The sequence below is a fragment of the Gemmobacter aquaticus genome (assembly GCF_007859075.1).
Classification (GTDB): Bacteria; Pseudomonadota; Alphaproteobacteria; order Rhodobacterales; family Rhodobacteraceae; genus Gemmobacter; species Gemmobacter aquaticus.
This window is the reverse complement of the sequence record NZ_VOAK01000024.1, coordinates 110,227-166,703: the sequence shown is the minus strand read 5'-3', so window position 1 is coordinate 166,703 and position 56,477 is coordinate 110,227. Positions and strand designations below refer to the sequence as shown.

The window sequence follows — 56,477 nt, the reverse complement described above, 5'->3', positions numbered from 1 at the left end:
GAGACCAACGTCCTGGTTCTGGCCGGACCCGGCTCCGGCAAGACGCGGGTGCTCGTGCATCGTATCGCCTATCTCCTGCGGGTAAGACGTGAGGACCCAAGCGGCATCCTCGTGCTGACCTATAACCGGCATGCCGCAGCCGAGATCCGCGCACGTCTGCGGCATCTGGTCGGCGAGGATGCCGCGCGCGTCACGGTTTCAACCTGCCACGCGCTGGCGATGCGGCTTGTTGGCGCAAGCTTTACGGGCGGCGCAGCCGAAGGGTTCGATTTTGACGGAATTCTGCGTGAGGCCGTCCGTCAAATCAACGGAGAGGGACTGAGCCGCTCCGAAGCCGAGGCGCAGCGCGAGGCGCTCATCCAGGGCTACCGCTGGATCCTTGTTGACGAGTATCAGGACATCGGCCCCGAAGAGTACGCGCTGATTGCTGCTGTAGCCGGGCGCTCGCACGACGATCCCGATCAGCGTCTGAGCCTTTTTGCCGTGGGCGACGACGACCAGAACATCTACGCCTTTACCGGGGCATCGATTTCCTTCATTCGTCGGTTTGAAGAAGATTACCGCGCGAAGCCCAAGTTCCTGACCGAGAACTACCGCTCGACGCGGCACATCGTGGATGCGGCAAACCAGGTCATCGAGCCCGCGCGGGGACGCATGAAGGCCGGACATGCGATCACAGTGGACAAGATGCGCAGCCTCGACCCCGGTGGCGGCGTCATGGCGCGCTATGACCCAGTCGGGCGGGGCCGGGTGCAATTTCTGGACACTGCGGCCGATGATACGGCGCAAGCGGTGGCTGCGGTGGACGAACTGGTTCGGATCTCGCGGCTCGACCCGGATTTCAGCTGGGCACGCTGTGCGATCATCTCTCGGGACTGGCGGCGGCTTGGTGCCGTGCGCGCCTATGCTGAAAAACTTGGGCTGCCAGTCGAAATGGCCAACGAAAAGCTACCGAGTATTTGGCGAACGCGCGAGATGCAGCGCCTTGTGGCGGACTTGCGTAAACGCCCGACCGCTATGCTCACCATCCAGGACATTCTCGGTGTGCTCAACGAGCAGCGCTCCAACCGCTGGGTCGATCTTATCGCCGAGGGCATCGCGGACCTCGCGCGCGAACTGGGTAAGAAGACGATCCCCGTTCCAGACGCGATCGAATGGTTTGCAGAATGGGCGCAGGACATCCGCATTGCACAAAGAGGTCTTTTGCTGCTGACTGCGCATCGCTCGAAGGGGCTTGAGTTCGACCATGTGGTAATTCTGAATGGCGGCTGGAAGGTGCTCTCGCAGGGAGAGGACGGCGAAGCGCCACGTCGGCTGTTCTACGTTGCCATGACCCGCGCTCGCCGCAGCCTCGCTGTGGTCACAAACGGGGCACATGCCTTCGTTCAGGCTGACAGTGATTGCGAGATGCTGCGCAAAGTCGAGATGCCGCACCGGCTCGATCTCCCCGATCCTGATCAATATCAGGTTCCAGATATGGTCGTTGTCGATCTTTCCTTTGCCGGTCGGCTCCCGGAGACGAGCCCTACCCATGTCGCTATCGCCGCGGCGCAAGTCGACGATCCGGTTACGCTCGAACTGCGCCAGGGGAAATGGATGATCCTTGACGCCAGTCGCCGCGTTCTGGCCCGCATGGCTGGCAACTGGGCGCCGCCCGAGGGCACCATTCTGACATCTGGCCGGGTGGGGGCGATAATACGCTGGCGCAAGTCCGACAACGAGGAACTCTACCAAAGCTACATCAAACGCGACGAATGGGAGACAATTCTCCCAGAGCTTGTGTTCCGCAAGGGCCTGCCAAAGTGTACAGGCAACAAACGCTGATGACCTGGCAGGTGTTCACTGCGAGGGTCGATGGGTGAGTTGGTCAAGCAGTAGGCCAGCCCCGTGGTTTCATAGCCAATGGACAGGGCGAACAGTAGGCATCAGCGTCGATGACGTCCCCGTAGGGCGCCGGAGATTTCAGATCAGCCAATAACTCGTGAAACACCGCCAGTTTGAAGTTTGCATCGGACCGAGCGGCATACTGAAGTATCATCGCCGCATCGCAAAAGGAGGAGATTATCCATGACACCGACGGACGTAGAGGCCGCTATCCTTGCAGCCATGACCGGGTCCGTTCCGAAGGCGGAGCGCAAGCTCCGTCAGGCGACCCTGCAGGAGGAAGCGGCGGCGCGGGCACAGATGGCCGAGGCCGAGATCGCAACCCTGATGTCTATGGGAATGTCGAGACATGAGGCCTGGTCGGAGGCCTCCCGCATCTTCCTGAAATCCTGATCGTCGCGAATCTGTGGCGGGTCAGTGGATGCGTTTTGCTTGTGCTGGCACTGTCGTCCAGCGTCTCTTCCTTAATCCGCAGCTTCTCGGCGGCAGTCCAAGGGCACCGACGACGGCCATCGATGGTGACCTCTATCTTAGACATAAGCGCGTGTTCAGGTATTTGCTTTGTTTTGGGGGAAAGCGATTGGACCTATCGTTTTCCGGCCAAGGTGGGAGTGAAGAAACGTCTCGAAAGCCGGCACATGTCAAGAGGCGGTACGCGGGCGCATTGAGAACGTTTTGTCTTGGGCGACGGTCGCAGGGCACCGGACTGGCGACAATCCGGCCCGCTGGGGCGGAAATCTGAAAGAGTTGCTGCCAGCAGCATCAAAAGTTGCCGTGAAGCAAAACCATCCGGCGGTTCAGCTTGGTGACGCGCCGCGCTGGTTTGGTGCGTTGCGCAAGTTGGAGGGCTTTGGCAGCCGTGCCCTCGAGTTTGCGGCCTTGACGGCACTCCGCTCCAAGGAAGTACGCGGCACGCGTTGGGAGGAGATAGACCTGGATTCCGGTATCTGGATCGCTCCTGCGATACGGATGAAAATGAAGCGCGAACATCGTGTGCCGCTCGCCCCGGCAGCCATCGATTTGCTGCGGTCTCTGCCGCGCCTATCCGACAATCCGTTGGTATTTCCCGGGAAAGCTGGCGGCGTACTGTCGGACATGACGCTAAGTGCCACCATGCGGCGGATGCATGAGGCTGACATCGCCAACGGCGGGCCGGGATTTCTGGACCGGGTCAGCAAGCGCCCCGCAGTGCCACACGGTCTTCGCAGCACCTTCAGTGACTGGGTCAGCGAAAGGACACGATACCCGGCCCAGATGGCCGATTTCGCATTGGCGCATAAGATCGCAAACGCCGTTGAGGCGGCGTATCGGCGGGGCGATATGCTGGAAAAACGTCGCCAGTTGATGACGGACTGGGCGAATTTTCTCGAAGGGACAGAGACCTCTGACGCCACAATTATTGAATGGGTGGCGTAATGAAGGGCTGGCAGGAGCGCTACGCGCGCCGCGACTGGATTTGGCTGGATGACTGGTGGCGGCATTTCGACGACCGCGCGAGCGCCAAGGATTTTCTGGAGCGGCTCCGAGCCGACGTTCCCAAGCGGATTCACCAGAATGGCATCGAAAGCCGAGAGGAGTATGTAACGCCTGACGAGGCGCCGGAAGAATGGAAAGGCGCAGCTGAAATCCTCTACTTCGGCGAACTGGCTGCGTGGGTTGAGGGCGAGCTCCAACCTGTAGACGTTGCGTGGGAGCTCGAACGCGTCAGGATCGAGGCGCTCCTTCGCGAGTTTTTGGGTGCAGGAGAGGTTACGGAGGGTGATCATACCCTGTCTCGCAGGGCGCATGCAGCGGAGGCGCTTGAATCGCTTGCAAGTTTAGACTGGTGCACCAGCGCTATGAGCGACGAAATTGACCCCGACCGGAACCTGCCAGACGACCGCGAATGGCTGCTCTCATTTGCCCGGGAGATCGCCTTCTTGGCGTTCAACGCCGGCACGCATGCGCGCGCCGCAATCGGGAAACAAGCCGAGGCTCACGCGGTCAGAGGTGACAAGGTTCTTTCGGCGGCCAAGTCAGGCGGTCGCTCGCGGCGACAGCAAACGAAGTCTGAAACAGAACGAACTCTGCAGAGGATGCGCGAGCTGATCGATCAGGGGCACACACAAAAACGCGCGACCGAACTGGCACACGCTCAAGGATATGGCACGTCAGCAAACGCCAACCGCCAACTTCTGAAGAACTCCAAGAGGAAATAGTTGGTACAGTGCCGGCCACTGTACCACCATCATTGTGCCACGTTGCCTCCATTCGAAACCTTTTCGCTTGGAGCACTCCCCATGGCCGAACTCTACCTGTCAGACGTCCGATTGTCCGAACGGTTTGGCGTCCACCGCACAACGATCTGGCGCTGGACCAGCACCGTTCCCAATTTTCCCAAGCCAGTGAGACTGTCACCGCAGTGTTCGCGCTGGAAGCTTTCCGAGATCGAGGCGTGGGAGAATGCGCGTCAGGGGACTGCCTGAGCGATGCAAAGCCCCTTTCGACTCCCGCAGGCCGGTCGGCACGTTGCCGCACCGGCCGCCGCGCCTGCACGCCAGCCCAAGGCAGTTGAACGCGGTCACGCAATTGCCGAAAACGGCGATTTGCGGAAGCAGCCCATATATAGGGCACCCGCGGATCTATCGGCGTATGAGCAGGCTGGCAAACCCGGCAAGGCAACGACAGCACTTCCGATCGGCACCCAAAGGCGGTTCATTGCCGCCGCCGCCGCCGCGGCCCGTCGCGATCATCCGCTGAACACATTGCTCACCCTGCGCTGGTCGAGCTTGTTCAGTGCAAATGATGTGAACTGGCTGCGCACGCTCCCCGTGCCTGGGCGGATCGACGCCCTTGTGGAGCGCTTCCGCAAATGGCTGGCACATCGCGAATTGCCCTGCCTCTACATCTGGGTGCGCGAGGTCGCTGGTCCCGAGGCCGAACACTGGCACGTGGCTCTTCATCTGCCGACACATTACCGCGCCAGGTTCGCAGCGTATCTGGCAGACATCACCGGCGAACCCAAGGCGCGCGCCGGCCATCATGCGCGGCGCACTGAAGGTGAGTTTGCCCGCGGTGAGCTCGGTTCGTGGCATCTTGCGGCGGACGTACATCCCGATCGCCGAGGCTTCTTCCTTGCCGCCTATCTCGGGAAGGGCGAGCCTTCGCAACGCCTGTTCCGCGGAAAGCTTCGCGGCAATACCTGCAAACCAGTGCGCGGGCAAAGCTTCGGCGGTGATCAGCCCGACGGGAAGTACGATGAGGATCAAGGCAAGATACAGGGCACCCCTTGCCGCGGTGCCCGCTTCTTCGTGTCGAAGACGGTGCAACGCCTCGTTGCCTCGAGGACATGATGGATGGCCGCATTCGTTTTCGTCCATCCCAGGGATGCCTGCAATCTCAACGCTCGCTGCATCAAAAAGTTGATGTTTAGTGGTTCACCCTAATGATTTGTGAAGATCTCAAAGTTCGACTCGACATGCGGCGCCTGTATTTGGCCGGATTTAGGTCGCTGAGGATTGATGGCGTTCGGATCGCGATCGTAACCACCCCGTGCAACTTCGGCGGTGAGCGGCGGTGGTTCCTCTGTCCAAAATGCGGCCGCCGCTGCGCAGTGCTCTATGAGGATTTGCGCTGCCGCATCTGCCTTCGGGCACGGTACCGGCTCGAAGCATATGCCCCAGTCGACCGCATGATCCTCAAGGCCCAAAGGTTGCGCCGCAAGCTTGGGCAACTCAACCCCAGCTCGATCAAGCCATATCCCAAAAAACCGCACCGCATGCGTTGTACGACCTATTCGCGCATCATTCTGGAAATCCGCGCTCTCGAGTTCGAGGCCGCTTGTGTGCTGGATGCAAGGCTGCGCTATGGGCGCGGGTAGCGTCAGTGGAAACGGAAAGTCGTGTTGACAAAAGGGATTCACAGGGGGGGGCTTCGCGACCAAGATCCACCTCTGCGTCAACGGCACCGTTCGCCCCATGAGGTCGGATATCAACCCGGAGCAGACATCGAACTATCTGGGCTTCGACTGGTCAAGGGCGACAACCTGCCGAAACCTTGCGTCCTGCTAGACGATCGCGGCTATGACTCTAGCAAGGTTCGCAAAACCATGGAGGCGCGCAACGTCGTGCCAGTCGTCACAATGCGCAAGTTCCGCAGGCTCCGTGTCGCAGTCGACCGCAAGCTCTACCGGCTGCGAAACCTCGTCGAGCGCTGCTTCAAAAAGCTGAAGAACGCCCGTACCGTCGCAACCTGCTACGACAAGGCTGCCGAGAGCTTCCTGGGCTTCATCGACATAACGTCTTTCCGCCTCTGGATCCGCCATTTGCCAGCATGACCTAGGTTTTCACCGTCGCGGGCTCCGACCAGTCTGTGCACATCCTGCGAACCAGTACGCGGACCCGTTCCGGCTCCAGAGCTTTCGCCGGACAATGTCCTGCAGCATATGCCGATCCAGTTTAGTATCTGTGGCGATCCGCTTCTGCCGCACGTGCTCGTCCTCCCCTACTCAAGGATGAACGCCCCTGCGCATAGCCGAGCTTCGAAGCCTTCGTCGTACTGCAGCTTCTCTGAAGGCAAGAAAATGTTAGCCGAAAACACAAGCTTCAAACGATACAATTCTCAGGGGACAGCGAACGATTGTTCCTGCGGCAAGGCTGCCAGGCGGCACAACCAATCAACCCTTTGCCGTACCATACAAGAAAGTTTCGCTCAGCTCGATTTGTGGTTTCAGCATGGATGAGCCGACCATGGTCGAGCAGCCCGCACGTTTCGCGGCGGCTATGAGCGGCGTGTCTTGTGCGCCGATCACAACATCCGCAACGGTCGCACTTGCGGAGACGCCAGTCAGATCCATCGGCATGTCGCCTCCGCCGCCCATACCAACTGATGTGGCATTCACGATCAGGTCAAAATCCGAGAGATCAGGCAGTGCGCCAGTTCCTGTGGCCATTGCCTTGATGCCAGTGGCCCGCGCAACTTCTGCTGCGAGTGTGTGGGCCTTGGCGGTGTCTCGGTTGGCCAGCAAAAGTCGCGTAACCCCTTCGGCCGCGAGCGAGAATGCGATCGCGCGGCCGACGCCCCCTGCGCCCAGCAGAAGAACCCGCTTTCCAACTGGGTCGAAGCCTGAACCCTTCAGGCCCCGCAGAAAACCTAGACCATCAAGGTTATGGCCCGTCAGTGTTCCATCTGTCTCCCGACGGACAAAATTGACCGATCCCGCCTGAGTGGCTTCCCTTGTGTGCAAGTCAACCATTGATGCGGCGGCGATCTTGTGGGGTGCGGTAATGCATAGACCCCGGATATTCTCGATCCGTCGAACAAGAGAAAGTGCGTCGGCAAGATCGGCTGGTTGCACATTGAGCCCGGTACAGCAAAAGTTGTGCCCGCATGATGCGAAGTAGTCGTTGAACAGAATCGGCGCGCGAAAATGCCGGACAGGTGTGCCAACAATGTAGAACAGATCGGTTTCACCAGTAATTTCCATCGCTTATCCATCCCTGCGCAGAAGGCCAAAGAATTCTGCCACGATTGCCGGTTGCGGTTTCAACATCTCCGCCCCGGCAATGATCGGGCAGCCCCTTGCGGCAGCGTCACTCAAAAGGCGCGTCATTGCTGGCTGGACAACGACCTCTGCAACGGTTGTCCGATCGGTCAGGCTGGCCAGTTCAAGCGGAAGGGGATCGCTGGTTTTCATGCCTAGAGACGTGCCGTTCACAAGCAGGTCCGCGGCTTTCAGGGAAGATGCGTCAGCAAGGTCTACGCGGCAGGATGGAAAGGCCGCCTGAACCTCTGTCGCCAGTGCCTCGGCCTTGCCTCGATCGCGGTTCATCACGTCAAGCCTCGCCAGCCCGGCCTCTGCAAGACCAAAGGCGATCGCCCGTCCGACGCCGCCTGTGCCAACCAACAGGGCGCGTTTGCCCGTGGCGTCAAAGCCGTTGACGCGCAGCCCTTCCATGAAGCCTGCGCCATCGGTATTCGTACCCGTCAAAGTGCCGTCCGCGTTTCTCCGAACAAAGTTTGTCGCGCCCATGCGCCTTGCAACCGGCGTAAGTTCGTCAACGAGCACACATGCCGCGATCTTGTGGGGTATGGTGATGCCAAGGCCTGCGACGTTCTGCATACGACGTGCCGACGCAAGGAAAGTTTCCAGATCTGTCGGCGTGACGTGGATCGGAACAATCACCGCATCCAGACCAAGTGCCGCCAGGGCATCGTTGATCAGGATAGTGCCGCGGATATGCGAAACGGGATCCGCGAGCATCAATAGTATTGATGTCGCACCGGTAATATCTGCCATTGCACTCTTTTCCTTCAGGTTAGGGGCAGGCTGTTCAGAACCGCTTCATTCACTTCAATGCCCAATCGCGGCCGGTCGGATGCGGTAACGCGGCCTGCAAGAGGCCAGACTAGCGCTTCGACCAGCTCTTGCTGGACGACGATGGGAGACGGCTTCAACTCAAAGCGGCGCGTGTCGGGTGAACTTTCCGAAAGATGCTGACTGCGGTCAGGATTGCCGTGCACCATGTGTGGGCGTTCATCACGATCCCGGCCTTTGAGCATAGTGGACCTACCTTGACGCAGCCTGTGACAGCTTGGGTCTTTGCAGGATCGACGCGCAGAATATCGACGGTCCCCCGCCTCAATCATCCGTTGGTAGCCACTGACGGTGTACTCCCATTCGTCGTTTGAGATCGGGACGACTATGGCTACCTTGAGCGCGCGATCATCGTTGATCCGGTTCGGATAGAAGGGTTCCTCGATCCAGCCGATCTGTTCATCGACGGCGATTACCTGTACGTGCAGCGCGCTTTTCTCGCGCCGGTAGTCATTGGCGGCGCTAAAGCGAATTGGATACGTTCGGATGTCGGTGGTGCACATGGATCAATTCTTCCGGGTGACCAGCCTGGTTTCCAGATACGCATCCAGCGCTTCTGCCCCGCCTTCGGTGCCATGCCCGGAATCTTTAGTCCCGCCGAAGGGAACCTCTGGCAAGGCAAGCCCAAGGTGGTTGATCGACAGCATCCCGGCCTCGACTTCGGCTCCGAGTCGCGTCGCGGTGGCCGTGTCACGGGTGAAGGCGAACGCCGCAAGGGCAAAGGGCAGGCGGTTCGCTTCAGCGATTGCGTCGTCCAGATGGGTGAAGCGATTGACGATCGCAACTGGCCCAAAAGGCTCTTCGTTCATAATGCGGGCCGAAACGGGCACGTCGGCCAGAACGGTGGGTTCGAAGAACCAGCCCTCGTTTCCGATGCGACGCCCGCCCGCCAGCAGCCGCGCACCATTGTCCACGGCATCAGCCACCAGCGCCTCAAGCGCCGGTATGCGGCGCGCATTGGCTAGCGGGCCCATCTCTGTATCCGGGTCCATGCCGTTGCCCACCCGAAGATTTAGCGCAGCATCGGCAAAGCGATCCGCGAAGGCGTCGGCAAGTCTGTCCTGCACCAGAAACCGTGTCGGAGAGACGCAGACCTGACCGGCATTGCGGAATTTGTTGGGAATTATGGTTGCGCATGCGAGGTCCAGATCGGCATCGCCTGCGATGATCACCGGCGCATGACCGCCAAGCTCCATCGTCGCGCGCTTCATGTGGAGGCCTGCCAGCGCTGCAAGTTGTTTTCCCACGGGGGTAGAGCCGGTGAAGCTGATCTTGCGGATCACCGGATGCGGTATCAGATACTCGGAAATCTCGGCCGGCACACCGAAGACCAAATTTGCAACACCATTTGGTAGCCCCGCGTCTGCGAACGCACGCAACAGTTCGGCCGGGCTAGCCGGTGTTTCCTCAGGCCCTTTGACGATAATCGAACATCCTGCTGCGAGTGCCGCAGAAAGCTTTCGGACCACCTGATTGATCGGGAAATTCCATGGCGTGAAGGCAGCAACTGGTCCAACTGGCAGCTTCAAGGTCATTTGCAACACATCTGGCGAGCGTGATGGAATCACTTGCCCGTAAGTCCGCTGCGCCTCGCCTGCGAACCAGTCGATGATGTCGGCGCCTGCCAGAGTTTCGAGCCGCGCCTGCGCAAGCGGCTTGCCATTCTCTCGCACCATCAGGGCAGCCACATGTTCGGCCCGGTCGCGCAGGATGTCTGCAGCCTTTCGCATCAGCCTGGATCTGTCAAAGGACGAGGTCTTGCGCCAGACCTCAAAGCCGCGCTCTGCTGCGGCAATCGCCTCGTCAAGGTCGGCGCGCGTGGCATGAGCGACTGTACCGATTTGTCCAGCGGTGGCCGGATCCATGACGGGGATGCTTCGCCCGTCAGATGCAGGTCGCCAGGTACCGTCAATGAAAAGGGAAACGTTGGGATAGTGAATCATGATTTGGCCTTTCTGGCGGTCTGAAACATCGGGCCGCCCTTGGTGCGTGGAAAGCCGTAGCCGTGCACTTGAACCAGATCGATGTCGGAAGAAGATTTTGCGATGCCCTCATCAAGGATTGACTGGCCTTCGGCGGCCATCGCAGCGATCAGATGCGCCGCGATTTCGTCGGCCGGACAAGGCGACGATTGCGCGACCAGCGGGGCGATGATCCGGACAGCCTCGGATGACGGACGTGGCGTACGGTCGCCGGGGAGGTAATCGTACCAGCCGCTGCCGGTCTTGATCCCCTTTCGCCCCGCTCGCACCAGAAGGTCACCCGGAGTTTCCGGGACATCTTCGCCCCGTGCCCTTGCTGCTTCACGGTTCATGAAGCTGATGTCGAGGCCCGCCATATCCTGCATCTCGAACGGGCCCATGGCGAACCCAAAGCGACGCATCGCGGCATCAATCTCGCTATGCGGTACACCGCTACGCAACATATTCTCTGCCTCTGCGCGATACCGCTTGAGAATGCGGTTGCCAATAAAGCCATCGCATATGCCAGATCTTACCGGTACTTTGCCCAGTCGGCGCGCGATGTCGAATGCGGTTGCCAGGACCTCTGGCGCATAGCCAGGTAAGGGGACAATTTCCAGCAGCTTCATCACATGTGCAGGGCTAAAGAAATGCAGTCCGATAAAGCGTTCAGGTGCGGGCAGGCCCTCGGCGATTAGTCTCGGATCTATGTAGGATGTGTTGGTTGCCAGAAGTGCATCAGAACGGCAGATCATCGCCAGTTCGGCGAAAACGGAGCGTTTGACTGACAGATCCTCAAACACCGCCTCAACAACCAGATCGCAAGGTGCAAGGCCCTCAAGCCCCGCGCAACCTGTTACACCTGAAGCTCGATCCGCTGCCTCTTTCTCTGTGATCAGGCCGCGTTGCGCGGCCGCAGTGAAAACGGCATTGATGTTTGCAAGACCCCGTTCCACCAAGGATTCGTCGCGTTCAGACAGGATGACCGCAAAACCTGCATTGCGGAAAGCGGCAGCGATGCCAACCCCCATGGTGCCGCCCCCTACGACGCCCACAGTGCGAACTTCGCGCGGGGCAGTGCCGCGCAGTTCAGCAGGACGCGGAGCCGCTCGCTCTGCAAAGAACAGATGGCGAAGCGCAGCAGATTCCTCTGACGCCCTCAGCCTAAGGAACGTCTCACGTTCATGACGAAGCCCTGCGGCAAAACCGTGCTCAAGACCGAAACGCATTGCCGCCAGCGCGGCAATAGGAGCTGCCTGACCCTTGGACCCCTTTGCTATGCGCGCTGTGGCGACATCCCAGAAATCTGGAGTGGGGGCGGGCAGAGGGCGGGCAGAGGGCAGAGGGGGAAGATGACCGTTCAGGGTTTGCGCAAATTCTATGACTTCATCAAGCAAGTTGGCCTCTACAACCCCTGTGATCAGGCCGAGCTTTGCCGCCTGGATGCCATCCAGAACCAGCCGTTCCGCTACAACGGGAGCTGCCGCTTCTAGGCCGATCAGTCTGGGAAGACGTTGCGTGCCGCCCGCTCCAGGAATGAAGCCTAGTCCGACTTCGGGTAGTCCCATTGTGCAAACTGGGGTAGCGATGCGGTAGTGGCAGCCGAGCGCCAGCTCTAGCCCGCCTCCGAGCGCCGTGCCGTGAATGGCCGCAATCCAGGGCTTCTTGGCACCCTCGATGCGGTTGATCAGCTCGGGCAGGGTCGGAGCTTCGGGCGGACGGTCGAATTCGGTAATGTCGGCGCCGCCCACGAATAGTTTGCCTGCCCCACGCAATACAACGGCGCTGACCCCAGGATCGTTGTCGAGTTGTGCTGCGAGGTCGAAGAGTTGCGCGCGAACTGGGGTCGCAAGTGCGTTCACAGGCGGGTTGTCGATGGTCACAACGGCAATTGTACCGTGCTGGTCCAGAGTGACAGTCATGCGGGACTCCATTGCGGTCAGACCGTTGCGCCCTGAATATTTCGGTCAACTTTGGCCGCGATATCGTGACATCCGATCACACCCTTGGCCAATAGCTCCTCAATCCGCGCTGCATCGAAGGCCAACACATCCCGCAGTATGGAGCGCGTGTCCTCACCCAGCATCGGCGGCGCCTTTGGCTTGTAATCGACCTGAGCAGCAAGCCCCTGAGCTGGCCGGATCAGCGAAACAGTCCCCAGTTCCGGGTGTTCGACCCGCTGAATTACTCCCCGTTCCACGACAGATGGTGCCTGTAGGGCTTCCGACACGGACTTGACTGGACCGGCAGGCACATCAGCGGCCTGGCACGCCTGAATCCAATGAGTCGTCGTTCTTGTTGCAATAATCGTTTGGATTTCTTCCAGCAGGCCGGAGCGATTCAACGCCCGATCGTGTGAGGTCAGGTAGCGTGGATCGCAGGCCAGATCGGGCCGGTCGATCACGAGGTTACAAAAGTCGGCGAACATACGATCATTGCCGACAGCTAGCGCAAAAGGTCCGTCGCTTGCAGTGAAAAGCTGATAGGGAACGACCGTCGGATGGGCATTCCCATAGCGTTTTGCTTCGACACCGGCGTTCAGGTAGGCCGTTCCCACATTGATCAGCAAGTTCAGGGTCGAGTCGAGCAAGGCCACATCAATGTACTGCCCCACGCCGGTATCTCGCCGCTGATAGAGCGCCGCCAAAACCGACTGTGTGGCCACCATCCCTGCCACAACATCCGTAAAGGCCACGCCAAGCCGGTTCGGTGGGCCGTCCGTCTGCCCGGTAATGGACATCAGGCCACTTTCCGCCTGCATGATGAAGTCATAGCCCGGCCGCGTCACCTCGGGGCCCGTCTGGCCATATCCCGAGATCGAGCAATAGACGATGCCGGGGTTTATCGCGCGGATATCGCCATAGCCGATACCAAGACGATCCACCGTTCCGGCACGGAAATTCTCAACCATCACGTCCGCACGGGCGGCAAGCTCCAGCACAATGGCGCGACCCTCAGGCGACTTCAGGTCCAAAGCGATGCTGTGCTTGCCGCGATTGGCGCAGAGGTAGTACGTGCTGACCCCCTTGAAATTTGGCACAGACCAGGCTCGCGTGTCGTCGCCGCCCTTGACGCTCTCGATCTTCCAGACATCGGCCCCCAGATCGGCTAGGCTCATGGTTGTCCAGGGACCGGCCAGAACGCGCGTCAGGTCGAGGACCTTTATGCCTTTCAAAGGCAGCGTCTGCATTGTCTTGGCCATTTCGTCTTCCCGAGTCATGCTGTCACCGCCAGACCCGTGTCTCGGGCCTCAGGGAAGTGGCAGGCAACGGCATGGCCGCTCGATTGCAGGTTAAGTTGCGGCTCCTGCTCTGCACAGATCCGCTGTGCGATGGGACAACGCGTCCGGAAACGGCATCCCGACGGAGGGTTGATCGGGCTGGGGACATCACCCATAAGCAATATGCGCGCGCGGGCGCGTTCGCGCGGAGGGTCGGCCAGCGGCACGGCTGACATCAAGGCCTGAGTGTAGGGATGCAGCGGCGAGGCATAAAGCGTTCTCTTGGGCGCGACCTCGACAATCTTGCCCAGATACATAACGGCAACGCGGTCGGAAATGTGCTGTACCACCGACAGGTCATGAGCAATGAAGACAAAGGCCGTTCCGTACTCTCGCTGGATATCCTTCAGCAGATTCAGGACACCTGCCTGAACCGACACATCCAGAGCCGAGACCGGTTCGTCCAACACCAGCAAATCGGGCTGCAAAGCGAGGGCGCGTGCAATCACAACCCGCTGCCGTTGACCACCCGAAAGCGCGTGAGGATATCGAGTACCATGCTCGGGGTTCAGGCGGACAAGATCCAGCATCTCGGCCACCCTGCGTTTGCGGTCGTTTGGCGACAGGTCGCTGATCCGAAGAGGTTCGGCGATGTTCTCTGCCACCGTCATCCGGGGGTGAAGCGAGGCATAAGGATCCTGAAACACCAGTTGGATCTTGCGGCGCAGCATCCGCATCCCGTGTGGCGGTAGGCTGTTGATATCCTTGCCGCGGAATAGGGTCTGGCCTTCGGTTGGTTCAATCAGCCGCAGGATACAGCGTCCGAGTGTGGATTTGCCGCATCCGGACTCTCCAACCAGCCCCAGGGTCTCGCCGGGGGCGACGTCGAAAGACACGCCAGCCACGGCGTTGACCTGGCCAACATCGCGTTCGAAAAGAATGCCACCCTTTACGGGGAAGCGTTTCACCAGACCGCGCACCGAAAGGATAGGTTCAGCAATGGTCATGCAACGCTCTCCAATCCGGTAAAGGCAAAGTGACAGGAAACGATATGCCCGCTCTCAAGCGACGCTGGTGGTGCTTCGCGCCGGCAGATGTCTTGAGCCATATGACAGCGCGGGTTAAATGCGCACCCCGGAGGCAGCCGACCAAGAGCCGGAGGCGTGCCGTCAATAGAGAACAGCCGCTCGCTTTCACGCGTCATGTCCGGAATCGAAGCGATCAGACCGCGTGTATATGGATGACCGGGCCGGGCGAAGAGGTCGTCCACAACAGCCTGCTCTACCACCTGTCCGGCATAGACAACCGCCACACGATCAGCGTGTCCTGCCAGGACGCCAAGATCATGGGTAATCAGGATCAACCCAAGTTTGAGTCGCGATTGTAAGTCGGCCAGAACATCCATGATCTGGGCCTGCACGGTCACATCCAGCGCAGTGGTCGGCTCATCTGCAATCAGCAGGTCCGGATCGTTGGCGACTGCCATGGCGATCATCACCCGCTGCCGCATTCCCCCGGAAAACTCGTGCGGATACTGTCGCAGACGCCGATCAGGTTGGGGTATGGTGACCAGGGCAAGCAGATCCCTTGCGCGGTCAAGTGCCGCCTTACGTGAGAAGTCAGGGTTGTGCAGGCGCACTGCTTCGGCAATCTGATCGCCCACTGTCATCACCGGGTTCAGTGAGGACAGTGGGTCCTGAAAGATCATAGCAATGCGAGATCCGCGCAGCTCGCGAAGGGATCGCCGTGGAAGGCCTATCAGTTCCTGCCCTTTGAACCGGACTGAGCCGGTGACTTTCGCACCCTCCGGCTGCAGACCGAGAGCTGCGAGCATGCCAACCGATTTTCCCGAACCGGATTCGCCCACGATGCCCAGCACTTCGCCGTGATCGACATGCAGGCTGACGCCGCGCACCGCCTCTGAAAAGACGCCGTTGCGACCAAAGGCGACGCGCAGATCGCGCACCTCGAACAGGGGAGTGTGTGCGTTCATTTCGACCTCGGGTCAAAGTAGTCGTGCAGGCCGTCGCCGATGAAGTTGAAGCCCAGAACGATCGTCAGGATTGCAAGGCCGGGACCTAGGGCCACCCACCACGAATAGAATTGCGATGCCCCGTCCGAGATCATCGAGCCCCATTCGGGCGTTGGTGGCGTGGCACCCAGACCGATGAAGGACAGTGACGCCGCAAGCAGGATGACCTGTCCGAGGTCCATCGTCGCGCTGATAAGCACGGGGGTCCAGCAAAGCGGCAGCACGTGGTGGGTCAAGACCCGGGTTTGCGTGGCACCCGAGGCGACGGCGGCCTCGACATGTTCCCGCTCGCGCACTTCCAGCACCTGCGCGCGCATTAGTCGGGCATAAATCGGCCACCAGACGATGATCATGGCAATCGCCGCATTTTCGAGCCCCGGTCCTAGGGAGGCGGCGACTGCCATAGCGAGCAGCATGGGCGGAAAAGACAGTGTCACATCCACCAACCGCATGATGATTGTATCCACGATGCCGCCGATGAAACCGGCCAGCGCCCCGAGCAGGGCCCCGATCGACACTGCAAAGAAGACCACGGTTACAGCAATCGGTATTGAGTGGCGTGCCCCATGTAAGGTGCGGCTCAGAACGTCACGACCGAGTGCATCCGTGCCGAGCAGGTGGTCCCAACTGGGGGGTTGAAGCCTGCGGCCCACCATGTCCAGCGGGGCATAGCTGGTCATCCATGGGGCGGCCACGGTGGCAAGAAGCCAGAAAAGGATCAGGCCAAAGCCGATCATCAGCGGAAGGGTCAGCCAACGTGGGCGGACGATCCGGGGGGCGAGTTGTGCGGTCATCGTTCAGCCAAGCCTTACACGGGGGTTTGCGACGACATACGCAATGTCAGTCAGAAGATTGGTCAGCAGGAAGACGACTCCGCCAACAATGGTGACGCCGATGATCGCGGGAAAATCGAGTCCACGTGCCGCGTCGACGGCGTAGGATCCCATGCCAGGCCAGGAAAAGATCGTCTCTGTCAGAACAGCGCCGGTCAGCAGATAGGCGAAGGAGTAGCCGATCACGGTCAGCGTCGGCACCATGGTGTTTCGCAAGGCATGGCCGACCACGACACGGAACTCGCCAGCACCCTTGGCGCGGGCGGTAAGGATGAACTCGCGCGACAGGATCTCCAGCATGTTGGCCCTGACAAGACGTGAAATCGTGCCCGCCACTGCCCAACCCAGAACAAAGGCCGGCAGGATCAAGTGCCATACCGCGTCGAGGAACAGGCGAAACTCACCGGCCAGCAGGGTGTCGATTGTCATGAAGCCCGTTACCGTGGGCGGCGCGACGGCACGTGCATCGAGTCTGCCTGGGCCAGGCAGGACACCCCACTGAACCGAGAACACATAAAGCAGCGCGAGCCCAAGCCAGAAGACAGGCACCGAAGATCCGAACAGCGCGAACAGACGCGAAGCATGATCAATAGCCGTGTTGTGAAAATAGGCCGCCAGGACGCCGAGACTTATGCCGATCGTCGCGCCCACGATCATCGCCGCAATGACAAGTTCCATCGTGGCGGGCAAACGGTGAAGCACATCCTGCGCCACTGGGCGGCGCGTGATGAAGGAGGTTCCCATGTCGCCTTGAAACAGGTTGCCGACATAGATTGCGTAGCGTTCGGGCAGGCTGCGATCTAGTCCCCATTTGGCCTTTGCAGCCGCCACCACTTCGGGGTTGTTCATTTGCCGGTCTGATACGATCGCAGTCAGCGGATCGCCCTTGGTCACCGTCGTCAGCAGGAAGGCGAGGGTAACAATACCCAGAACAAGGAAGGGCATCGCGATTAGGCGTCGCAGGATGTAGCGGGTCATTTGAGTGATCTTCCCGTCTGGTGGCGCCGGATGGAGCGGTGGCGTGTTCCTCGTTAGTATTGACAATCGGCGGGCGGGCAGTCAACATAAATGAAATTAAGTTTCACTTATTGGCCTTTCGACCGGTGCAAATCAGATGCCTCGACAAGGAAATGGGGGAAGATATGCGTAAACGTGCGGTTCCGGTGGATGGCGCAGAGGCGGTCGAGGCAAGCAATCCTGCGGCCTCGTTAACGCGCGGACTTGAGATTCTGCGATCCTTCAGCGCGGACGACACGACGCTGGGGAATCAAGAACTGATCGAACGCACTGGATTGCCCAAGGCCACGGTGTCACGATTGACGGCCACATTGGTCGCGCTTGGCTACCTGCACTATGACACACAGCTTGGCCGCTACAGCATCGGGCCAGCGACCGTATCGCTTGGCTATTCGGCGCTCAGCTCGTCTGCAGTCGTACATATGGCGCAGCCACTGATGCAGGAGTTGGCGGACCGCTCTGGTGTAGCCACCGCCCTTGGTACACGTGACGGGCTGGAAATGGTCTATCTTGCCAACTGCCGGTCGCAAAGCCCGGTGTCGCTGCGGCTGAACGTGGGTTCCCGCTTGCCGATCTGGCGCACCGCAATGGGCTTGGCCTACATCGCCGAAATGCACCCCGATATTCGCGACGGCGTGCTGGCGCAGATGGTCGCGCACGAGCCCGATCAAGAGCACAACATCCGTACCGCGATCGACGAGGCGATCGAGAGCCGCGAGTCGCTTGGGTTCATTGCGACCTTCGGCAAATGGTATAGCTATATCAACGCGGTTGGCGTCGCATTTCGCCCAACCGACGGATCACCCCTCGTAGCTATAACCTGCGGCGGGATCATCGACATCATCCCCAAGGATGTTTGTTTGTCACGCATCGGGCCTGACCTCGTCGCGATGGTAGAGCAACTTCGCAGCAATCTGAACGGGAAGCCAAGGGTTCCCCTGACTACCCCTTAACCTTTGACTAGGAGACACCATGCCGGTTCCCGTACTTTATCCGAAGGTCAGTCTGGAAATGCAGACAGGCCGGATTGCCCGCTGGCTGGTTGCCGATGGGGCGGCTGTCAGCACCGGTCAGGTGATCTTTGAAATTGACAACGACAAGGCTGCTGTTGAAGTGGAAGCGCCCGCCGATGGCACCCTTCGCCATGCGACGGCTGAAGGTGTCGAGGTGGGTGTCGGCGCCTCAGTCGCGCATATCATCGTTGCGGATGAGGTGCTGGCGCCTGCTGCTCCTGCGGTCGTGACGACCGAAACTATTATGGCAGAGCAGCCTGACACACGCCATCCACCTACGCGATCCGGCGCACCGGCGCTAAAGTCGCGGAGCCCGAACCCCACGCCGCTTGCACGCCGCATAGCGCGCGAACAGGGCGTCAGTCTTGCCGGGATTATCGGCAGTGGCCCACGTGGCAGGGTGCAGAAGTCGGACGTTATCGCTAGACTTGAAGCTCTTGCCGCGCCGCCGAACAAGCCGGAGGCGCCGATAGAGGACGCCGGACTGAACGCTGTCTGGTTGCGTCAAGGGGTTGGCATTCCAGTCGTATTGTTGCACGGCTATAGCGCCGATCTGAACAACTGGCGTGGCCTTTTTGCCGGGGCACGAGCTGATTTTCCCGCCTTTGCGATCGATCTGCCTGCACACGGCGCTTCGCCACGTGCGACCCCGGCGGATGCCGATGCGCTATGCGCGCAAATCGAGTCGGCAGTCCTGGCGCGGCATGAAGGCCCCGTCGTGGTGGCCGGGCACTCTTTTGGCGGGGCCATCGCGGCGCGGCTGGCAGGACGAGGGCGGCTTGATCTGCGCGGTCTGTGTCTGTTCGCGCCAGCGGGCCTTGGACCGGAGATCGACGAGGCTTTCACCCGCGGTATCCTGCGGGCGAAAAACGCGACCAGCTTGCGCCCCTGGCTGGAACGCCTTGTCCACGACCCTGCGGGCATCAGCGAAGCTTTCGTCAAGGCCGTCGCAGAGGCGCGGCTGGATACCGGTCTGACGGCGGCGATGGAGGCGTTCGCCGAGCGCTTCTTTCCGGATGGCACGCAGGCTTTGTCCGTGCATGCGGATCTGGCAAGGCTGCAAATCCCAGCAAAGGTTATCTTCGGGCGCCAGGACCGCATCTTGCCATTCGCGACTACACGCTGTCTGCCTGCCACGATCGGGCTGCATGCGGTTGATGCCTGCGGTCACCTGCCGCATCTGGAGCATCCGGCGTTGGCTCTGCGCCTGCTGCATGAGGTGTGGCGCAGCGCGGGCTGATGCGCCGTCAGCCGGGCTGCCGACCATATTCGCGGTAGCGTCCGGCGACCTCCGCCATCTCATCGGCGTTCAACAGGGCGGGGTTCCCCGCCCTAAGGGCGAGGAGGTATTGCCGGGCCAGCATCTCCAGCTTGGCGGCCCGCGCGATCGCGGTCGCCATGTCCGGACCGACGCTTACCATGCCATGATTGGCCATCAGACAGGCGTGATACCGGCTGCCCAGCGTAGTCACGACCGTATCGGCCAGTTCACCGCTGCCGAAACATGCATACGGGCTGCAGGGGATCTCTGTCCCACCGAACCCCGCGACCATGTAGTGAAATGCCGGGATCGCCTGCCGCAGGCAGGAAAGGGCCACGGAGTGATCGGGGTGGGCGTGAACCACCGCACCAACATCCGGCCGCGCGGCAAGGATTCGGGCATGGATTGCCCATTCCGAGGACGGTCGCCATGTTCCCTGCCAGCTTCCATCCAATGCCATCGATACGATCTGGTCCGGCCGCATCTCTGCCGGGGGGATTCCGGTTGGGGTGATCAAAAGCCCCGCGCCGTGCCGCAGGCTGAAGTTGCCTGCCGTGCCGCTGTTCAGGCCCCGCTGTTCGGCATCAAGCGCCGCCCACACCAGCGCCTCTGCAGCATCATGGGTCATCTTGCTCTCCGTTCACCTTCGGCAATCGCTTGCTGAAGCACGTCCACCGCCCCGAGCTTGCCGGGTTTAAGAAATAGCCACAGGGGGTCACCGTCCGCATCGGAAAGGCAGGTTCCCAAACCAAGACGTCCTTCCGGCAGCGCGCGTGCGCGCTGCAGGCCAAGCGCCGCGACCACAGCGCCCGAGGTTTCGCCCCCGGCTACTGCAAAGTGACGATGTCCTGAAATTCGTAGCCCCGCGGCCACTGCTGCCAGGACGGCTTCCGCCCGTCTGGCAGCGCCGACGGCACCGTATACCGACTGGCTGCGCGCGAGCCCATCTGCATCGGTTGCGGTCGTGATCGCGAAAGAGCCGGATTGCGCTGCGGCCCAGTTCAGCGCCCTTGTCACCAATCCGTCGATACCGCCGGGTTCAAGCAGATCGAGTGTCAGAACGGGATGCGTTGCGGACAGGGCGGCAAGTTGTGCCAGCACGACCGGCCCGGTGCTGCCGGCCAGTACCGCAACCGGGCCCGATGCCGGTGGGGCACGGGCGGGCACCGCGGAAGGGCGCGCAAGTCTTTTGGCGAGTGCCACAATCAACGGATCACTCGCCACCACCGGCAGATCCAGCCGCCTCGCCAGATCCGCCGATATTTCCACATCACCATCATCTGAAGCATCCAGAAGCACATGCCCAGCACCTTGGCGGGCGTGGGCCGACACCGCTGCGGCTGCGGCCTCGAGCCCGCCCTGCAAGGTCAAATGGCTGACAAGTGCCACCGGGTGCTTGGTCTGACGGCCGAGAAAACGTACGAGATCGGGGTCCTCCATCGGGGTCAGCGGGTCCAGTCGCTTGATCGAGTCTGACACGAGCCGATTCCGGTAGAAGAGGTAGCCTTGGTGAACCGTGGCGCCAAAGCGGGGAAAGCCCGCGCTGAGCAGTATCGGACGGCGCCCCGTGCGGGCAGCCAGCAGATCGGCCGCAGGGCCGATATTGCCTTGGGCGGTGGAATCGAAACTGGCGCATGCCTTGTAGGCCACACGCGCGCATCCCGCGTCTACGAGCGTGTCGTACCAGAGGGCAATTTCGGCGCGCGCCTCGTCTGCGGGCCGGGTACGGCAACGGGTGGCGGCAATCAGGACGTCTGCCTGCCCGGAAATACCTTCTGGCTGAAACAGCACGGGGCAAGCGAAGCCTGCACCTTCGAGCATTCCAGCGATCATGACAGCGCCAGTGAAATCATCTGCAATGATGCCGAGCGCGGATTGCATGACCTTTACCTCTGTGCGCACATCTCGCGCGCGATGATGATCTGCTGGATCTGGGAGGTGCCTTCGTACAGTCGGAACAGACGGACATCTCGGTAAAAATGTTCGACCGGATAGTCCTGCATATAGCCCGCCCCACCATGCACCTGTACAGCCCGATCCGCCACGCGGCCTACCATTTCAGAGCAGAAGAGCTTGCAGCTCGCAGCGTCTTGGATAATCCGTTCGCCCGCATCAAACCGGCGGGCTGCATCGATGACCATGCAGCGCCCTGCATAGGTTTCAGTCGCGCTGTCGGCCAACAGGGCCTGCACCAGCTGATGCTCTGCGATCGGCTTGCCAAACTGGTGGCGTGTGGTGGCAAACGCAACCGCTTCGTCACATAGCCGCTGGGCCTGACCCACGCAGAAGGCGGCGATATGCAGGCGTCCACGGTTCAGCACCTTCATTGCGGTCTTGAACCCCTGACCTTCGACCCCGCCGATCACTGCATCCGCGGACACTTTGCAGTCGTCAAGAATGACGTCGCAGGTCTTGGTGCCGCGCTGGCCCATCTTGCGGTCGGGTTGACCCAGTGACAGGCCGGGGCTGTCGGCAGGCACCAGAAATGCCGTCACTCCTGCAGAACCCGGGCCGCCAGTGCGGGCCATCAGGGTAAAGACGTTGGCTACTGGTGCGTTAGTAATGTAGCGCTTGGTGCCATTCAGGATGTAGTGATCCCCAACGCGCCGTGCGGTTGTCTTGACCGATCCGGCATCTGAACCGACATCCGGTTCAGTCAGCGCAAATGACCCGATCACCTCGCCAGCAGCCATTAGCGGCAGCCAGTAGGCTTTCTGAGCTGCCGTTCCGTCGACAATGATGCCCTGCGACCCGATTCCATTGTTCGTGCCGATGATCGATCGGAAGGCTGCCGAGGTTTGTCCAAGTTCGAGCGCGACCATGACTTCCTCTTCCATGGTCAGGCCAAGACCACCGAATTCCTCGGGAATCGACAAGCCAAACAGGCCAAGCTCGCGCATCTCGTCGATGATCGTAGGTGGAATTGAATTGGTCTCTTCCACTCCCGCCTCGGCGGGGACGAGCCGCTCGCGCACAAAACGGCGCACAGCGTCGACCAGCCCTTCAAGGATTTCAGCGTCTCGGATCATGAGCTTTTTCCTGCCCAGTTGCCGGACCGCGCCCGGCATGAAGATTTCTATTGCAAGTTAAGGCTTGCACGGCTTAGAGTTCGATTCAAGCAAAAACGGAATTAATTTCCATAAAACAAGATGCGGCATACTCGGCACCATCAGCGCTGAAGCGGAGAACAACGAAGAATGGCCCAGCAGATCCAGATCACCCCGTCGGCCCCCTGGTTCCGGCTGGAGTCGGAAGACGCCGACTGGGGCGTGGAGCGCCCTTCGGATCTTGTGCGCTGGTATGCCCAAATGCTTCTGATCCGCCGGTTCGAGGAAAAGCTTCTGGAACTGGAAAAGGCCGGTCTGATTCATGGACCCGCCCATGCCAGTATCGGTCAAGAGGCCGGCGCAGTGGGTGCCATGTCGGTATTGGGGCCTGAGGATCGCATCAACGGCACCCATCGCGCGCATCATCAGGTTCTGCTGAAACTGGTCAACGCGGTCACGCCCCTGGGCTTTGATGTCCTGAGTGACGCCTTCACGCCAGAGATGGACGAGGCGATCCACAAGTTCATGGCCGAAATCATGGGCCTTACGCCCGGCTACTGCGGAGGGCGTGGCGGGTCCATGCACATGCGCAATGCCGCGTCCGGGATCATGGGCACGTCGGCAATCGTCGGCGGCAACCCGCCCCATGCTGTGGGCTACGCACTGGCCGACAAGATGCTGGGCCGAGATCAGGTATCTGTTGCCTTCTTCGGTGATGGTGCGGCACAGAACGGCGCAAGTTATGAGGCGATGAACATCGCCGCCGCGCAACGCGTTCCCACCATCTTCTTCATTGAGAATAATCTTTACGGCGTTTCGACCCGTATTACCGACATCACGCGAGAGACGCGGATTTCCTCGCGCGGAGCGATGTTGGGGATCCCGTCCATAGAGGTCGACGGGATGGATGTCGTCGCCATACACCTCGCGATGGCCGAAGCGCGGCGTATCATCGCAAGCGATGGTGGCCCCGTTGTGGTAGAGGCACTTCTCTATCGCCACTTCCATCAGTCAGGCGGTCGCCGGGGCAGTGATTTTGGCTATCGCCCGGCTGACGAGGAAGAGGAGTGGCTCGCGCGCGACCCCGTCACAACCGCCGCCGCGCGGCTGCGCGCAATGGGCATCGCAACCGCCGAGGATCTGGCCCGGATCGATGCCGTTGTGACGGATCGGGTGGCAAATGCAGCCGCGCAATTGACCGAAACCGTACCTGGCGGAAATGCCCTGCGGATCCCCGAACGGCTCTGGCCCGACCCCGCCAGCCGGGATGACGGCATACTGGGGGATCTGTCAGAGTTGGCTGGCGCGCGGATGCTGGACCATGACGCAATGGCTGGCGTTACGACCGAACGGATCAAATTTGTCTCGGCCGCGTCGGAAGCGCTTGCATCTGCGATGGATCGTGATCCGCGCATCATCGTTCTGGGCGAGGACGTCCACCAGATGCGCGGCGGCGTCTCGGGCTTTACCAAGGGGGCACTGGAACGTTGGCCCGGTCGCGTGTTGCCGATGCCGATTGCCGAGAACGGCTTTACCGGTGTGGCGCTTGGTGCGGCGCTGAGTGGTCTGCGCCCCGTCGTCGAGATCATGTTCGGTGACTTCTGTTTTACTGCAGCCGACCAGATCGCACACGGGGTGGGCAAGGTGCGGCACATGTTCGGGTCTGGTTTTCCGGTCCCGCTGGTCATGCGTGTCCGGGTATCGCCCCATACCGGCTATGGATCACAACACAGCGCTGATCCGTCCGCGCTGTTTGGAATGTTCCCTGGCTGGCGTATTGTCAGCCCGGCCACCGCCCACGACTATATCGGCCTGATGAACAGCGCGCTTCGCTGCGACGATCCGGTCGTCGTCATCGAACATACCGAGCTCTATCAGCGCGAGTTCGACGTACCCGCCGGAGACCGCGATTTCTGCATACCCTTCGGCCGTTCCCATATGGTGCGACGCGGCAGCGCCTGCACAATCCTCGCCACCTCGGTCATGGTTGCAAATGCAATGAAGGCGGTCGAGGAGACTGGCATTGACGCCGAGGTCATCGACCTGCGCAGCCTCGATCATCACGGGATTGACTGGGAGACCATCGGCCAGTCGATCGACCGCACCGGCCGCGTCATCATCGCCGAACAGACCGCGCGCAGCATGTCCATGGGTGCCACCTGGGCAGACGGCATACAAGCGCGGTTCTTTGACAGCCTTGACCACGAAATCCTGCGTGTGACCGGCGGGCTTGCTGCGCCCACCGTCTCGTCAGTCCTGAATCGCGCCGCACTTGGTTCTGCGGCGGATATCCGCGAGGCGCTGCTTCGCATCACTGAAAACTAGAACAGGGAACCCAAGACTGGGTCCAACAACAAGGAGGACGGCAAATGGAACTCAAGCTTCTGATGCCAAAGGCAGCGGTGCTGTCATTGGCGCTCGTGACGGCGGTCTTCGGGCTCTTTGTCCCCGGGGCACAGGCGCAGGAAAAACCTCTGGTTATCGCGCGGGACATGGACGTAAATGCACTCGATCCTGCCCGGGCGTGGTGCGACACGTGCCAGATCTACAATACCTCAGTGTATGAGCAGCTGGTCACGCTGGACAAGGACAACAAGCTCCAACCCCTCCTGGCGGCAAGCTGGACGTCAAACGCCGAGCAGACGGAATTCTCGTTCACACTCGATGCAGCGGCAAAGTTCTCGGACGGCTCGGCTGTTGAGTCGAAGGATGTCAAATGGTCGTTTGAGCGATTGAAGAACATCAAGGGCAATGCGTCCTTCCTAGCCGATCCCATCGTGTCGATCGACACGCCGGATCCCCAGACCGTCGTGATCAAACTCTCTGCCCCGAACTCCGAGTTTCTCAATCAGGTGGCTGCGGGTTTCCTCGGCGTCATCAACAGTGACGTTGCGGCCGCGAACGGCGCTCTGGCCGACGAGACTGCAGCAGAAAAGGACACGTCTGAGACCTGGTTCCTTTCGAACTCGGCAGGCAGCGGCCCCTTCGTTCTGGCGGCCTACGAGCCCAACTCTGAGCTGCGCCTGGCGCGGAACGAGAACTACTGGCGCACGAAACCAGTCTTGCCCGAGGTGATCTTCCGCCAAGCAAAGGATGCCGTTTCGCAGGCGCAGATGCTACAATCGGGTTCGGTCGATATCGCAATGCAGATTGACCCCGAAACTGCCAAGTCGCTTGAAGGGACACCTGCGATCGTCGAGCGGGTGCCGTCCTACAACTTCGTCTATATCGCACTCTCCCCTGGGGCGAAGGCTACGACGATCGACATGTCACCCGAAGTGCGCGAGGCGATCTCGATTGCCATAGATCGCACCTCACTCATCGACTTTACGCTGGGTGGGGCCGGGCGTCCGCTCGCCGCGCCGATCCCGCTGGGTTTCCCCGGTGGGGACGGGCACCAGGTTCCAGAGTACAATCCCGAAAAGGCCAAAGAAATGCTGGCCGCAGCGGGACTTGCCGATGGGTTCACCCTGCAGACGATCTACCCCGACATGAATGTCTACGGTGTCGACTTCAACCTCATGATGCAGAAAATCCAGCAAGACCTCAGCAAAGTGGGTGTGGCGCTCGAATTGCAGCCCGTGCCGTTCGCCAACTGGCGTGAGGCTGCCAATGGTGACCATATCCCGCTGACTGCTGTGTTCTTCGCGCCGGACTTCTTCGGAACGTCCCAGTACGTCGACGTCTTCGGCATGCAGGACGGGTCGGTCTGGGCCAAGCGTGCAGGTGGGGCAAACAAACCCGAGATTGTTAATCCCCGGCCCGGTGAGCTGAAGGCGCAGGCCTTGGCAGCGTCGACGGCTGAAGAGGCAGAGAAGCTGTGGTCCGAGGCTGCACAGGAAATGATCAAGAACAAGATCATCATTCCCATGGTCAGCCCTGACCTGATCCTGGCCTACGGGCCCAACGTCAAGGGTGTGCGCTACAGCGCCTGCTGCAACCTGCCGCTCGCCGAAATCACGAACTGACGATAGATGCGGGGGCGCCCTCGGTGCCCCCGCTTTTTCTTGCTGAGGACCGAAGCATGACCCGCCTCCTTGCCAACTCCCGAGATTCAGCCCTGATCGAACGCGCGCGAAGGGTGATACCCAACGGCATGTGGGGGCATATGGCCACCCGCGCCATCGCGCCAGGCTATCCGCAGTTCTTCTCGCGCGCCGATGGCTGCCGCGTCTGGGACGCTGATGGCAACGAGTACATTGATTTCATGTGTGCCTGGGGACCGAATGTGCTGGGTTATCGGCATCCAAACGTTGAAGCCGCAGTGATGAAGCAACTGCGCGAGGTGGATTCGGGCAATGGTCCAACCGAGACGCTGATCGAACTGGCCGAGACGCTGACCGACACCCTGGATCATGCCGATTGGTGTCTGTTCCAGAAGAACGGGACCGATGCGACCACCGCTTGTGTCACCATTGCCCGTGCAGGAACCGGGCGGCGCAAGGTGATTATGGCAAAGGGGGCGTATCATGGCGCGGTGCCATGGTGTTCCCCGTCCGTCGTCGGGGTTACGGCAGAAGACCGCGCGCATCTGATGACGTTTGAATGGGGCGACGTGGCCAGCCTCGATACCGCGGTTGCCGAAGCGGGCGACGATCTGGCCGCGATCATCCTGACGGCCTTCCGCCACGACGTCGGGCGCGATCAGGAAATGGCAACTACAGATTTTCTGAAAGCGGCGCGCGCGCACTGCGACCGCACAGGCGCAATGCTGATCTGCGATGATGTACGGGCTGGCTTCCGACTTGACGTACGCGGCAGCTGGGCCGCACAGGCCGTCAAGCCAGACCTTGCGGCCTATTCCAAGGCCATCGCCAACGGCTGGCCGCTGGCCGCTATCGCTGGATCAGATCGCGCTCGTGAAGGGGCGGAGAAAATCTTCTCTACCGGTTCGTTCTGGTATGGTGCGGCTGCGATGGCAGCAGGGCTCGCGACTATTCGTATCCTCCGCGATACCGATGCGCTGGCGCATACAGTGGTGATGGGTGAGCGCCTGCGCAGCGGGCTGGATCAGGTGGCCGCCCGCCACGGTTTCCGGCTGCGCCAGACCGGACCAGTTCAGATGCCAATGGTTCTGGTCGATGGTGACCAGGATTTGCGGATCGGAAACGCGCTTTGCCTCGCGGCGCTGCGTCACGGGGTCTATCTGCATCCGAAGCACAACATGTTCCTCTGCGCCGCCCACGGGCCGGCGGAAATCGACCGCGCCATCGAAGGTGTAGATGCCGCATTCACCGAAATCGTCGCCGCTGGCGTCGAACACGCCTGAGAGGAATCCCGAATGTCCTATACTGACTATATTTTCAATGACTACCGTCGCCGCTGCGACGAGCTTGAGGCCAGCACCAACCCATTCGCCAAGGGTATCGCTTGGGTTGGCGGGGATTACGTGCCTGTTGCCGAGGCCAAGATTCCGCTGCTTGACCAAGGCTTCATGAAGTCTGACCTCACCTATGATGTGCCAGCTGTCTGGGACGGCCGTTTCTTCCGGCTGGATGATCACCTTGACCGGTTCGAAGCCAGCATGAAGAAGCTGCGGATGGTCAGTCCGATCCCCCGGCAGGAGATCCGCGACCGGCTGGTAGAGATGGTTGCGAAAAGCGGCATCCGCGATGCCTATGTGATGATGTTCATGACCCGCGGTCTGCGCTATGTGCGCCAGTATGCACCCGAGGATTGCCCGAACCACTGCTATCTTTTGGTCACCCCTTACCTCTGGGTCATGGGGGAGGAGGTGCAGAAGGCAGGCGGCTCCGCAGTGATTGCTCGCACGGTGCGCCGCATTCCGGCCGGGGCAATCGATCCCACAGTCAAGAACTTGCAGTGGGGCGATTTCACGCGAGCTATCTTTGAGGCGCGGGACAGGGGCGCTATGTATCCGATCCTGAGCGACGGCGATGGGAACTTGACTGAAGGCTCGGGCTTTAACGTGGTTCTGGTCAAGGATGGGCGGATTTACACGCCGCGTCGCGGTGTGCTGGAGGGCGTAACACGCAAGACCGTGTTGAAGCTGGCCGAACGTCTTGGTCTGGATTGCGTGGTCGACGACATCCCCGTCCAACTTGCCTATGACAGTGAAGAGATCATGTTTGTCACCACTGCCGGTGGCGTCATGCCAATTACCATCCTGGATGGACAGCCCGTGGGGGACGGCCAAGTAGGGCCCGTCACCAAGACCCTGTGGAAAGCCTATTGGGACGCACATTCGGACCCAGAATTCAGCTTCCCGATCAACTACTACTGAAAGCAAGGGACATGGGATTCCTGAACTACGAAGTGCGCCCGCGCGTGCTGGTGGTCGGCAACGGACATACCTATGACCGAACCGCACTAATGGCGATGTTCGAAAGCTTCGAGGGTATGGAATGCTTCCTCGTGGAGCATCCGCTAGCCGAAAAGGTGCTCAATCCCTCTGCCTTGGCCGATGTGGATGCGCTGGTGTTCTACGATATGCCAGGTGGCGATCCGTGGAGCGGGGCAGGCTACCAAAGGGACCCCTCACCCGACATGCGTGCGGGGTTTGCCGCGCTGCTGGACGCGGGAATGCCGATCGTTGCCCTGCACCACGCCATCGCGGCTTGGACAACCTGGCCCGAATGGGCCGAGGCACTTGGCGGCGCGCTTTATCACTTTCCCGGAACTCTTCGAGGCCAGGAAGTGATGGATGGAGGCACGCGTGCAGAGATGGATATGACGATCACGGCGACCGATGCCGCGCATCCCCTTTTCCGTGGTCTGCCATCGGCCTTCACCTTGCGCGATGAGGCCTATCTGATGGAGGTCTTTACCGCCGAAATCGATGTTGTTGCGCGGACGGATGTGAAACTGACTTGCCGCAACCTATATTCGATGGCCCTCGCAATGAACGGTGAACGCCGGTCGAACCGCGACTGGGAGCGTTCCGATGGTGACAGCGCAGTCGTCTGGACCAAGCGATCGGGCAATAGCGCGGTGGCCTATATTCAGCCGGGCCACTATGGCGAGACGTTTCAGGACCCGCTGTATCGCAGACTTGTCCGCAACGCGCTGGATTGGACGATGGCGGAAAGCCCGTGGCGTGGGGCAGGTCGATGAAACTTTACGTCTCAGTCGGGCCGAACCCGCGAATCGTGCGGTTTTTTCTGCAGGAGAAGGGCTTTTCGATCGATGAGATCCGCGTCGATCTGGTCGGGGGCGAAAATCGCGCCCCGGCGTTCCTGGCCATGAACCCCGCTGGGCAGTTGCCCGTGTTGCGGTTGGAATCCGGGCAAGCCGTCTGCGAAATGCCCGTAATCTGCGACTATCTGGAGGGAGTTCTGGGGGGCGCGTCCCTCATCGGTCCCACGCCTGAACGGCGCGCCGAAGTGCTGGCCTGGGTGCGACGGGTCGAACAGGCATATTGTCACCCGGTTACGATGGCCTTCCGGTACGGACCGGGATTGCGGGTGTTCGAAAATCGCACCCGCTGTCTGCCAGAGGCGGCAGAGGGCATGGCGGCGCTGGCGGAGGATGGTGCCGCCTGGCTCGACAAACAATTGGGCAACCGGGCCTTTGTGGCGGGTGATGCCCTCTCTCTGGCTGACATTGTTCTGTGGTGTTTCGTTGATTTTGCAGCTCAGCGCGCAGGGCTTCCGATCCAGCCGCAGAACCGACGTCTGACCGAGTGGTTCGCGCGGATCTCGGAACGCCCCGCGGCGGGTGAAACCGCAGCGCTGGCGTACGGCAGAGCCTGACCGCGCTTTGACGCATTCAAGGGAGCTTACATGACCCCGGTTTATATCTGCGACTATATTCGCACCCCGATCGGCCGTTACGGTGGCGCGATCTCGTCTGTACGTCCAGACGATCTTGGAGCGATCCCGTTGCGTGCGCTCATGTCACGAAACACTGGTGTCGACTGGGAAAGCGTTGACGACGTGATCTTTGGCTGCGCCAATCAGGCAGGCGAGGATAACCGCAATATTGCACGGATGTCCTTGCTGCTCGCAGGCCTTCCTGTGGGAGTCACGGGAACGACAATCAACCGCCTTTGCGGCTCTGGCATGGATGCAGTGCTGACGGCTGCGCGTGCAGTGGCCGCCGGTGAGGCCAATCTTATGATTGCGGGCGGCGTTGAAAGCATGTCTCGCGCCCCCTTTGTCATGCCGAAAGCTGAAGGCGCGTTCTCGCGTCATGCCGAGATCCACGACACCACCATTGGCTGGCGTCTTGTTAATCCGGCCATGCAGTCCTCCTACGGCACCGACTCCATGCCCCAGACCGGGCAGAATGTCGCTGACGAGTATGGCGTCAGCCGCGAGGCGCAGGACGCGATGGCGCTCAGCTCTCAGACCAAGGCGGCGGCAGCGCAGAGAAACGGGCGGCTCGCGAAGGAAATCACCCCAGTCACGATCCCGCAGCGCAAGGGTGATCCCCTTACTGTTGACCGTGACGAACATCCCCGCGCGACAACGCTGGAAGCTCTTGCGCGTCTGAAGCCGCTGTTTTCCAACGGATCGGTTACGGCGGGAAACGCCTCTGGCGTCAATGACGGGGCTGCCGCGCTGGTTATCGCCTCCGAGGCGGCGATAAAGGCATACGGGCTTCGGCCCATCGTGCGGATACTTGGAGGAGCGACGGCGGGTGTTCCCCCTCGGGTGATGGGGATAGGTCCCGCACCAGCTAGCCAGAAGCTGATGGCTCGGTTAGGTCTGAAGAGTGACGACCTGGATGTGATCGAACTGAACGAAGCTTTCGCCGCACAGGGGATTGCGACCCTGCGACAGCTTGGCATCGCAGAAGACGATCCGCGTGTGAACCCCAACGGGGGGGCCATCGCACTCGGACATCCGCTTGGTATGTCGGGCGCGCGGATCACCGGAACTGCGGCGCTGGAACTTGTGGAAAAGGGTGGGCGTCGCGCAATTGCGACCATGTGCATCGGCGTCGGTCAGGGAATCTCAGTTGCGCTTGAGAGGGTTTGATCGGACGGTCGGATGTTAGGGAAGTCGGCCCTTGTGGGTAGAGCCATGGGCTTCGAGGCCTTGACAATGGAGTTGCGGACATTCGTCGCAGTCGCTCACACTGGAACCCAGTGCGTGTAGGACAGCTCAACTGCGCACCTGTAGCATTTGGGGTCATGAGGCTTAGTCGGCGCGGAGCCTAACGAACTCTGGTCGTCTCGAAGGTTACATCGTACAATTTTTGCCATCGCGTCATCTTGATGAATTCTGGCCCATCATGAGTTCTTAAGTCTGATAGCCAGCCACTATGTCTACCGCCTGACGCTTCCCTCCCTCGCCCTTGCAAGTAGCTAGGTCGATTCGCGGTGTCCTTTGTCAAGAAACCTTCTGTTGGAAGGTTCGATCTCAGCTGGGCATCTGAATTGTTGGCGCCCAACGAACTCAATCGGAACCTGCTCCAAGGCACTGCGCAATGTAGCCCATAAGTAGCCCAGATCGGGAGATTTCAGAAGCGACGACCGAGTGACAAATAATTAATCGTAGTATTTCAGGGATTTAAGTGGTGCCCGGAGACGGATTTGAACCGCCGACACGCGGATTTTCAATCCGCTGCTCTACCAACTGAGCTATCCGGGCACCGTGGGCAGTAACTGCCGTTTGGTGAGGGGGTATTATGCGAGGGAGTCGGGGCTGTCCAGAGGGTTCAGTGAAAAAAACTCAATGCCTCGGCGATTCTTCGGGCGTGCCGGGGGCGGGGTCGTCTTCCTCTTGCGCCGTGCCGGGAATGACGTAACCGCCCTTGAGCCAGCGCCCCAGATCGATGTCAGCGCAGCGGCGCGAACAGAAGGGGCGGTACTTCGGATCGCTGTCCTTCTGGCAGATCGGGCAGCTCATGCACGCCCCGCAAGCAGGGCGGAAAGGGCCAAACGGTCGCGTTTGCGGACCAGTTCATAAAGGCCGAGAGTCGTCCAGCCCGAGAGGCTCGTTTCCGCCGACTCGCCTTTGAAGGCGGCGCGCAGCACCTGATCCAGTGTGGCGCGATCCTTCTTGGGCATCGGAGCAAAGTCGACCACAATCTGACCGCCAAGCCCGCGCAACCGCAACTGGCGCGGCAGGTCGCGGGCGGCGGCGATGTTCGCCTTCAGGCTGGCCGCGGGCGAGGTATCGGCGCCGGTGTTCACGTCCACCGCGACCAGTGCGCGGGTGGGTTCGATATAGACATGGGCGCCGCCAGCGAGGGGCACGCGGGCCGAGAGCAGCCCATCGAGCATCTCATCGACGCCGTGGTCGCGGAAGCTGCCTTGAACAATCTCGTCCGGTGCGGGGTCGGCCCACTCGCGCCATGCGAATTCGTGTGCGGCGGGGCCCTCGATCAGCAGTTCAGGCGGGCCATCTGCGTCATTCAGAACCGCGATGGCGAGGTCCCGCATCGCAAGGATGTCCTCGGCGATTTCGGCTTCATCCGCACCGTCGCAGGCGGAGCGAAGGATCAGGCCCAGATCGTGTGGTGCGCCATCCATCCCGGCCTTGGCAAGCGACTCGAGATCATCGCGCAGATCTTCATCGTGGATGCGGCGGCTGATATTCAGGCCGGGTGCGCCGGGGGTTACGATGGCATAGCGGCTTTTGAAAAGAAGCCGCGTGGTGACGGGCAGCGCCTTGCCGGGCTCGGCGGTGCCGGTGATCTGGACCAGCACCGATTGACCCGGCGAAAGTCCAGAGACCTGCCGCAGAAAGCCAGACTGGCCCCCCGGCAAGCGCAGAAAGACGCCGCCTTGCCCCTTGACGGGCCGGTCAACGGTGCCGCGATAGATGGCGCCCGGTAGGGGGGCATCATCCGCCGGATCGATCGCCAGATCCTGCAACACGCCATCCACCACAAGGGCGGCGGCCTGCCGCTCTCCCCAGGTGTCCAGCACGATCACGCGGCCTTTCATGCAAAGCTCCGTTCGGATTGGTAGATCGGATAGCCCGCAGCGGCGAGCAGGGCGGCCGTTTCGGCCACGGGCAGGCCAACGACGCCGGTGAACGAGCCCGAAATCCAAGGGATGAAGGCACCCGCCAGCCCCTGAATGGCATATCCGCCAGCCTTGCCCTGCCATTCGCCGCTGGCGAGATAGGTGTTCAGTTCAAGGTCAGACAGCCGCTTCATCTTGACGTCGGTCACCACCTCGCGCGACCAGAGCCGCGCGCCGCGCCGAACCGCTATGGCGGTGATCACCTGATGGCGCCGTCCGCCCAGAAGGGTCAGAAAGGCCGCAGCCTCGCCCGCATCGGCAGGCTTGCCCAGGATGCGGCGCCCGACGGCGACCGTGGTATCGGCGCAAAGCACGATATCGTCCTCACCCGCGACAACGGCCTGCGCCTTTTCCTGCGCCAGCCGCATGCAATAGGGGCGCGGAAGCTCTCCCTTGACTGGGTCTTCGTCGATGTCAGGGGGCAGGATCGCGTCGGGCACAATGCCAAGCTGCGCCAGAAGTTCTTTCCGGCGCGGACTGGCGGATCCGAGGATCAGCTTCACTTGAAACGATAATTGATGCGGCCCTTCGACAGATCGTAGGGGGTCATTTCAACCTGCACTTTGTCGCCTGCCAGAACGCGGATGCGGTTCTTGCGCATCTTGCCTGCCATCGTCGCGATCAGTTCATGGCCGTTTTCCAGCTCGACCTTGAATGTCGCGTTCGGCAGGAGTTCCTTCACGACACCGGGGAATTCGAGCAGTTCTTCCTTGGCCATGGTCACTCCAAATGGGTTTGGCCCGCGAAGGCTTCGCAGGCTCGGGCGACAGATGCGCCTGTTTGTGCTGATTTTCAAGGGGGAATCGTGCGCCCGGTCAGCCCGTAACGACGCCTGCGGCGATCCGCGGGGCTTGTTCATCCCAATGCAGGTGGTTCAAAACGCCCCCATCGCGCCGCACGCGGGCGATGTGATCGCGCGATACGGTCGCATAAACCCAGCCCGGCTGGTTCAGGACTGACTCGGCAAAAATGCCGTTCTCGGGAAATCCCAGATCAGGAGGGCCATAGATCGCCGCAGAGCCCACATTCTCATCGACGGCAGGGCAGAAATCACAAAGGCCGACGGTGGGCGAGTGAACCACAACGCATTGATTTTCAAGGGCACGCGCCATGGCCCCCACCCTGACGCGCGTAAAGCCGCGGAAGGTGTCGGTGCAGGATGGCACCAGTAGAATCTCGGCCCCAGCCTCGACAAGGGCGCGCGACAACAGGGGGAATTCGCTGTCATAGCAGATGGCGATGCCCAGCCGACCCAAGGGTGTATCAAAGACCCGCAGCCCCTGACCCGGATCGACAAACCAGATCTCGCGTTCGAACCGCGTCATGATCTGTTTGTCCTGATGGCCAAGGATGCCGTCGGGGCCATAAAGCGTGGCGCGGTTCACCGGGCGTGCCTGACCTTCAATGAAGACCGGACCCGAGGCACCAAGGATATGCAGCCCGAATCTGGCGGCGAGGCGGATGTGCAGGTCATCGACCTGCGGTTTCCAGCGCGCGACCTCGTGCAAGCAGGCCTCGAGATCGGTCGAGATTGCGCGCCCGGCAAGGCTTCCCAGCTCCATCGCGCCATATTCGGGGAAAACCAGAAGCTCGGCGCCACGTGCTGCGGCCTCGGTCACCCATGTCGATAACTTGACCTCATAGGCGGTAAAGTCGGCCAGTTCGTCCAGCGGCCACGCGGCGGCGGCAATCCTTACGTCGGTCATCTGTTCCTCATCGTTGCGCCGAGGCTCGCATGGCCCATGTGGGGCTGCGTGCCAACAAGCGACATCTCACCACGCCAGTACGCCGTCCTCGGATCCGCCATTTACTTCGGACAGTAACCATTCGCGAAAGGCGATCAGTGGCGGATAGCCGTCGGCAGTCAGGGGCCACACCAGGTAGTAGCTGCCCCGGCTGGGCACTGGCCCGCCCCAGGCGTCAACCAGTCGGCCATCGGCAAGCTCGGCGCGCGCCAGAAATTCAGGCAGCAGGGCCACGCCCATGCCATAGATTGCTGACTGGATCATCGGGGCAAACTGGTCAAACAGCATCCCGAGTGGCGCGGCATCGGTGATGCCGTGATGGGCGAGCCAGCCTGCCCAGGCATCGGGGCGCGTTTCAAGCTGCAGAAGCGGCAGGCCGATCATGTCGGCAGGCGCGTTGATCGGGTGACTTGCCAGAAACCCCGGTGCGGCGCAGGCGACCATGCGCTCGTCAAAAAGCTTGGCAAAGCCTGCCCCGGGCCAGGTTGCCTCGCCGAAATGGATCGCGGCGTCGAACCCTTCTTCCGCAAAGTCGAACGGGCGTAGCCTTGTGCCGAGGTTGATCGTGACGCCGGGGTTCTTTGCCAGAAAGCGCGGCAGGCGCGGGGCGAGCCAGCGCGTGCCAAAGGTGGGCAGGATCGACAACGCCAGTGTTCCGCCGCCGGGGGCCGAGCGCACGCGCATCGAGGCGCGGCTGATCAGGTCCATCGCCTTGGCCACATCGCGGGCATAGGCCAGCGCGGTGTCGGTGGGCACAAGCCGCCGCCCCTCGCGCCGAAAAAGCTGCACGCCCAACTGGGCCTCAAGGTTCTGGATCAGCCGGCTGACCGCGCCCTGCGTCAGGCTCAGGTCATGTGCCGCGGCAAGGGTCGAGCCGGTGCGGATCACCGATTCGAAGGCCATCAGAAGTGAAACCGAAGGCAGGAGTCGGCGAGGGGTGGCCATGTATTATGCCTTTTACGCATTGCTTAACGCCAATCTATCGTTATTCGGCGATCAAACAATCCCTTATATGCATATCCAGCAGATCACCCGAAAGGCACGGCAATGGCCCTCAAACCGAAAGACGCCCCCGACCTTGGTCGCTTCGACTGGGAAGACCCCTTCCGCCTCGATGCTCAGTTGACCGAAGACGAGCGCGCCCTGCGCGACGCAGCCCGCGCCTACGCGCAGGACAAGCTGCAGCCCCGCGTCATCAAGGCCTTTGCTTCCGAGGAAACCGATCCGGCGATCTTCCGCGAGATGGGCGAGATGGGCCTCTTGGGCGTCACCATTCCCGAGGAATACGGCGGGCTTGGCGCCTCATATGTGTCCTATGGCCTTGTGGCACGCGAGGTGGAGCGGGTGGACTCGGGCTACCGTTCGATGATGTCGGTGCAGTCCAGCCTCGTGATGTATCCGATCTATGCCTACGGGTCGGAAGAACAGCGCAAGAAATACCTGCCCAAACTCGCCAGCGGCGAGTGGATCGGCTGCTTTGGCTTGACCGAGCCTGATGCCGGATCAGACCCGGCCGGGATGAAGACCGTCGCCCGCAAGACCGCCAATGGCTATGTGCTCAATGGCGCCAAGATGTGGATCTCGAACAGCCCGATCGCCGATGTCTTCGTGGTCTGGGCCAAGTCCGAGGCACATGGCGGCAAGATCCGCGGCTTTGTGCTGGACAAGGGCATGAAGGGCCTTTCGGCGCCGAAGATCGGCGGCAAGCTCAGCTTGCGGGCCTCGATCACCGGCGAGATCGTGATGAAGGATGTCGAGGTGGGCGAGGACGCGCTGCTGCCGGGCGTCGAGGGGCTGAAAGGTCCGTTCGGCTGCCTAAACCGCGCCCGCTATGGCATCAGCTGGGGTGTCCTTGGTGCGGCCGAGTTCTGCTACCACGCCGCGCGTCAGTATGGGCTTGACCGCAAGCAGTTTGGCAAGCCGATCGCCGGCACCCAGATCTTCCAGCTGAAGCTTGCCAACATGATGACCGAGATCAGTCTTGGCTTGCAGGCCAGCCTGCGCGTCGGTCGACTGCTGGATGAAGCAAATGCTGCGCCCGAGATGATCTCGATCGTCAAGCGCAACAACTGCGGCAAGGCGCTTGAGATTGCCCGCCACGCCCGGGACATGCACGGCGGAAACGGCATTTCCGAGGAGTTCCAGGTGATCCGGCACATGGTGAACCTCGAGACGGTGAACACCTACGAGGGAACGCATGACGTGCACGCCCTGATCTTGGGGCGCGCCATCACCGGCCTGCAAGCTTTCTTCTGACCTTCCCCTTGGCCAAATACCCCCGCCGGAGGCACCCGGCGGTGCCACCTGACGCCTCCGGCGGGGGGTATTTGGGCCAAGAGGAAACCTGCACAGGATTTCTACGGCATGGATCGCGCCGACATTGTTCACGACAACTTCCTGCGTCGCGTTGCGTCGCGGGACCTTCCGCATGGGTGCGCTCCTTCGGGGGCGCTTTCGCCGTTCCAGGCGGTAGAGATCTACCGCGCGGCCTGCTTGTCGCGGGCGCTTGACCGGCAGAGCCGGGTGATGCAGCGGGCGGGGCAGGGGTTCTACACCATCGGATCCTCGGGTCACGAGGGGATGGCTGCGGTCGCCGCCGCGCTGCGGCCGACCGATATGGCCTTCCTGCACTACCGCGACGCAGCCTTCCAGATCGCGCGCAGCCGGCAGGTGCCGGGGCAAAGCATCGCCTGGGATATGCTCTTGTCCTTCGCGGCCTCAAGCGAGGATCCGATCTCGGGTGGGCGGCACAAGGTGCTTGGATCAAAGGCGCTGTCGATCCCGCCGCAGACCTCGACCATCGCCTCGCACCTGCCCAAGGCCATGGGCGCTGCCTATGCCATCGGTGCCGCGCGACGCCACCGGCCGGAACATGCGGAGCTGCCGGATGACGCCATCGTCTATTGCAGCTTTGGGGATGCCTCGGCCAACCATTCGACCGCACAGGGCGCGTTCAACGCAGCCCAATGGACCAGCTTCCAGTCGATTCCGCTGCCGCTTCTGTTCTGCTGCGAGGATAACGGCATCGGCATCTCAACAAAAACGCCACGTGGCTGGATTGCGGCCAGTTTCCAGAACCGGCCGGGGCTCAAGTATTTCGCCTGCGACGGGTTGGATATCTTTGACACCTTTGCCACTGCGCAGGCGGCGGCGGCCTATGTCCGCACCCGTCGCAAGCCCGCCTTCCTGCATATCCGCACGATCCGCCTTTACGGTCATGCGGGGGCCGACATGCCCACGACCTATCTGCCGCGCGAAGAGGTGGAGGCCGAAGAGGCGCAGGACCCGCTGCTGCACATGGTGCGCGGGCTGGACCAGATCGGCGCGATGGCGCCCGAGGCCGCACTTGAGGTCTATACCGCGACCAATGCCCGTGTCGCGCGTGTCGCGGCCGAGGCGGTGACGCGTCCGCGGCTGAAAACCGCAAGCGATGTCATGGCCTCGCTCATTCCGCCAAAGCGTGCCTGCAGGCCAACAAATGGTCCCAGTTCTGAGGCCCGCGCCGCAGCCTTTGGCAGCGACATGAAGCAGATGGCGGAACCGCAGATCATGTCGCGCCTGATCAACTGGGCACTGACCGATCTGATGCTTGCGCACCGCGAGATCGTGATGATGGGCGAGGATGTCGGCCGCAAGGGTGGCGTCTATGGCGTGACGCAAAAGCTGCAGGCGCGCTTTGGGCCTGACCGCATGATCGATACCCTGCTCGATGAGCAGTCGATCCTTGGCCTTGCCATCGGGATGGCGCAGAACGGCTATGTTCCGATGCCGGAAATCCAGTTCCTTGCCTATCTGCACAACGCCGAGGACCAGTTGCGCGGCGAGGCGGCGACGCTGCCCTTCTTCTCGAACGGCCAGTACACCAACCCGATGGTCCTGCGAATTGCGGGGCTGGGCTATCAGAAGGGCTTTGGCGGCCATTTCCACAACGACAACTCGGTTGCCGTTCTGCGGGATATTCCGGGACTGATCCTTGCCTGCCCCTCGAACGGGGCAGACGCGGCGCGGATGCTGCGCGAGTGTGTGCGCCTTGCGCGCGAAGAGCAGCGGCTGGTGGTGTTTCTGGAACCCATCGCGCTTTATCCGATGCGCGACCTGCATGCCGACAAGGATGGCGGCTGGATGCAGCACTATCCCGACCCGTCCGAGGTCATCGGCTTTGGCGAGGTTGGCACATATGGCGCGGGCGATGATCTGGCGATCGTCACCTTCGGCAACGGCGTCTACCTCAGCCGTCAGGCCGAGCCTGCGTTGGCGGCCGCCGGGATCAAGACCCGCATCGTCGATACCCGCTGGCTCTCACCCCTGCCGAAAGCGGCGCTGACCGAGGCGGTCCGGGGGGCCAGGCGCATCCTGATCGTCGATGAAACCCGGCATACGGGGGGGATGGCCGAGGCGCTGATGGCACATTTCCATGAAGCGGCCCCCGGTGTACCGCTTGCCCGTCTGACGGCCGAGGACAGTTTCATCGCGACCGGCCCCGCCTATGCCGCCACCATGCCGTCGAAAGAGAGTATCATCGCGGCCGCGAAGGGGATGGTGCAATGAAGACCGCTGTCGTCATCTGCCCCGGCCGGGGCACCTATACCAAGACCGAGCTCGGCGTGCTGAAACGGCACTTCAAGGATGCGGCACTGCTGGCCAATTTCGATGCCCGACGCCGCGGCATGGGACAGGAAACGCTGTCCGACCTTGATGGCGCCGCGACCTACTCGGTCGCCCGCCATACCCGGGGCGACAATGCCAGCGCCCTGATCTACGCCGCGACGCTTGCCGATTTCCGCAGCCTTGACGGGGTCGAGGTGGTCGCCGTGACCGGCAATTCGATGGGTTGGTACTCGACCCTCGCCTGTGCTGGTGCCCTGACGCCCGAGGGCGGGTTCGAGGTGGTCAACACCATGGGCACGCTCATGCAGGAGCGGCTGATCGGCGGGCAGCTGATCTATCCCTTCGTGAATGAGGACTGGCAACCTGACCCCGCGAAAAAAGCCGAGCTTCTGACGCTGGTCGCCCGCATCGACGCGCCCGGCCAGCGGCTGGCGCTGTCGATCGACCTAGGCGGCATGCTGGTGCTGGCGGGCGATGAGGCGGGGCTCAAGGCGTTCGAGGCCGCCGTACCGGTGGTGCAGGGCCGCTTCCCCATGCGCCTTGCCAATCACGCGGCGTTCCACACCGACCTGCAGGCCCCCGTGGCCGAGGCGGGTCGGGCACGTCTGGCCCCGGGCCTCTTCCAGCAGCCCAGACTGCCAATGATCGATGGACGCGGCCATGTCTGGTGGCCCGGTGGTTGCGATCTGGGCGCGCTATGGGACTATACGCTCGGCCATCAGGTGGTTGAGTCCTACGACTTCACGAAGGCAATCGCCCATGCCGCGCGCGAATTCGCGCCCGATCTGTTCATCGTGACCGGCCCCGGCACGACGCTGGGCGGGGCTGTTGCACAATCGCTCATCCTTGCCGACTGGCGTGGGATGCGTTCCAAATCCGATTTCCAATCGCGGCAAGCCGCCGATCCCCTGCTGATTTCCATGGGCATCGACGACCAACGCCGCCTCGTCACCAAGGGAGACTGACATGACCCACGCCGAAACCCTGAAAGCCGCGGGCCTGACCCAGGCCGAGATCACCGGGGGCACGCTGGCCGTGCATTCGCCCATCGATGGCGCGCTCGTCGCCCACGTGCATGAGACAAACCCTGTCGACATGCCCGCGATCATTGCCCGCTCGCAAGAGGCGTTCAAGGCATGGCGCACCGTTCCCGCACCGCGCCGGGGCGAGCTTGTCCGCCTTCTGGGCGAGGAGCTGCGCGCCGCCAAGGCCGAACTGGGGGCGCTTGTGACACTCGAGGCGGGCAAGATCACCTCGGAAGGTCTGGGTGAAGTCCAGGAGATGATCGACATCTGCGACTTTGCCGTTGGCCTGTCGCGTCAGATCTATGGCCTGACCATCGCCTCCGAGCGCCCCGGCCACCGCATGATGGAGACCTGGCATCCGATGGGCCCCTGCGGGATCATCTCGGCCTTCAACTTCCCGGTCGCGGTCTGGTCGTGGAACGCGGCGCTGGCGCTGGTCTGCGGCGATCCGGTCATCTGGAAACCGTCAGAAAAGACCCCGCTGACCGCCATCGCCAGCATGAAGATCATGGAACGCGCACTGAAGCGCTTTGGCGACGCGCCCGAAGGGCTGGTCCAATTGGTGATCGGTGGCCCGGCCATAGGCGAGGCGCTCGTAAACTCCAAGGATGTGCCGATCATCTCGGCCACCGGCTCGACCCGCATGGGCGGGATCGTCGGACCGAAGGTAGCTGCCCGCTGGGGTCGTCCGATCCTCGAACTGGGTGGCAACAACGCGATGATCGTGGCGCCCTCGGCGGATCTCGACATGGCTGTTCGCGCCATCGTCTTCTCGGCCGTCGGCACCGCCGGTCAGCGCTGCACCTCGCTGCGCCGCCTGATTGCGCATAACTCGATCAAGGACGATCTGGTTGCCAAACTGGCCAAGGCCTATGCGAGCCTTCCGATCGGCGATCCGCGCAAGGCAGGCACCTTGATCGGGCCGTTGATCGATGCCGCCAGCCGTGACCGCATGCTGGCCCAGATCGCCAAGGCCCGTGCGGAAGGTGGCCGCGTGCATGGTGGCGAGCCGACCGAGGGGGTCGCGGGCGGCGCCTATGTCAGCCCCGCGCTGATCGAGATGCCAGCCCAGACCGACACCGTGCGCGAGGAAACCTTCGCCCCGATCCTCTATGTGCTCGGCTATGAGACGCTGGATGAGGCGATCTTTATCCAGAACGACGTGCCGCAGGGCTTGTCGTCCTGCATCTTCACGCTCAACCTGCGTGAGGCCGAGACATTCCTTTCGGCGGCGGGGTCGGACTGCGGCATCGCTAACGTCAATATCGGCCCCTCGGGAGCAGAAATCGGTGGCGCCTTCGGCGGCGAGAAAGAGACCGGCGGCGGTCGCGAAAGCGGCTCTGACGCCTGGAAGGGCTACATGCGTCGCCAGACCAACACGATCAACTACTCGGCACAACTGCCGCTGGCGCAAGGCGTGAAGTTCGACTTCTGATCCAGCCCTGGCGCTGACTATCTGGCCCGGTTCGTCATTATGGCGGCCGGGCCATTCTTTTTGACGAAAACTCGCATCACTTCTGGCGGTATGCCCGGCGAAACTGGCAGCGCAGGCAGGTAGGATTGCCGCAAGCAAACTCTATGAAGGACAAGAAAAACAATGACTTTCAACAGGATCGCTGTTCTGGGTCTGGGCAAGGTCGGTCATCTGGCGGCAGAGCTGCTGGTGGAGTCGGGCTTTGATGTCACCGGCATCGATGCCCGTGCCGTGACGGCACCTTTCAAAACCAAGGCGGTCGACCTTTCTGACGCCGCTGCCCTGAAGGATGCGCTCTCGGGCCAGGAGGCGGTGCTTTCCTGCCTGCCCTACCACCTGAACATCGGCGTCTCGACCGTAGCGCATGGCCTTGGCTTGCACTACTTCGACCTGACAGAAGACGTGCCCACCACCAAGCACATCCGCGAGCTCGCCAAGACCTCGAAAGGCATCATGGCACCGCAATGCGGCCTTGCGCCCGGCTTCGTGGGCATCGTGGCGGCCGATCTGGCAGGCCAGTTTGACAGCGTCCGCTCGATCAAGCTGCGCGTTGGCGCCCTGCCGCAGCACCCGACCGGGCTTCTGGGCTATGCCTTCAACTGGTCGCCCGAAGGGGTGGTGAACGAATACCTCAACGATTGCGAAGTGATCGAAGAGGGGGTGTTGAAAAACGTCTCGGCGATGGAATGGACCGAAACCATCTTCATCGACGGCATGCAGCTTGAAGCCTTCACCACTTCGGGTGGTCTGGGCACCATGTGCGAGACCTATCTCGGCAAGATTGAGAACCTCGACTACAAGACCATGCGCTATCCGGGCCATGTGAAGCTGATGAATTTCTTCTTCCATGAGCTTCTGATGCGCGAAAACCGGGCCGAGGCCGGCCGCATCCTGACCAATGCAAAGCCCCCGGTGGATGAGGATGTGGTCTATGTCCACGTCGCGGCCGAAGGTCGGGCGAACGGCCAGTTGCGTCGCAAGGAGTTTGTCCGCAGCTACTATCCGCTCGAGATCGGTGGCAAGTCCCGCACCGCGATCGCATGGACCACATCGGCCTCGGTTGTCGGCGTGATCGAGATGGTTCGCGACGGAGCGCTGCCTGCGCAGGGGTTCCTCAAGCAGGAAGATATTCCGCTGAAGCCCTATCTCGCAACGCGGACCGGCAACTACTACAACCTCGGCCACCGCGCCCGCCACGCCTGAGCAAGGTCCAAAAGAACGAGACCGCCAGCCCACAGGGACTGGCGGTCTCTGCATGTTCAGTCTTGCAAAAATACCGTGGGGGTCCGGGGAATAAAGCCCCCGGCGCGCTTAGCCGAAGGCGCCGTCGGGCAGGCGCAGGATCAGATTGGGGTCCGGGCAGATCTGTTGCCAGACATCCCACAGGCTTTCATGCGCCACGCCAAAGAAGTTGCCACTGGTCTGGCCAAGCAAGTCCGTCATGATCTGGAAATGCAGATGCGGTGCCCAGCCCCCGTTCTCGGGCCAGTCGCCCAGATGCGCGATCACCTGCCCGGCCGCTACCTGTTGCCCCGGCTGGCAAAGTCTGGGCAGGCTTGCCCCGAGGTGCCCATAAAGCGTGTAGAAGCGCACCCCGCCTGCCTCGTGCCGCAGGATCAGTGTATGCCCGTAATCCAGCGGATCGGCATTATAGACGACGGAAACGACCGAGCCTGAAAGCGGCGCATGGACAGGTGTGTCCACTGCGGCAAAGACATCCACCCCCATGTGGATCATCCGGCGCTCTTCGCTTGCGGCATCGGCGAATTGCGCCGCGCGATAGACGCTGCGCTTTTCGCCGTAGGGTCCAAGCCCATAGTCCACGCCCTGCGCAGCGAACCAAGCGTCAAAGGCCCTGTCTGAATAGGCGGGCATATCCGGCGTGCGGTCGGTCAGCAGCGGCATATGGCGGACCTGCGCGATCTCGGGCCGAAAAACCGGCGCTGGATCGCTTGCGCGCAGCCAGTCGACCACCTTGCCCGCGTCCGGCACGGCCGCAAAGCCCGCCCCCGCGCGGATGACGCAGGCCAGCAATCCCTGATCCACGGCGCGCAGACGCGCTGCCTCGGGCGTGTCACCGAGCGCAGCGTAGAGCGCAGGCAGCAACGCCCCGGCTTCGGCCTCGGTCAGTCCGGCGCCAGCCCGGCGCAGCGCGCCATAAAGATCCCGAGCGCCTGCCAGCCCGGCCGCGATCTGCGCGATGTCCTGCATGGGTGTAGTCCCTCAAACCTTGCGACGGGCGCGAAGGGCCGCGCCGATCGTGCCATCGTCGAGATAGTCCAGCTCGCCCCCCACCGGCACGCCCTGCGCCAGCGACGAGATCTGCACCCCTGTCCCCTCCAGCGCCTCGGCGATGTAATGGGCGGTGGTCTGGCCATCGACGGTCGCGTTCAGTGCAAGGATCACCTCGCGCGTGGCCTCGGCCCGGACCCTTTCAATCAGGCGCGGGATGCGCAGGTCCTCGGGGCCCACGCTGTCGAGCGCGGACAGCGTTCCGCCCAACACGTGATAGCGACCCTTGAAGGCGCCCGCGCGCTCCATCGCCCAGAGGTCGGCCACATCCTCGACCACGCAGATCTCGCCTGTATCGCGGCGCTCGTCGGCGCAGATCGGGCACAGGTCCTCGGTCCCGATATTGCCACAGACGGTGCAATCGCGCGCGGTCAGCGCGACATGGGCCATCGCCTGCGCCAGCGGTGCCATCAGGGGCCCACGCTTTTTCAGCAACATCAGCACCGCCCGCCGGGCCGACCGGGGGCCAAGGCCGGGCAGGCGGGCCATCAGCCCGATCAGATCCTCGATATCCGTGGGCGCGGCCATCAGAACGGCAGCTTGAAATCAGGGGGCAGACCCAGCCCTTCGGTCAGGCGGGCCATTTCCTGCTGCCCCTTCGCGGCGGCCTTGGCCTGCGCGTCGGCCAGTGCGGCCACGATCAGATCCTCGACCACTTCCTTTTCCGATGGGACAAGGATCGACGGGTCGATCTCAAGCCCGGTGATCTCGCCCTTGGCGGTGCAGCGTGCCTTCACAAGCCCCGCGCCTGCCTCGCCCACGACGACGGTGCGGGCCAGCGTTTCCTGCAACTCGGCCATCTTGGTCTGCATTTCCTGCGCGGCCTTCATCATCTTGGCCATGTCGCCGATGCCGCCCAAACCCTTGAACATGTCTTGTGTCCTCAATCTTCCTCGAAGGGGTCCCACTCGTCCTCGACTTCGGGCAGAGCCTGAACGGCGGCCACCTGCGCCAGTGCCTCGGGCGTGCGGATATCTGTGATCTTCGCGCCGGGGAAGGTGGCGAGCACCGCCTGAACCAGCGGGTTCTGCAGGGCCTCGGCTTCCGCCTTCACGCGGTCGATGTCGCGGGATTCGGCGACGGTGGGTGCGCCGCCGGATGCCACGACCGAGACGCCCCACCGGCTGCCGGTCCATCCCTGCAGGCGCTGCGCAAGCTGCGCCGCAAGATCGCGTGGTGCGTCGGGGGTCGGCTCGAACTCGATCCGGCCGGGGGCATATTTCGCCAGCCGCACATGGCTTTCCACCGCGAGAAGCAGCGCCATGTCGCGCTTCTCGCGGATCAGGTCCAGCACATGCTCGAAGGTGGCATAAACCTTCAGCCGGTCCTCGGCGACGGCAAGTGCTGCACTGCCGCTCATGGTTGGGCCCATGGCGGGGCCGCGTGCCGGGGCCATCATCCGGGTGGGCGCATGGACCATTCCGCCGCCACCTCCACCACCGCCTGCCGGCGCGCCACCACCACCCGGATGAACGGGCGGCGGGCCCGATTGCAGCTTGCGGATCAGCGCCTCGGGGTCGGGCAGATCGGCCACATGGGTCAGGCGGATCACCGCCATTTCCGCCGCCATCATCGCGTTGGGGGCCAGCCCCACCTCCTCGATGGCTTTCAGCAGCATCTGCCACATCCGCGTCAGCACCCGCATCGGCAGGCGTCCTGCCATGTCGAGCCCGCGGGCGCGTTCGTCCGGGGGGACAGTCGGGTCATCCGCCGCCTCGGGCGTGATCTTGATGACCGAGATCCAGTGCGTGATCTCGGCCAGATCGCGCAGCACCGCCATCGGGTCGGCGCCATCGGAATACTGCGCGGCAAGTTCCGCCAGCGCCGCCGGGGCATCGCCGCGCATCACCATGTCAAAAAGGTCGATCGTGCGGCCACGGTCGGCAAGGCCCAGCATGGCGCGCACCTGATCGGCGCTTGTCTCGCCCGCACCGTGGGCAATCGCCTGATCCATCAGGCTCATCGCATCGCGGACCGAGCCTTCGGCGGCGCGCGTGATCAGCGCCAGTGCATCGGGCGCAAGGCGCGCACTCTCCAGTTCCGCAATGCGCGCCAGATGCGCCATCATCACCTCGGGCTCGATCCGCTTGAGATCGAAGCGCTGACAGCGGCTGAGCACGGTGACCGGAACCTTGCGGATCTCGGTGGTGGCGAAGATGAATTTCACATGCGCGGGTGGCTCTTCCAGCGTTTTCAGCAACGCGTTGAAGGCGTTGTTCGACAGCATGTGGACTTCGTCGATGATGTAGATCTTGTAGCGCGCGCTGGCCGCCCGGTAGTGGACGCTGTCGATGATCTCGCGGATGTCGCCCACGCCGGTGCGGCTGGCGGCGTCCATCTCCATCACATCGACATGCCGGCCCTCGGTGATGGCCTTGCACTGATCGCAGACAAGGCAGGGCTCTGTCGTGGGGCCGCCATTGCCATCGGGGCCCACACAGTTCAGCCCCTTGGCGATGATGCGCGCCGTGGTGGTCTTGCCCACCCCGCGCACCCCGGTCATCACAAAGGCATGGGCGATGCGATCCGCCGCGAAGGCGTTCTTCAGCGTGCGCACCATCGCCTCCTGCCCGATCAGATCGGCGAAGGTGGCGGGGCGGTATTTGCGGGCGAGGACCTGATAACCCTGCGCTTCGGATTCGGACATGCGGCATCCCGGTTGCTGACCTGCCCAACCTAAGCATCGGAGGCGGCCCCGTCCACCCGCCTTGCCCTCCCATAAGCCTTGGTCGTCCGACAGCCTTGGTCGCAGGACAATGCGCCGCAACGGAATATCGCAGAGCCCCGCTTGCCATCCGCTGACAACCGGCGCAGCATGACCGTGACGGAGGGTTCAATGCTGGAAATCAGTCCTGCCAAGGTGGTGCATATCATCTATCAATCACGCGAGGGCGGCATGGCCGAGCGTGAGCTTCACGCCTTCATCCGCGGCCTGAACGAGGATGAGCAGGCGCATCTGGTCGCCCTCGCCTGGGTGGGCCGCGGGGTTTACGAGGCCGAGGATTTCGAGGAGGCGGTCGCGACCGCCTTTGCCGAACGCTCGGCGCCCACGGATGAATACCTGATGGGCATGCCGCACCTGGCCGAGAACCTTGAAGCCGGGCTTGATGCCATGGGCGTCGATGTCAGCGCCGTGGAAGATGACTTCCTGCGCGATCACTGATCCGCTCCCAACTCGATCACCCTGACCGGAGACGTCATGCGCACCGAATTCGACGCAGAGCTTGAGGATCGCCTGCTGCGCTATGCAGCCATCGACACGCAGGCCGATGCGGGCTCAACCACGCAACCCTCGACCGCGATCCAGTTGGACCTGTCACGCCTTCTGGTGACCGAGCTTGAGGCGATGGGCGCCGAGGACGTCCGAATCACCGATTATGGTGTCGTGCTGGCAACTGTTCCGGGTACGGTTGAGGGGCCGGTGATAGGCTATCTCGCCCATGTCGATACCGCGCCCCAGTTCAATGCCAGCGGCGTCAAGCCGGTCGTGCATCGCAACTGGGCGGGCAGCCCCATCCGCTTTGCCGATGCGCCAGATCTGGTCTTGTCCCCCGAAACCTATCCCTACCTGGCCGAAAAGCAGGGGGATGACATCATCACCGCATCGGGCACGACGCTTCTGGGCGCCGATGACAAGGCCGGTGTCGCCATCATCATGACCATGGCCCGGCACCTGCTGGCCCATCCCGATCTGCCCCGCCCGAAGCTGAGGCTTGCCTTCACCCCCGACGAGGAGATCGGCCGGGGCGTGGACCCGCGCCTGCCCGCCGATCTTGGCGCCGATTTCGCCTACACGCTGGATGGCGCACGTCTGGGTGAGATCGAATACGAAAGCTTCTCGGCCGATGGCGCAGTGGTCAAGATCACCGGCGTTTCGGTGCATCCGGGCTGGGCCAAGGGCAAGATGGTCAATGCCCTGCACCTTGCGGCACGTCTGGTCGCGGTTCTGCCGCAGGCCACCATGACGCCCGAGGTGACCGAAGGCCGCGAAGGTTTCTTGCATCTCTACGAGATGAAGGGCACCGCTGCCGAAACCGAGATGAAGTTCATCCTGCGTGACTTCGAACGCGATGGCCTTGCGGCACAGGGCGATCTGCTGCGTCAGGCCTGCGCCACGCTTCAGGCGGCCGAGCCAAGGGCGCGCATCAGCTGCGAGATCACCCCACAGTATCGCAACATGCGCTACTGGCTGGAAAAGGACATGACCCCGGTCGATCTGGCGCGCGAGGCCTGCCGTTCGGTGGGGCTTGAACCCGTCTCGGTTCCGATCCGGGGCGGCACGGATGGGTCGCGGCTGACAGAGATGGGGGTGCCCACCCCCAACATCTTTACCGGCATGCAAGAGATCCATGGCCCGCTGGAGTGGATCTCGGTTCAGGACATGGCGGCAGCAACGTGCGTATGCATCGCGCTGGCCGGTCTGGGCGGCCGCCGCGGCTGAACGACGCCGGTGTCACCACCTTGGGTTCAGCTGCAGCACCGCTAATTCCGACTTGAACTGTCGGGAATGCTTGGGTATGTACGGCGGGACAATTTGTCCACTCTTGGCGCCCGCCAGCCGCACCCTGAACACCGGGTGTCAGCCAGTCTTCGCGCCTTTCCGCATCTGCGTAAAGGAAACGACATGGCCGACACTTCGGTGCTGCAGCGCCCGACCCCGGAATTCATCCGTGAGCGGCGGGCCGAAAACCAGAAAGCGCGTGCGCGCGACTTTGCCGAGACCCTTGGCATCACCGAGGCCGAGCTGGTCGCGGCGCATGTGGGCCATGGCGTCACACCCATCGACCCGACCCCCGACCGTCTGTTCCCGCTGATCCGCGATCTGGGCGATGTCATGGCGCTGACCCGGAACCGCTCTTGCGTGCATGAGCGCGTGGGTACCTATGAGCCCTTCCATGGCGGCGCGCAGGCGGCGATGGTTTTGGGCACCGAAATCGACATGCGGATTTTCCCGTCGCATTGGGTGCATGGTTTTGCGATCGAAGAGGCGACAGAGAACGGTCCCAAGCGCAGCCTGCAGATATTCGATGCGCATGGCGATGCGGTGCACAAGGTACATCTGCGCCCCGAATCGAACGTGCAGGCCTTTGATGCGCTTGTCACGGCCCTCGCGCGCGAGATGCCCGCGCTTGAGCTGACGCCACCTCCGCCGGTCGCACCTGCCAAGGCCGATCCGGCCCAGGCCGAGGCACTGCGCGCGGAGTGGGAGCGGATGACCGACACCCACCAGTTCCAGCGTATGGTGCACCGGCTGAAGATGAACCGGCTGGGCGCCTACCGAGTCGCGGGTGAGCCCTTTGCTCGCCAGCTTGCGCCCGAGGCGGTGCAGATCGCCTTGCAGAGCGCTGCGGCCGATGCGATCCCGGTGATGATCTTCGTGGGCAATATGGGCTGCATCCAGATCCATGGCGGGCCGATCGAGCGGCTGGTGCCGATGGGGCCGTGGATCAACGTGATGGACCCGCGCTTCAATCTTCATCTGCGCGCCGACCACATCGCCGAGGTCTGGTGCGTGAACAAACCGACCCGCACCGGTGCCGCGATCTCGGTCGAAGGCTTCGATGCCGAGGGTTCGCTGATCCTGCAGATCTTCGCCTATCGCAAGGACACGCCCGCTGACGCATGGAACGCGCTGACGCTAAGCCTGCCGGGGGTGCAGGCATGATCCGGAGAGCGGGCGCTGTCTCACTGGCCTTTGCGCTGATGGCGCAGGCGGTGCTGGCCGATCCGTCGCGGGTTCTGGTCATCGGCGGAACGGCGGCCGAGATCGTGGCCGCGCTTGGGCAAAGCGGGCGTCTGGTGGCGCGCGATGCAACGACCACCTTTCCGCCCGAACTGATGGCCTTGCCGGATGTGGGCTACATGCGCGCCCTTTCACCCGAGGGCGTTCTCTCGACCGCGCCGGACCTGATCTTGGCCGAGGCAGGCGCAGGCCCGGTTGAGGCGGTCGAGGTCATCAAGGCCTCGGGCATTCCCTATGTGACCGTGCCGGAAAACTTTGGCCCCGATGCGGTTGCCGAAAAGATCAAGGTCGTGGGCGCGGCTCTGGGCCAGTCTGACGCCGCCGCCACCCTGGCCGCCAAGGTCGAGACAGGTCTCGCCGAGGCGCGGGCAAAGGCCGCCGAGGTTCCCGCGAAAAAGCGGGTGCTCTTCGTCCTGACGCTGCAGGGCGGGCGCGTGACCGTGGGCGGCGATGACACCGCCGCCGAGGCAATCATCGAGCTTGCCGGCGGCGTGAACGCGGCCGAGGGCGTGAGCGGCTACAAGACGATGACCGACGAGGCGATCCTCGCCGCCGCGCCGGACGTGATCCTGATGATGGAGCGCGCGGGAGCCATGGCGGCAAAGCCCGAGGATCTGAAGGTCAACCCGGCGCTGGCTGCAACGCCGGCAGGGCAGGCTGGCACAATTGTTCAGATGGACGGGCTGAAGCTGCTTGGTTTTGGTCCGCGCACGCCCGAGGCCGCGCAGGACCTGCGCCGCGCATTGTACGGGGCCTGAGATGACCGTAACGCTAGCAGCCGGCCAGCCCGAAGTGGATCGCAGGGCAAGAGGTGCACGGGCCACCTGGGCTCTGCTGGTGCTTCTTGGGTTTGCGGCGCTTGCGGCCCTGGGCTCGGGCGCCTCGGGCGTGTCGCTTGGGGCGGTGCTGCTGGGGATCTGGTCAGGTGAGGGGCTCGATGCCCGGACGCAGCTTGTGCTGTTCGAGATCCGCCTGCCGCGCCTTGCGGTGGGCATGCTGGTCGGGGCTGCGCTTGCCGTCTCGGGTGCGCTGATGCAGGGGTTGTTTCGCAACCCGCTGGCCGATCCGGGGTTGGTGGGTGTCGGTGCGGGATCGGGCCTTGGGGCCGTTGTCGCCATCGTTCTGGGCGGGCTGCTGCCGTTCCAGACCCCTTGGCTTGTGCCGGTTGCGGCCTTTGCGGGCGGGTGGTGCGCGACCCTGATCCTCTACCGGGTTGCCACCCGGCAGGGGCGAACCTCGGTTGCGATGCTGCTTCTTGCGGGGATCGCGCTTGCGGCGCTGGCAGGGGCGATCACGGGCATCCTGATCTATTTGGCTGACGACAACGAGCTGCGCGACCTGACCTTCTGGTCCATGGGCTCTCTGGCCGGGTCAAACTGGGACAAGGCGGTGCTGGGGCTTCCCTTCATCCTGCCTGTCCTGCTGTTTGCGCCCCTTCTGGGGGGCGGGCTCAACGCCCTTTCACTCGGTGAGGCGGCGGCGCGCCACATCGGCCATCCGGTTGAACGGATCAAACTGCTGTCGGTTCTGGGCGTGGCTGCGGCGGTGGGGGCTGCGACGGCGATTGCCGGGGGCATCGGCTTTGTCGGCATCGTGGTGCCGCATCTTCTGCGGCTGGCAACGGGCACGGATCATACGCGCCTGCTGCCAAATGCAGCCATTCTTGGCGCGGCGCTTCTGGTCGGGGCCGACACGCTTGCGCGTCTTGTGGTCGCGCCGGCCGAGCTGCCCATCGGCATCATCACCGCAATCCTTGGCGCGCCGGTCTTTCTGTGGATCCTGCTCCGGCAGGCCCCGCTTGCGGAGGCGTGAATGCTGGTCGCCGAGGGCATCACCGTGTCCCTGTCGGGGCGCCGCGTGCTGGAAGGGGTCGACTTGACGGCCCGTCCAGGCGAGGTGACCGCTATCGTTGGCCCCAACGGATCGGGCAAGACCACGCTTCTGAAGGCATTGTCGGGCGACCTGCCCATGTCGGGTGCGGCCACGCTGAATGGCATTGCCATCGCCTCGGCGCCGGTCTGGCAAATGGCGGCGCTGCGGGCGGTGCTGGCCCAGCAGATCACCGTAAGCTTCCCCTTCACCGTGCTGGAGGTGGTGCGTCTTGGACTGACCGCCAGTGCCGGGCGTGAAACCGATCCGCGGCAGGCGCTGGCCCGTGTTGGGCTCGCCGGATACGAGGCGCGGCCCTACCCGCATCTGTCGGGGGGCGAACAGGCGCGCGTTCATCTTGCGCGCGTGCTGGTGCAGCTTGGGGCACCGGTCGGGCCAGGCGGGCCGCGCTGGCTGTTCCTGGATGAGCCTGTGGCCGCGCTGGATATCGGCCACCAGTTGCAGGTGATGCAACTGGCCCATGACTTTGCCCGCGCAGGTGGCGGCGTTCTTGCGGTGATGCATGACCTGAACCTGACGGCGCGGTTTGCCCGGTCGGTCGCTCTTCTGGCTGGCGGCAGGCTGGTCGCGCAAGGGGGCGTCGATGCTGTCCTGCGCGACGATACGCTGAGCGCGGCCTATCGCTGCCCGATCCGCCTCAATTGCGCGCCTGAATCCGGGCGATGGTATCTGCCGCAAATGGCCGGTGCCCTCGACGCCCATTGATCGAGAAGACCATGAAACGACTTTGCCTGACCCTTTACGCCTTGATGCTGGTCGCGGGTGCCGCGGTTGCGCAAGAGGCATCTGCGCCGGGCGCTGCGCCGATGGTGCAGCCTGCCGCGCCGATGGGCCTTGCCCCCCCTGCGGCAGAGCCGGATGCCCCCGCCATCGCCGTTCCGGCGGCCGAAGGGGCGCCGGGTGTTGCCGGTGCCACCGCCGGCACGCCGGAGGTTTCTGATCCAGCCGCGGCGGTGGCAGAGCCCTTGGTCCATGACCTTTCGCCGATGGGGATGTACCGCCAGGCGCATTGGGTTGTGAAGGCGGTGATGATCAGCCTTGCCTTCGCCTGTTTCGTCACCTGGACGGTCTGGCTTTACAAGACGGTCGAGTTGCTTCTGGCACGACGGCATGCCCGGTTGAGCCATCAGATGCTGCATGCGGCATCCTCGCTGGATGCAGCATGCACGGCGCTTGGTCGCCGTCGCGATCCGGTCTCGGTGATGACCCTTGCGGTGCAGGATGAATTCGCCCGTTCTCGCCCGGCCATCGCCGCCGCCGGGGCCGACGGCATGAAGGAACGCGCGGCATCCTTGATCGAACGAATCGAGGGGCAGGCCTTTGCCCGTATCCGGCGCGGCACCGGACTGTTGGCGACCATCGGATCGACCGCACCTTTCGTCGGGCTGTTCGGCACGGTCTGGGGTATCATGAATTCGTTCATCGGCATTGCCGAAACCAAGACGACGAACCTTGCCGTCGTGGCCCCCGGCATCGCCGAGGCGCTGCTGGCGACTGCCATCGGGCTTGTCGCCGCGATCCCGGCGGTGGTGATCTACAACCACTTCTCACGGCAGGTCGCATCCTACCGCCTGCTGGTGGGTGACGCGGCGGCGGCCGTGCTGCGCATGCTCAGCCGCGATATCGACATGCAGACGGCAGGGCGGGGCTGACGCATGGCTGGCGGAATCCGTGACACCGACGAGATGGAAGAGGCGCACGAAATCAACGTGACGCCCTTCATCGATGTGATGCTGGTGCTGCTGATCATTTTCATGGTGGCCGCACCGCTTTCGACAGTGGACGTGCCGGTCGAGCTTCCCCGCGCGGGTGTGCCGCCCGCCGTTCGTCCCGAACCGCCGGTGATCCTGACGCTTCAGGCGGACCTCGCGCTGTCGCTGGGCAACGCGCCTGTCGGGCGGGATGCCCTGGCCGCGCGGTTGATGGCGGCAGCCGGGGGCAAGAGCGATACGCGCATCTATCTGCGTGCCGACAAGTCAGTAGCCTATGGCGCGCTGATGGAGGTGATGGGCATCCTGCGCGACGCGGGCTTCACGCAGGTCGCGCTGATGGCGGAGGAGGCGGCGAAGTGACCGACTGGGCCGATCACATGCTGCGGGGGCGTCGCTGGGCCGATGCCGTGCTCTGGACCTTGTGCGCCGCGATCATTGCGCTGTGTCTGGCGGCAGGGACAGCCTTCGCCATGTGGCTTGATCTGCAGGCCGGGCAGGATCAGGCGCTGGAGGATGCCGTGCTGATCGATCTGGCGAGCCTCCCCGCGACGACGGCGCTGGCCGAGGTGCCCGACGTGCCGCAGCCCGAGGCCGAGACGACCCCGCCGGACGAGATCGAGGACGCATCGTTCGAGGAGCCGGCGCCAGAGACGCCTGCGGTCGAGCCAGAAACGTTCGAACCACCCAAACCGGAAGAGGCGCCCGAGCTGGAAGACCCTCAGGACGAGTTGCCAGAGGTGGCATCGACCCTGCCGGAACCGCCCCCGCCGCCAAAAAAGACGCCCCCGCCCAAGCCGAAAAAGGTGGTCAAGGCTGAGCCCGCACCAACGAAGACTGTCGAGACCAAAGCCGCCCCGCAAAAAGCCCAAGCCGGGACCGAGGCGGCGCGCAAGGGATCGGCCACGGCCAAGGAACGTGCGCGCTGGCATGCCAAGGTGGCCGCGCAGCTCGGCCGGCATCTGAAGCGCAAGTCGTGGGAGGGTGACCGGACCTCGCTGACCGTCAGCCTGCGGGTGGACGGAAGCGGCCGGATCACCGGCCTGTCGCTGGCGTCATCGAGTGGTGATGCCGCGCTGGATACGGCGGTCGTTGCGCATCTGAAACGGCTGGGCAAGGTCACAGCACCCCCAGATGGGCAGGGAGAACCGCTTCAATTACCCGTCAAGCTGCGCTGATCCGGGGTTTCGCTATAGCCAGCGGCGCCAACGGAAGAACAGGTAGGTGCCAATCGCGCTGGCCAGCATCAGCACCAGCGCAAAGGGATAGCCGGCGACCCATTGCAATTCCGGCATCACCTCAAAGTTCATCCCGTAGATCGAGGCAATGAGCGTGGGCGGCAGGAACAGCGCCGCGACGACCGAGACGATGCGCACTGTCATGTTCTGGGCAAGGTTGATCATACCCAGCGTGCTGTCGGTGGCCAGGGCAACACGCTGGCTCAGGAAATCTGCATGCACCTCAAGCGCGGTGATGTCGCGCATCAGGCCCTTGACGATCGGGCGCAGCTTGTCGGGCTCGCGATTGCCCAGCGTCTGGCCAAAATAGCTGATCGCACGTTCCAGCGTCAGAAGTGACAGGCGCACCCGCCCGATCAACTCGCCCTGCTGACCTGCCTGTTCCAGCGCCAGCTGCAACTGGTCGGTGCGGCCGTTGGTCTCGACGCTGCGATACACGGTGGCGGCCAGTGTATCGAGGCTGCGGCCCGTGCTTTCCAGAAGGTCTGCCAGCCTGCCGATGATCTCTTCCATGAGGCCGAGGAACAGCCGTTCAGGCGACTCGCAGCCCGCACCGGTGCGATAGGCGCGGTCGGGGAAGGTCTCGAACGGGCGGGGCGCATGGTGGCGCACGGTGATCATGCGTTCGGGCGACAGGATGAAGGTGACCGGCCCGGATGTCGGTGCGCGCGTCTCGGACAGGCCGGGCAGCACGACCGTCATGTATTCGTTCCCCTCGTCGCGGTAGAGCCGGTTCGAGATCTCGATCTCTTCCATATCGGCAAGGGTTGGCACCTCGACGCCCAGTTCCTCTACCGCTGCCACCTGCTGCGGCATGGGGCGGTAGAGGTCAATCCAGATCGCGCGGGTCAGCTCGGCAGGGGACTCGAGTCGCACCAGCCGGTCGGCGTGTGAGGAAAAGGCGAACATCATGGCGGACCTGCATGCGCAAACGGGGCACCCAAACGGGCTGGATGCCCCGGTTACATGCGTCTGCGGTCACGTCGTCAAGCAGAGAATGACGCGCTGCCCGCCGGGCCGCTTGACGTGCCGCTTGCTGCACCACCTCAGGCGGCGCTGCGGTCCGAGGCCAGCATGTCGCGCACCATCGGGATGACCTGCGTGCCGTAAAGCTCGACCGAGCGCAGAAGGTGGTCGTGCCCGGTGGTTCCTGCCGAGTACTTCAGGCTGAAGCGCCCCAGTCCCAGATCA

General features: G+C 62.6%; 55 protein-coding genes, 1 tRNA gene and 2 pseudogenes (2 of these 58 only partly in view). 31 read left to right on the top strand and 27 right to left on the bottom strand.

What is annotated here, in order from left to right:
* A protein-coding gene (locus FQU74_RS16630) for a RecQ family ATP-dependent DNA helicase (RefSeq protein ID WP_170246256.1) crosses the window boundary here: on the top strand, positions 1–1,824 show its 3' portion. The gene continues 3,225 nt to the left of window position 1, outside the view; 1,824 of the gene's 5,049 nt are visible here — the last part of the coding sequence; the start codon falls outside the window, past its left edge; its stop codon occupies positions 1,822–1,824.
* 243 nt (positions 1,825–2,067) lie between these two features.
* Positions 2,068–2,277 (top strand): hypothetical protein, encoded by a 210-nt coding sequence (locus FQU74_RS16625; RefSeq protein WP_146287600.1) that lies wholly within the window; start codon positions 2,068–2,070, stop codon positions 2,275–2,277.
* Between the two features lie 37 nt (positions 2,278–2,314).
* Here FQU74_RS16625 and FQU74_RS19795 read toward each other — a convergent pair.
* A pseudogene (locus FQU74_RS19795) lies at positions 2,315–2,440 on the bottom strand (IS3 family transposase); the annotation flags it as partial.
* A gap of 218 nt (positions 2,441–2,658) precedes the next feature.
* Between FQU74_RS19795 and FQU74_RS16615 the strand changes: the two are divergent.
* The 6 genes and pseudogenes from FQU74_RS16615 to FQU74_RS16590 all read left to right on the top strand — a co-directional run.
* On the top strand, positions 2,659–3,300 hold the full coding sequence (locus FQU74_RS16615; protein WP_229704411.1) for a tyrosine-type recombinase/integrase: 642 nt from the start codon (positions 2,659–2,661) through the stop codon (positions 3,298–3,300).
* Positions 3,300–4,082 (top strand): hypothetical protein, encoded by a 783-nt coding sequence (locus FQU74_RS16610; RefSeq protein WP_146287598.1) that lies wholly within the window; start codon positions 3,300–3,302, stop codon positions 4,080–4,082. The genes FQU74_RS16615 and FQU74_RS16610 overlap by 1 nt, the downstream gene beginning before the upstream one ends.
* An 81-nt stretch (positions 4,083–4,163) precedes the next feature.
* The gene (locus tag FQU74_RS16605; RefSeq protein ID WP_146287597.1) at positions 4,164–4,349 is read left to right on the top strand and encodes a helix-turn-helix transcriptional regulator; all 186 of its coding nucleotides are present in this window, start codon (positions 4,164–4,166) and stop codon (positions 4,347–4,349) included.
* A gap of 3 nt (positions 4,350–4,352) precedes the next feature.
* On the top strand, positions 4,353–5,216 hold the full coding sequence (locus FQU74_RS16600; RefSeq protein WP_146287596.1) for a hypothetical protein: 864 nt from the start codon (positions 4,353–4,355) through the stop codon (positions 5,214–5,216).
* Between the two features lie 338 nt (positions 5,217–5,554).
* Positions 5,555–5,743: a hypothetical protein gene (locus FQU74_RS16595; protein ID WP_146287595.1), complete on the top strand. Its 189-nt coding sequence runs from the start codon at positions 5,555–5,557 to the stop codon at positions 5,741–5,743.
* 34 nt (positions 5,744–5,777) lie between these two features.
* Positions 5,778–6,199 (top strand): annotated as a pseudogene (locus FQU74_RS16590) (transposase); the annotation flags it as partial.
* 339 nt (positions 6,200–6,538) lie between these two features.
* Here FQU74_RS16590 and FQU74_RS16585 read toward each other — a convergent pair.
* Genes FQU74_RS16585 through FQU74_RS16540 form a run of 10 tightly spaced genes read right to left on the bottom strand, consistent with a single transcriptional unit; the run spans position 6,539 to position 17,263 of the window.
* Positions 6,539–7,348: a shikimate dehydrogenase family protein gene (locus FQU74_RS16585; RefSeq protein ID WP_146287594.1), complete on the bottom strand. Its 810-nt coding sequence runs from the start codon at positions 7,346–7,348 to the stop codon at positions 6,539–6,541.
* Positions 7,349–7,351: 3 nt separating this feature from the next.
* Positions 7,352–8,161, bottom strand: a complete 810-nt coding sequence (locus tag FQU74_RS16580) for a shikimate dehydrogenase family protein (protein WP_146287593.1) — start codon at positions 8,159–8,161, stop codon at positions 7,352–7,354.
* A gap of 14 nt (positions 8,162–8,175) precedes the next feature.
* Complete coding sequence (locus FQU74_RS16575) at positions 8,176–8,742, bottom strand: enolase C-terminal domain-like protein (protein WP_146287592.1); 567 nt, start codon at positions 8,740–8,742, stop codon at positions 8,176–8,178.
* A gap of 3 nt (positions 8,743–8,745) precedes the next feature.
* On the bottom strand, positions 8,746–10,182 hold the full coding sequence (locus FQU74_RS16570) for an NAD-dependent succinate-semialdehyde dehydrogenase (protein ID WP_146287591.1): 1,437 nt from the start codon (positions 10,180–10,182) through the stop codon (positions 8,746–8,748).
* The gene (locus tag FQU74_RS16565) at positions 10,179–12,122 is read right to left on the bottom strand and encodes a 3-hydroxyacyl-CoA dehydrogenase NAD-binding domain-containing protein (RefSeq protein ID WP_146287590.1); all 1,944 of its coding nucleotides are present in this window, start codon (positions 12,120–12,122) and stop codon (positions 10,179–10,181) included. Before FQU74_RS16565 ends, FQU74_RS16570 begins: the two co-directional genes overlap by 4 nt.
* 17 nt (positions 12,123–12,139) lie before the next feature.
* Positions 12,140–13,402, bottom strand: coding sequence for a CaiB/BaiF CoA transferase family protein (locus FQU74_RS16560; RefSeq protein WP_206665045.1), 1,263 nt, complete (start codon positions 13,400–13,402; stop codon positions 12,140–12,142).
* 14 nt (positions 13,403–13,416) lie between these two features.
* The gene (locus FQU74_RS16555; RefSeq protein ID WP_146287588.1) at positions 13,417–14,427 is read right to left on the bottom strand and encodes an ABC transporter ATP-binding protein; all 1,011 of its coding nucleotides are present in this window, start codon (positions 14,425–14,427) and stop codon (positions 13,417–13,419) included.
* The gene (locus FQU74_RS16550) at positions 14,424–15,386 is read right to left on the bottom strand and encodes an ABC transporter ATP-binding protein (RefSeq protein WP_229704412.1); all 963 of its coding nucleotides are present in this window, start codon (positions 15,384–15,386) and stop codon (positions 14,424–14,426) included. The genes FQU74_RS16555 and FQU74_RS16550 overlap by 4 nt, the downstream gene beginning before the upstream one ends.
* A 23-nt stretch (positions 15,387–15,409) precedes the next feature.
* Positions 15,410–16,246 (bottom strand): ABC transporter permease, encoded by an 837-nt coding sequence (locus FQU74_RS16545; RefSeq protein ID WP_146287586.1) that lies wholly within the window; start codon positions 16,244–16,246, stop codon positions 15,410–15,412.
* A 3-nt stretch (positions 16,247–16,249) separates the two neighbouring features.
* Positions 16,250–17,263: an ABC transporter permease gene (locus FQU74_RS16540; protein WP_146287585.1), complete on the bottom strand. Its 1,014-nt coding sequence runs from the start codon at positions 17,261–17,263 to the stop codon at positions 16,250–16,252.
* 164 nt (positions 17,264–17,427) lie between these two features.
* Between FQU74_RS16540 and FQU74_RS16535 the strand changes: the two genes are divergently transcribed.
* Together FQU74_RS16535 and FQU74_RS16530 are read left to right on the top strand one after the other, a co-directional pair.
* Positions 17,428–18,255: an IclR family transcriptional regulator gene (locus FQU74_RS16535; protein WP_146287584.1), complete on the top strand. Its 828-nt coding sequence runs from the start codon at positions 17,428–17,430 to the stop codon at positions 18,253–18,255.
* A gap of 19 nt (positions 18,256–18,274) precedes the next feature.
* Positions 18,275–19,555: an acetoin dehydrogenase dihydrolipoyllysine-residue acetyltransferase subunit gene (locus FQU74_RS16530; protein WP_146287583.1), complete on the top strand. Its 1,281-nt coding sequence runs from the start codon at positions 18,275–18,277 to the stop codon at positions 19,553–19,555.
* Between the two features lie 7 nt (positions 19,556–19,562).
* Here the strand turns inward: FQU74_RS16530 and FQU74_RS16525 are convergent, their stop codons facing one another.
* Genes FQU74_RS16525 through FQU74_RS16515 form a run of 3 tightly spaced genes read right to left on the bottom strand, consistent with a single transcriptional unit; the run spans position 19,563 to position 22,605 of the window.
* Positions 19,563–20,204, bottom strand: coding sequence for a class II aldolase/adducin family protein (locus tag FQU74_RS16525; RefSeq protein WP_146287582.1), 642 nt, complete (start codon positions 20,202–20,204; stop codon positions 19,563–19,565).
* Complete coding sequence (locus FQU74_RS16520) at positions 20,201–21,457, bottom strand: four-carbon acid sugar kinase family protein (RefSeq protein ID WP_146287581.1); 1,257 nt, start codon at positions 21,455–21,457, stop codon at positions 20,201–20,203. The genes FQU74_RS16525 and FQU74_RS16520 overlap by 4 nt, the downstream gene beginning before the upstream one ends.
* 5 nt (positions 21,458–21,462) lie before the next feature.
* Positions 21,463–22,605: an acyl-CoA dehydrogenase family protein gene (locus FQU74_RS16515; RefSeq protein WP_146287580.1), complete on the bottom strand. Its 1,143-nt coding sequence runs from the start codon at positions 22,603–22,605 to the stop codon at positions 21,463–21,465.
* Positions 22,606–22,773: 168 nt separating this feature from the next.
* Between FQU74_RS16515 and FQU74_RS16510 the strand changes: the two genes are divergently transcribed.
* From FQU74_RS16510 to pcaF, 7 genes are read left to right on the top strand one after another with little or no spacing between them, the layout of a single operon-like run.
* Positions 22,774–24,948, top strand: coding sequence for an alpha-ketoacid dehydrogenase subunit alpha/beta (locus FQU74_RS16510; protein WP_146287579.1), 2,175 nt, complete (start codon positions 22,774–22,776; stop codon positions 24,946–24,948).
* A 44-nt stretch (positions 24,949–24,992) separates the two neighbouring features.
* Positions 24,993–26,591 carry an ABC transporter substrate-binding protein gene (locus tag FQU74_RS16505; protein WP_146287578.1) on the top strand — a complete coding sequence of 533 codons (1,599 nt, stop codon included), beginning with the start codon at positions 24,993–24,995 and terminating at the stop codon, positions 26,589–26,591.
* A 56-nt stretch (positions 26,592–26,647) separates the two neighbouring features.
* A complete protein-coding gene (locus FQU74_RS16500) occupies positions 26,648–27,892 on the top strand; it encodes an aminotransferase class III-fold pyridoxal phosphate-dependent enzyme (RefSeq protein ID WP_146287577.1) in 1,245 nt (414 codons plus the stop codon).
* 12 nt (positions 27,893–27,904) lie between these two features.
* On the top strand, positions 27,905–28,867 hold the full coding sequence (locus FQU74_RS16495; protein WP_146287576.1) for an aminotransferase class IV: 963 nt from the start codon (positions 27,905–27,907) through the stop codon (positions 28,865–28,867).
* 11 nt (positions 28,868–28,878) lie between these two features.
* On the top strand, positions 28,879–29,697 hold the full coding sequence (locus FQU74_RS16490) for a ThuA domain-containing protein (protein WP_146287575.1): 819 nt from the start codon (positions 28,879–28,881) through the stop codon (positions 29,695–29,697).
* Positions 29,694–30,335, top strand: coding sequence for a glutathione S-transferase family protein (locus tag FQU74_RS16485; protein WP_146287574.1), 642 nt, complete (start codon positions 29,694–29,696; stop codon positions 30,333–30,335). The genes FQU74_RS16490 and FQU74_RS16485 overlap by 4 nt, the downstream gene beginning before the upstream one ends.
* A 30-nt stretch (positions 30,336–30,365) precedes the next feature.
* Complete coding sequence (gene pcaF, locus FQU74_RS16480; protein WP_146287573.1) at positions 30,366–31,565, top strand: 3-oxoadipyl-CoA thiolase; 1,200 nt, start codon at positions 30,366–30,368, stop codon at positions 31,563–31,565.
* Between the two features lie 539 nt (positions 31,566–32,104).
* Here the strand turns inward: pcaF and FQU74_RS16475 are convergent.
* The 7 genes from FQU74_RS16475 to FQU74_RS16445 all read right to left on the bottom strand — a co-directional run bounded on the left by FQU74_RS16475 (position 32,105) and on the right by FQU74_RS16445 (position 36,252).
* Positions 32,105–32,180 (bottom strand) — tRNA-Phe (locus FQU74_RS16475).
* Positions 32,181–32,261: 81 nt separating this feature from the next.
* Positions 32,262–32,438: a DNA gyrase inhibitor YacG gene (locus FQU74_RS16470; protein WP_146287572.1), complete on the bottom strand. Its 177-nt coding sequence runs from the start codon at positions 32,436–32,438 to the stop codon at positions 32,262–32,264.
* Positions 32,435–33,481 (bottom strand): ribonuclease E/G, encoded by a 1,047-nt coding sequence (locus FQU74_RS16465; RefSeq protein WP_146287571.1) that lies wholly within the window; start codon positions 33,479–33,481, stop codon positions 32,435–32,437. The genes FQU74_RS16470 and FQU74_RS16465 overlap by 4 nt, the downstream gene beginning before the upstream one ends.
* Positions 33,478–34,065, bottom strand: a complete 588-nt coding sequence (locus tag FQU74_RS16460) for a Maf family protein (RefSeq protein WP_146287570.1) — start codon at positions 34,063–34,065, stop codon at positions 33,478–33,480. The genes FQU74_RS16465 and FQU74_RS16460 overlap by 4 nt, the downstream gene beginning before the upstream one ends.
* On the bottom strand, positions 34,062–34,280 hold the full coding sequence (infA, locus tag FQU74_RS16455; protein WP_054301515.1) for a translation initiation factor IF-1: 219 nt from the start codon (positions 34,278–34,280) through the stop codon (positions 34,062–34,064). Before infA ends, FQU74_RS16460 begins: the two co-directional genes overlap by 4 nt.
* Before the next feature lie 97 nt (positions 34,281–34,377).
* Positions 34,378–35,268 (bottom strand): carbon-nitrogen hydrolase family protein, encoded by an 891-nt coding sequence (locus FQU74_RS16450; RefSeq protein ID WP_146287569.1) that lies wholly within the window; start codon positions 35,266–35,268, stop codon positions 34,378–34,380.
* Positions 35,269–35,334: 66 nt separating this feature from the next.
* A complete protein-coding gene (locus FQU74_RS16445; RefSeq protein WP_146287568.1) occupies positions 35,335–36,252 on the bottom strand; it encodes a LysR family transcriptional regulator in 918 nt (305 codons plus the stop codon).
* A gap of 102 nt (positions 36,253–36,354) precedes the next feature.
* On the opposite strand from FQU74_RS16445, the gene FQU74_RS16440 reads away from it, so the two are divergent.
* The 5 genes from FQU74_RS16440 (at position 36,355) to FQU74_RS16420 (ending at position 43,617) form a co-directional block, all read left to right on the top strand.
* A complete protein-coding gene (locus FQU74_RS16440; protein ID WP_146287567.1) occupies positions 36,355–37,563 on the top strand; it encodes an acyl-CoA dehydrogenase in 1,209 nt (402 codons plus the stop codon).
* Positions 37,564–37,671: 108 nt separating this feature from the next.
* Positions 37,672–39,855: a thiamine pyrophosphate-dependent enzyme gene (locus FQU74_RS16435; protein ID WP_146287566.1), complete on the top strand. Its 2,184-nt coding sequence runs from the start codon at positions 37,672–37,674 to the stop codon at positions 39,853–39,855.
* Positions 39,852–40,880, top strand: a complete 1,029-nt coding sequence (locus tag FQU74_RS16430) for an ACP S-malonyltransferase (RefSeq protein WP_146287565.1) — start codon at positions 39,852–39,854, stop codon at positions 40,878–40,880. Before FQU74_RS16435 ends, FQU74_RS16430 begins: the two co-directional genes overlap by 4 nt.
* 1 nt (position 40,881) lies before the next feature.
* On the top strand, positions 40,882–42,375 hold the full coding sequence (amaB, locus tag FQU74_RS16425) for an L-piperidine-6-carboxylate dehydrogenase (protein WP_146287564.1): 1,494 nt from the start codon (positions 40,882–40,884) through the stop codon (positions 42,373–42,375).
* A gap of 162 nt (positions 42,376–42,537) precedes the next feature.
* Positions 42,538–43,617, top strand: a complete 1,080-nt coding sequence (locus FQU74_RS16420; protein ID WP_146287563.1) for a saccharopine dehydrogenase family protein — start codon at positions 42,538–42,540, stop codon at positions 43,615–43,617.
* A 108-nt stretch (positions 43,618–43,725) separates the two neighbouring features.
* Here the strand turns inward: FQU74_RS16420 and FQU74_RS16415 are convergent, their stop codons facing one another.
* From FQU74_RS16415 to FQU74_RS16400, 4 genes are read right to left on the bottom strand one after another with little or no spacing between them, the layout of a single operon-like run.
* On the bottom strand, positions 43,726–44,625 hold the full coding sequence (locus tag FQU74_RS16415) for a peptidoglycan DD-metalloendopeptidase family protein (RefSeq protein WP_146287562.1): 900 nt from the start codon (positions 44,623–44,625) through the stop codon (positions 43,726–43,728).
* Between the two features lie 12 nt (positions 44,626–44,637).
* Complete coding sequence (recR, locus tag FQU74_RS16410) at positions 44,638–45,237, bottom strand: recombination mediator RecR (RefSeq protein WP_146287561.1); 600 nt, start codon at positions 45,235–45,237, stop codon at positions 44,638–44,640.
* Positions 45,234–45,578: a YbaB/EbfC family nucleoid-associated protein gene (locus FQU74_RS16405; protein ID WP_146287560.1), complete on the bottom strand. Its 345-nt coding sequence runs from the start codon at positions 45,576–45,578 to the stop codon at positions 45,234–45,236. The genes recR and FQU74_RS16405 overlap by 4 nt, the downstream gene beginning before the upstream one ends.
* Positions 45,579–45,589: 11 nt before the next feature.
* Entirely contained in the window at positions 45,590–47,353 is a 1,764-nt protein-coding gene (locus tag FQU74_RS16400; RefSeq protein ID WP_146287559.1) for a DNA polymerase III subunit gamma/tau, read from the bottom strand.
* 168 nt (positions 47,354–47,521) lie between these two features.
* Between FQU74_RS16400 and FQU74_RS16395 the strand changes: the two genes are divergently transcribed.
* From FQU74_RS16395 to FQU74_RS16355, 9 genes are all read left to right on the top strand, one after another.
* A complete protein-coding gene (locus tag FQU74_RS16395) occupies positions 47,522–47,869 on the top strand; it encodes a DUF3775 domain-containing protein (protein WP_373289036.1) in 348 nt (115 codons plus the stop codon).
* 36 nt (positions 47,870–47,905) lie between these two features.
* Complete coding sequence (pepT, locus tag FQU74_RS16390; RefSeq protein ID WP_146287557.1) at positions 47,906–49,147, top strand: peptidase T; 1,242 nt, start codon at positions 47,906–47,908, stop codon at positions 49,145–49,147.
* 183 nt (positions 49,148–49,330) lie between these two features.
* The gene (locus FQU74_RS16385) at positions 49,331–50,371 is read left to right on the top strand and encodes a hemin-degrading factor (protein ID WP_146287556.1); all 1,041 of its coding nucleotides are present in this window, start codon (positions 49,331–49,333) and stop codon (positions 50,369–50,371) included.
* Positions 50,368–51,207, top strand: coding sequence for a heme/hemin ABC transporter substrate-binding protein (locus FQU74_RS16380; protein ID WP_146287555.1), 840 nt, complete (start codon positions 50,368–50,370; stop codon positions 51,205–51,207). Before FQU74_RS16385 ends, FQU74_RS16380 begins: the two co-directional genes overlap by 4 nt.
* Before the next feature lies 1 nt (position 51,208).
* Complete coding sequence (locus FQU74_RS16375) at positions 51,209–52,261, top strand: FecCD family ABC transporter permease (RefSeq protein WP_146287554.1); 1,053 nt, start codon at positions 51,209–51,211, stop codon at positions 52,259–52,261.
* Positions 52,262–53,044, top strand: a complete 783-nt coding sequence (locus tag FQU74_RS16370) for a heme ABC transporter ATP-binding protein (RefSeq protein ID WP_146287553.1) — start codon at positions 52,262–52,264, stop codon at positions 53,042–53,044. It begins immediately after the preceding gene.
* Positions 53,045–53,055: 11 nt separating this feature from the next.
* The gene (gene exbB / locus FQU74_RS16365) at positions 53,056–53,991 is read left to right on the top strand and encodes a tonB-system energizer ExbB (protein ID WP_146287552.1); all 936 of its coding nucleotides are present in this window, start codon (positions 53,056–53,058) and stop codon (positions 53,989–53,991) included.
* Positions 53,992–53,994: 3 nt separating this feature from the next.
* Positions 53,995–54,411, top strand: coding sequence for a TonB system transport protein ExbD (gene exbD, locus FQU74_RS16360; protein ID WP_146287551.1), 417 nt, complete (start codon positions 53,995–53,997; stop codon positions 54,409–54,411).
* A complete protein-coding gene (locus tag FQU74_RS16355) occupies positions 54,408–55,226 on the top strand; it encodes an energy transducer TonB family protein (protein ID WP_146287550.1) in 819 nt (272 codons plus the stop codon). Before exbD ends, FQU74_RS16355 begins: the two co-directional genes overlap by 4 nt.
* Positions 55,227–55,238: 12 nt before the next feature.
* On the opposite strand, the gene FQU74_RS16350 is transcribed toward FQU74_RS16355, so the two are convergent.
* Both FQU74_RS16350 and FQU74_RS16345 read right to left on the bottom strand, forming a co-directional pair.
* Positions 55,239–56,198 (bottom strand): magnesium transporter CorA family protein, encoded by a 960-nt coding sequence (locus FQU74_RS16350; RefSeq protein ID WP_146287549.1) that lies wholly within the window; start codon positions 56,196–56,198, stop codon positions 55,239–55,241.
* A 134-nt stretch (positions 56,199–56,332) separates the two neighbouring features.
* On the bottom strand, positions 56,333–56,477 hold the 3' portion of the coding sequence (locus FQU74_RS16345; protein ID WP_146287548.1) for an LLM class flavin-dependent oxidoreductase. It continues 893 nt past the right edge of the window; the window shows 145 of its 1,038 coding nt (coding positions 894–1,038); its start codon lies beyond the right edge, outside the window; its stop codon occupies positions 56,333–56,335.

Coding starts and splice junctions, on each gene's coding strand:
- FQU74_RS16380 (WP_146287555.1), top strand. CDS start 50,368: ATGATCCGGAGAGCGGGCGCTGTCTCACTGGCCTTTGCGCTGATGGCG.
- infA (WP_054301515.1), bottom strand. CDS start 34,280: ATGGCCAAGGAAGAACTGCTCGAATTCCCCGGTGTCGTGAAGGAACTC.
- FQU74_RS16430 (WP_146287565.1), top strand. CDS start 39,852: ATGAAGACCGCTGTCGTCATCTGCCCCGGCCGGGGCACCTATACCAAG.
- FQU74_RS16600 (WP_146287596.1), top strand. CDS start 4,353: ATGCAAAGCCCCTTTCGACTCCCGCAGGCCGGTCGGCACGTTGCCGCA.
- FQU74_RS16585 (WP_146287594.1), bottom strand. CDS start 7,348: ATGGAAATTACTGGTGAAACCGATCTGTTCTACATTGTTGGCACACCT.
- FQU74_RS16370 (WP_146287553.1), top strand. CDS start 52,262: ATGCTGGTCGCCGAGGGCATCACCGTGTCCCTGTCGGGGCGCCGCGTG.
- FQU74_RS16515 (WP_146287580.1), bottom strand. CDS start 22,605: ATGATCCGAGACGCTGAAATCCTTGAAGGGCTGGTCGACGCTGTGCGC.
- FQU74_RS16545 (WP_146287586.1), bottom strand. CDS start 16,246: ATGACCGCACAACTCGCCCCCCGGATCGTCCGCCCACGTTGGCTGACC.
- FQU74_RS16445 (WP_146287568.1), bottom strand. CDS start 36,252: ATGGCCACCCCTCGCCGACTCCTGCCTTCGGTTTCACTTCTGATGGCC.
- FQU74_RS16375 (WP_146287554.1), top strand. CDS start 51,209: ATGACCGTAACGCTAGCAGCCGGCCAGCCCGAAGTGGATCGCAGGGCA.
- FQU74_RS16580 (WP_146287593.1), bottom strand. CDS start 8,161: ATGGCAGATATTACCGGTGCGACATCAATACTATTGATGCTCGCGGAT.
- FQU74_RS16395 (WP_373289036.1), top strand. CDS start 47,522: ATGACCGTGACGGAGGGTTCAATGCTGGAAATCAGTCCTGCCAAGGTG.
- FQU74_RS16520 (WP_146287581.1), bottom strand. CDS start 21,457: ATGCAATCCGCGCTCGGCATCATTGCAGATGATTTCACTGGCGCTGTC.
- FQU74_RS16385 (WP_146287556.1), top strand. CDS start 49,331: ATGGCCGACACTTCGGTGCTGCAGCGCCCGACCCCGGAATTCATCCGT.
- FQU74_RS16540 (WP_146287585.1), bottom strand. CDS start 17,263: ATGACCCGCTACATCCTGCGACGCCTAATCGCGATGCCCTTCCTTGTT.
- FQU74_RS16595 (WP_146287595.1), top strand. CDS start 5,555: ATGATCCTCAAGGCCCAAAGGTTGCGCCGCAAGCTTGGGCAACTCAAC.
- FQU74_RS16530 (WP_146287583.1), top strand. CDS start 18,275: ATGCCGGTTCCCGTACTTTATCCGAAGGTCAGTCTGGAAATGCAGACA.
- FQU74_RS16415 (WP_146287562.1), bottom strand. CDS start 44,625: ATGCAGGACATCGCGCAGATCGCGGCCGGGCTGGCAGGCGCTCGGGAT.
- FQU74_RS16500 (WP_146287577.1), top strand. CDS start 26,648: ATGACCCGCCTCCTTGCCAACTCCCGAGATTCAGCCCTGATCGAACGC.
- FQU74_RS16470 (WP_146287572.1), bottom strand. CDS start 32,438: ATGAGCTGCCCGATCTGCCAGAAGGACAGCGATCCGAAGTACCGCCCC.
- FQU74_RS16570 (WP_146287591.1), bottom strand. CDS start 10,182: ATGATTCACTATCCCAACGTTTCCCTTTTCATTGACGGTACCTGGCGA.
- FQU74_RS16610 (WP_146287598.1), top strand. CDS start 3,300: ATGAAGGGCTGGCAGGAGCGCTACGCGCGCCGCGACTGGATTTGGCTG.
- amaB (WP_146287564.1), top strand. CDS start 40,882: ATGACCCACGCCGAAACCCTGAAAGCCGCGGGCCTGACCCAGGCCGAG.
- FQU74_RS16560 (WP_206665045.1), bottom strand. CDS start 13,402: ATGGCCAAGACAATGCAGACGCTGCCTTTGAAAGGCATAAAGGTCCTC.
- exbD (WP_146287551.1), top strand. CDS start 53,995: ATGGCTGGCGGAATCCGTGACACCGACGAGATGGAAGAGGCGCACGAA.
- FQU74_RS16405 (WP_146287560.1), bottom strand. CDS start 45,578: ATGTTCAAGGGTTTGGGCGGCATCGGCGACATGGCCAAGATGATGAAG.
- FQU74_RS16490 (WP_146287575.1), top strand. CDS start 28,879: ATGGGATTCCTGAACTACGAAGTGCGCCCGCGCGTGCTGGTGGTCGGC.
- FQU74_RS16350 (WP_146287549.1), bottom strand. CDS start 56,198: ATGATGTTCGCCTTTTCCTCACACGCCGACCGGCTGGTGCGACTCGAG.
- FQU74_RS16605 (WP_146287597.1), top strand. CDS start 4,164: ATGGCCGAACTCTACCTGTCAGACGTCCGATTGTCCGAACGGTTTGGC.
- FQU74_RS16525 (WP_146287582.1), bottom strand. CDS start 20,204: ATGACCCATGATGCTGCAGAGGCGCTGGTGTGGGCGGCGCTTGATGCC.
- exbB (WP_146287552.1), top strand. CDS start 53,056: ATGAAACGACTTTGCCTGACCCTTTACGCCTTGATGCTGGTCGCGGGT.
- FQU74_RS16450 (WP_146287569.1), bottom strand. CDS start 35,268: ATGACCGACGTAAGGATTGCCGCCGCCGCGTGGCCGCTGGACGAACTG.
- FQU74_RS16565 (WP_146287590.1), bottom strand. CDS start 12,122: ATGACTGTCACTCTGGACCAGCACGGTACAATTGCCGTTGTGACCATC.
- FQU74_RS16485 (WP_146287574.1), top strand. CDS start 29,694: ATGAAACTTTACGTCTCAGTCGGGCCGAACCCGCGAATCGTGCGGTTT.
- FQU74_RS16465 (WP_146287571.1), bottom strand. CDS start 33,481: ATGAAAGGCCGCGTGATCGTGCTGGACACCTGGGGAGAGCGGCAGGCC.
- FQU74_RS16495 (WP_146287576.1), top strand. CDS start 27,905: ATGTCCTATACTGACTATATTTTCAATGACTACCGTCGCCGCTGCGAC.
- FQU74_RS16440 (WP_146287567.1), top strand. CDS start 36,355: ATGGCCCTCAAACCGAAAGACGCCCCCGACCTTGGTCGCTTCGACTGG.
- FQU74_RS16400 (WP_146287559.1), bottom strand. CDS start 47,353: ATGTCCGAATCCGAAGCGCAGGGTTATCAGGTCCTCGCCCGCAAATAC.
- FQU74_RS16575 (WP_146287592.1), bottom strand. CDS start 8,742: ATGTGCACCACCGACATCCGAACGTATCCAATTCGCTTTAGCGCCGCC.
- FQU74_RS16505 (WP_146287578.1), top strand. CDS start 24,993: ATGGAACTCAAGCTTCTGATGCCAAAGGCAGCGGTGCTGTCATTGGCG.
- FQU74_RS16435 (WP_146287566.1), top strand. CDS start 37,672: ATGGATCGCGCCGACATTGTTCACGACAACTTCCTGCGTCGCGTTGCG.
- pcaF (WP_146287573.1), top strand. CDS start 30,366: ATGACCCCGGTTTATATCTGCGACTATATTCGCACCCCGATCGGCCGT.
- pepT (WP_146287557.1), top strand. CDS start 47,906: ATGCGCACCGAATTCGACGCAGAGCTTGAGGATCGCCTGCTGCGCTAT.
- FQU74_RS16420 (WP_146287563.1), top strand. CDS start 42,538: ATGACTTTCAACAGGATCGCTGTTCTGGGTCTGGGCAAGGTCGGTCAT.
- FQU74_RS16625 (WP_146287600.1), top strand. CDS start 2,068: ATGACACCGACGGACGTAGAGGCCGCTATCCTTGCAGCCATGACCGGG.
- FQU74_RS16535 (WP_146287584.1), top strand. CDS start 17,428: ATGCGTAAACGTGCGGTTCCGGTGGATGGCGCAGAGGCGGTCGAGGCA.
- FQU74_RS16555 (WP_146287588.1), bottom strand. CDS start 14,427: ATGACCATTGCTGAACCTATCCTTTCGGTGCGCGGTCTGGTGAAACGC.
- FQU74_RS16510 (WP_146287579.1), top strand. CDS start 22,774: ATGGCCCAGCAGATCCAGATCACCCCGTCGGCCCCCTGGTTCCGGCTG.